The sequence below is a fragment of the Variovorax sp. RTB1 genome, assembly GCF_035018765.1.
Classification (GTDB): Bacteria; Pseudomonadota; Gammaproteobacteria; order Burkholderiales; family Burkholderiaceae_C; genus Variovorax.
Window position 1 is genome coordinate 57,148 of record NZ_JASJXG010000016.1, and the last position, 45,029, is coordinate 102,176.

45 protein-coding genes, 1 other RNA gene and 1 pseudogene (1 of these 47 running past the window's edge) are annotated in these 45,029 nt (G+C 62.4%); 18 read left to right on the plus strand and 29 right to left on the minus strand.

Translation table 11 applies throughout. The features are described from left to right. From QN397_RS12400 to QN397_RS12430, 7 genes are all read right to left on the minus strand, one after another. On the minus strand, positions 1-451 hold the 5' portion of the coding sequence (locus QN397_RS12400) for a DUF2894 domain-containing protein (protein ID WP_323500995.1). Its footprint begins 248 nt before the window's first position; the window shows 451 of its 699 coding nt (coding positions 1-451); it begins with the start codon at positions 449-451; its stop codon lies beyond the left edge, outside the window. Then, positions 444-1,118 carry an OmpA family protein gene (locus tag QN397_RS12405; protein ID WP_323497395.1) on the minus strand — a complete coding sequence of 225 codons (675 nt, stop codon included), beginning with the start codon at positions 1,116-1,118 and terminating at the stop codon, positions 444-446. Before QN397_RS12405 ends, QN397_RS12400 begins: the two co-directional genes overlap by 8 nt. Beyond that, positions 1,118-3,043, minus strand: a complete 1,926-nt coding sequence (locus tag QN397_RS12410) for a DUF802 domain-containing protein (RefSeq protein WP_323500996.1) — start codon at positions 3,041-3,043, stop codon at positions 1,118-1,120. The genes QN397_RS12405 and QN397_RS12410 overlap by 1 nt, the downstream gene beginning before the upstream one ends. A 9-nt stretch (positions 3,044-3,052) precedes the next feature. Next, on the minus strand, positions 3,053-3,718 hold the full coding sequence (locus QN397_RS12415; RefSeq protein WP_323500997.1) for a DUF3348 domain-containing protein: 666 nt from the start codon (positions 3,716-3,718) through the stop codon (positions 3,053-3,055). A 112-nt stretch (positions 3,719-3,830) separates the two neighbouring features. Then, a complete protein-coding gene (locus QN397_RS12420; protein ID WP_323497392.1) occupies positions 3,831-5,684 on the minus strand; it encodes an IlvD/Edd family dehydratase in 1,854 nt (617 codons plus the stop codon). Continuing rightward, complete coding sequence (gene denD, locus QN397_RS12425; RefSeq protein WP_323500998.1) at positions 5,681-6,700, minus strand: D-erythronate dehydrogenase; 1,020 nt, start codon at positions 6,698-6,700, stop codon at positions 5,681-5,683. The genes QN397_RS12420 and denD overlap by 4 nt, the downstream gene beginning before the upstream one ends. Further along, positions 6,697-7,539 carry a FadR/GntR family transcriptional regulator gene (locus QN397_RS12430; protein WP_323497390.1) on the minus strand — a complete coding sequence of 281 codons (843 nt, stop codon included), beginning with the start codon at positions 7,537-7,539 and terminating at the stop codon, positions 6,697-6,699. Before QN397_RS12430 ends, denD begins: the two co-directional genes overlap by 4 nt. Before the next feature lie 154 nt (positions 7,540-7,693). Here QN397_RS12430 and QN397_RS12435 point away from each other — a divergent pair, with 154 nt between their 5' ends. The 4 genes from QN397_RS12435 (at position 7,694) to QN397_RS12450 (ending at position 12,032) form a co-directional block, all read left to right on the plus strand. Next, positions 7,694-8,767: a sn-glycerol-3-phosphate ABC transporter ATP-binding protein UgpC gene (locus tag QN397_RS12435; protein ID WP_323497389.1), complete on the plus strand. Its 1,074-nt coding sequence runs from the start codon at positions 7,694-7,696 to the stop codon at positions 8,765-8,767. Between the two features lie 37 nt (positions 8,768-8,804). Next, the gene (locus tag QN397_RS12440; RefSeq protein ID WP_323497388.1) at positions 8,805-10,133 is read left to right on the plus strand and encodes an ABC transporter substrate-binding protein; all 1,329 of its coding nucleotides are present in this window, start codon (positions 8,805-8,807) and stop codon (positions 10,131-10,133) included. A 121-nt stretch (positions 10,134-10,254) separates the two neighbouring features. Continuing rightward, entirely contained in the window at positions 10,255-11,157 is a 903-nt protein-coding gene (locus tag QN397_RS12445) for a sugar ABC transporter permease (protein WP_323497446.1), read from the plus strand. Next, complete coding sequence (locus tag QN397_RS12450; RefSeq protein ID WP_323497387.1) at positions 11,154-12,032, plus strand: carbohydrate ABC transporter permease; 879 nt, start codon at positions 11,154-11,156, stop codon at positions 12,030-12,032. Before QN397_RS12445 ends, QN397_RS12450 begins: the two co-directional genes overlap by 4 nt. A 47-nt stretch (positions 12,033-12,079) precedes the next feature. On the opposite strand, the gene QN397_RS12455 is transcribed toward QN397_RS12450, so the two are convergent. From QN397_RS12455 to gyrA, 20 genes and pseudogenes are all read right to left on the minus strand, one after another. After that, positions 12,080-12,445: a hypothetical protein gene (locus tag QN397_RS12455; RefSeq protein ID WP_323500999.1), complete on the minus strand. Its 366-nt coding sequence runs from the start codon at positions 12,443-12,445 to the stop codon at positions 12,080-12,082. 10 nt (positions 12,446-12,455) lie between these two features. Next, a complete protein-coding gene (mnhG, locus tag QN397_RS12460) occupies positions 12,456-12,815 on the minus strand; it encodes a monovalent cation/H(+) antiporter subunit G (RefSeq protein ID WP_323497385.1) in 360 nt (119 codons plus the stop codon). Continuing rightward, positions 12,812-13,090 carry a K+/H+ antiporter subunit F gene (locus tag QN397_RS12465; protein ID WP_187051061.1) on the minus strand — a complete coding sequence of 93 codons (279 nt, stop codon included), beginning with the start codon at positions 13,088-13,090 and terminating at the stop codon, positions 12,812-12,814. Before QN397_RS12465 ends, mnhG begins: the two co-directional genes overlap by 4 nt. After that, entirely contained in the window at positions 13,087-13,578 is a 492-nt protein-coding gene (locus QN397_RS12470; protein ID WP_323501000.1) for a Na+/H+ antiporter subunit E, read from the minus strand. The genes QN397_RS12465 and QN397_RS12470 overlap by 4 nt, the downstream gene beginning before the upstream one ends. Then, positions 13,575-15,260: a monovalent cation/H+ antiporter subunit D gene (locus QN397_RS12475; protein WP_323501020.1), complete on the minus strand. Its 1,686-nt coding sequence runs from the start codon at positions 15,258-15,260 to the stop codon at positions 13,575-13,577. The genes QN397_RS12470 and QN397_RS12475 overlap by 4 nt, the downstream gene beginning before the upstream one ends. Positions 15,261-15,297: 37 nt before the next feature. After that, complete coding sequence (locus QN397_RS12480) at positions 15,298-15,645, minus strand: Na+/H+ antiporter subunit C (protein WP_323497383.1); 348 nt, start codon at positions 15,643-15,645, stop codon at positions 15,298-15,300. Next, on the minus strand, positions 15,645-18,617 hold the full coding sequence (locus QN397_RS12485; RefSeq protein WP_323501001.1) for a monovalent cation/H+ antiporter subunit A: 2,973 nt from the start codon (positions 18,615-18,617) through the stop codon (positions 15,645-15,647). Before QN397_RS12485 ends, QN397_RS12480 begins: the two co-directional genes overlap by 1 nt. Positions 18,618-18,875: 258 nt before the next feature. Beyond that, positions 18,876-19,253 (minus strand): fluoride efflux transporter CrcB, encoded by a 378-nt coding sequence (gene crcB / locus QN397_RS12490; protein WP_323497381.1) that lies wholly within the window; start codon positions 19,251-19,253, stop codon positions 18,876-18,878. 7 nt (positions 19,254-19,260) lie between these two features. Further along, positions 19,261-19,413: pseudogene (locus tag QN397_RS12495) on the minus strand (C4-dicarboxylate ABC transporter permease); the annotation flags it as partial. A 154-nt stretch (positions 19,414-19,567) separates the two neighbouring features. After that, a complete protein-coding gene (locus QN397_RS12500) occupies positions 19,568-19,927 on the minus strand; it encodes a ComEA family DNA-binding protein (RefSeq protein ID WP_323497380.1) in 360 nt (119 codons plus the stop codon). Positions 19,928-20,103: 176 nt separating this feature from the next. Next, positions 20,104-21,282: a lipopolysaccharide assembly protein LapB gene (gene lapB / locus QN397_RS12505; RefSeq protein ID WP_187051067.1), complete on the minus strand. Its 1,179-nt coding sequence runs from the start codon at positions 21,280-21,282 to the stop codon at positions 20,104-20,106. Continuing rightward, on the minus strand, positions 21,272-21,571 hold the full coding sequence (locus QN397_RS12510; protein WP_187051068.1) for a LapA family protein: 300 nt from the start codon (positions 21,569-21,571) through the stop codon (positions 21,272-21,274). Before QN397_RS12510 ends, lapB begins: the two co-directional genes overlap by 11 nt. A gap of 31 nt (positions 21,572-21,602) precedes the next feature. Continuing rightward, the gene (locus QN397_RS12515; protein ID WP_323501002.1) at positions 21,603-21,917 is read right to left on the minus strand and encodes an integration host factor subunit beta; all 315 of its coding nucleotides are present in this window, start codon (positions 21,915-21,917) and stop codon (positions 21,603-21,605) included. A gap of 73 nt (positions 21,918-21,990) precedes the next feature. Further along, positions 21,991-23,679: a 30S ribosomal protein S1 gene (rpsA, locus tag QN397_RS12520; protein WP_187051070.1), complete on the minus strand. Its 1,689-nt coding sequence runs from the start codon at positions 23,677-23,679 to the stop codon at positions 21,991-21,993. 170 nt (positions 23,680-23,849) lie between these two features. Next, complete coding sequence (locus QN397_RS12525) at positions 23,850-25,880, minus strand: bifunctional 3-phosphoshikimate 1-carboxyvinyltransferase/cytidylate kinase (RefSeq protein ID WP_323501003.1); 2,031 nt, start codon at positions 25,878-25,880, stop codon at positions 23,850-23,852. A 6-nt stretch (positions 25,881-25,886) separates the two neighbouring features. Continuing rightward, positions 25,887-26,765 carry a prephenate dehydrogenase gene (locus QN397_RS12530; protein ID WP_323497378.1) on the minus strand — a complete coding sequence of 293 codons (879 nt, stop codon included), beginning with the start codon at positions 26,763-26,765 and terminating at the stop codon, positions 25,887-25,889. A gap of 7 nt (positions 26,766-26,772) precedes the next feature. Continuing rightward, positions 26,773-27,894: a prephenate dehydratase gene (gene pheA, locus QN397_RS12535; protein WP_323497377.1), complete on the minus strand. Its 1,122-nt coding sequence runs from the start codon at positions 27,892-27,894 to the stop codon at positions 26,773-26,775. A 21-nt stretch (positions 27,895-27,915) separates the two neighbouring features. Beyond that, positions 27,916-29,022 (minus strand): 3-phosphoserine/phosphohydroxythreonine transaminase, encoded by a 1,107-nt coding sequence (gene serC, locus QN397_RS12540; RefSeq protein WP_323497376.1) that lies wholly within the window; start codon positions 29,020-29,022, stop codon positions 27,916-27,918. A gap of 20 nt (positions 29,023-29,042) precedes the next feature. After that, a complete protein-coding gene (locus QN397_RS12545; protein WP_323497375.1) occupies positions 29,043-29,630 on the minus strand; it encodes a hypothetical protein in 588 nt (195 codons plus the stop codon). After that, a complete protein-coding gene (gene gyrA / locus QN397_RS12550; RefSeq protein WP_323501004.1) occupies positions 29,623-32,271 on the minus strand; it encodes a DNA gyrase subunit A in 2,649 nt (882 codons plus the stop codon). Before gyrA ends, QN397_RS12545 begins: the two co-directional genes overlap by 8 nt. Before the next feature lie 224 nt (positions 32,272-32,495). Here gyrA and ompA point away from each other — a divergent pair, with 224 nt between their 5' ends. The 13 genes from ompA (at position 32,496) to QN397_RS12615 (ending at position 42,490) form a co-directional block, all read left to right on the plus strand. Beyond that, positions 32,496-33,149 (plus strand): outer membrane protein OmpA, encoded by a 654-nt coding sequence (gene ompA, locus QN397_RS12555; RefSeq protein ID WP_323497373.1) that lies wholly within the window; start codon positions 32,496-32,498, stop codon positions 33,147-33,149. A 91-nt stretch (positions 33,150-33,240) separates the two neighbouring features. Then, entirely contained in the window at positions 33,241-33,963 is a 723-nt protein-coding gene (ubiG, locus tag QN397_RS12560; RefSeq protein WP_323497372.1) for a bifunctional 2-polyprenyl-6-hydroxyphenol methylase/3-demethylubiquinol 3-O-methyltransferase UbiG, read from the plus strand. After that, complete coding sequence (locus tag QN397_RS12565) at positions 33,963-34,640, plus strand: HAD-IA family hydrolase (protein ID WP_323497371.1); 678 nt, start codon at positions 33,963-33,965, stop codon at positions 34,638-34,640. Before ubiG ends, QN397_RS12565 begins: the two co-directional genes overlap by 1 nt. A gap of 12 nt (positions 34,641-34,652) precedes the next feature. Next, positions 34,653-35,039, plus strand: a transfer-messenger RNA (tmRNA) gene (gene ssrA, locus QN397_RS12570). A 171-nt stretch (positions 35,040-35,210) separates the two neighbouring features. Next, positions 35,211-36,446 carry a tyrosine-type recombinase/integrase gene (locus tag QN397_RS12575; RefSeq protein WP_323501005.1) on the plus strand — a complete coding sequence of 412 codons (1,236 nt, stop codon included), beginning with the start codon at positions 35,211-35,213 and terminating at the stop codon, positions 36,444-36,446. 572 nt (positions 36,447-37,018) lie between these two features. After that, positions 37,019-37,813 (plus strand): hypothetical protein, encoded by a 795-nt coding sequence (locus QN397_RS12580; protein WP_323501006.1) that lies wholly within the window; start codon positions 37,019-37,021, stop codon positions 37,811-37,813. A 146-nt stretch (positions 37,814-37,959) separates the two neighbouring features. Next, complete coding sequence (locus tag QN397_RS12585; RefSeq protein WP_323501007.1) at positions 37,960-38,172, plus strand: AlpA family phage regulatory protein; 213 nt, start codon at positions 37,960-37,962, stop codon at positions 38,170-38,172. Further along, positions 38,169-38,375: a hypothetical protein gene (locus tag QN397_RS12590; protein WP_323501008.1), complete on the plus strand. Its 207-nt coding sequence runs from the start codon at positions 38,169-38,171 to the stop codon at positions 38,373-38,375. Before QN397_RS12585 ends, QN397_RS12590 begins: the two co-directional genes overlap by 4 nt. Then, positions 38,372-39,232 carry a hypothetical protein gene (locus QN397_RS12595; protein WP_323501009.1) on the plus strand — a complete coding sequence of 287 codons (861 nt, stop codon included), beginning with the start codon at positions 38,372-38,374 and terminating at the stop codon, positions 39,230-39,232. The genes QN397_RS12590 and QN397_RS12595 overlap by 4 nt, the downstream gene beginning before the upstream one ends. Next, on the plus strand, positions 39,229-40,587 hold the full coding sequence (locus QN397_RS12600; RefSeq protein ID WP_323501010.1) for a replicative DNA helicase: 1,359 nt from the start codon (positions 39,229-39,231) through the stop codon (positions 40,585-40,587). The genes QN397_RS12595 and QN397_RS12600 overlap by 4 nt, the downstream gene beginning before the upstream one ends. Further along, the gene (locus QN397_RS12605; RefSeq protein WP_323501011.1) at positions 40,584-40,892 is read left to right on the plus strand and encodes a hypothetical protein; all 309 of its coding nucleotides are present in this window, start codon (positions 40,584-40,586) and stop codon (positions 40,890-40,892) included. The genes QN397_RS12600 and QN397_RS12605 overlap by 4 nt, the downstream gene beginning before the upstream one ends. Beyond that, positions 40,889-41,593 carry a hypothetical protein gene (locus QN397_RS12610; protein WP_323501012.1) on the plus strand — a complete coding sequence of 235 codons (705 nt, stop codon included), beginning with the start codon at positions 40,889-40,891 and terminating at the stop codon, positions 41,591-41,593. The genes QN397_RS12605 and QN397_RS12610 overlap by 4 nt, the downstream gene beginning before the upstream one ends. A 171-nt stretch (positions 41,594-41,764) precedes the next feature. Continuing rightward, on the plus strand, positions 41,765-42,490 hold the full coding sequence (locus QN397_RS12615) for a hypothetical protein (RefSeq protein ID WP_323501013.1): 726 nt from the start codon (positions 41,765-41,767) through the stop codon (positions 42,488-42,490). An 84-nt stretch (positions 42,491-42,574) separates the two neighbouring features. Here the strand turns inward: QN397_RS12615 and QN397_RS12620 are convergent, their stop codons facing one another. Beyond that, positions 42,575-43,414: a hypothetical protein gene (locus QN397_RS12620; RefSeq protein WP_323501014.1), complete on the minus strand. Its 840-nt coding sequence runs from the start codon at positions 43,412-43,414 to the stop codon at positions 42,575-42,577. A gap of 202 nt (positions 43,415-43,616) precedes the next feature. On the opposite strand from QN397_RS12620, the gene QN397_RS12625 reads away from it, so the two are divergent. Then, a complete protein-coding gene (locus QN397_RS12625; RefSeq protein ID WP_323501015.1) occupies positions 43,617-43,937 on the plus strand; it encodes a hypothetical protein in 321 nt (106 codons plus the stop codon). A 117-nt stretch (positions 43,938-44,054) separates the two neighbouring features. Here QN397_RS12625 and QN397_RS12630 read toward each other — a convergent pair. After that, the coding region (locus tag QN397_RS12630; protein ID WP_323501016.1) for an IS5 family transposase at positions 44,055-45,029 on the minus strand (975 nt) is incomplete at its 5' end.

Below are 45,029 nucleotides of genomic sequence, written 5' to 3' on the forward strand. Positions count from 1 at the left end.
GGGACAAATGGCGCTCGGCGCTGAGCTTCGACCATGTGCTTCTGAAGTACTTGAGCGCGCGCGTCATCGAGCCCTCGATGGCGCCATCGTCACCGTTCGCCCTCGGTGCGAGTTGACCGGCCAGTTCTGCAAGCGCGCTGCGAACCGCGGAACCTGTACCTGGGGCGCCCGGCAGGCCGGGCAGTTCGCCTGCAACATCGCTTTTTGCCTGCTCCGCATCTCTGGCAAGTCTCGCTCTTTCGACGTCCACGCTGTAAGCAGACAACAGTTGCGCCAGCCTGTCGTCGAGGATGCGGCGCGCTGCCCCTTGCTGCAGCAAAGCTCGCCGCGCAAGTACCTCGATGAAGCCGAAGCGCACGGGGTCAATACGGTGATCGCCACGCGCGCGCAACGCGTCGAGCGTCGCGCCGTGGTCCACGCCGGCATCGCTCGCGACGACGCCCTTACTCACGGACCTTTGCAGTGCCAGTGGCTGCATTGTTGGCACCAGAAGGCCGCGGTGTCGGCGCCATCTCGACGCGCCGATTTTTTGAGCGTCCATCCGCATCGGCGTTCGATGCCACGGCCTGCTCGGCGCCGAAAGCCGCGGCAAAGACCGAGGCTGCCGGAAGACCTTCTTCGATCAGCGTGCGGGTCACCGTCAATGCCCGTTGCGCCGACAGCTCCCAGTTGTCCGCGAACTGTCGATTGCCGCCGCGCACCTGCCGGTCGTCGGTGAAGCCGCTCACCATCAGGATCTCGTCGCGTGACTGCAGGTAGGCCGCCAGCGGTGTGGTCAGGCTCTTCAGCAGTTGCCGGCCTTCGGGTTGCAGCTCAGCCGAGTTGAGCGCGAACAGCACATTGCCGCTGATGCCGATGCGCCCGTTGTTGAGCGTCACGCGGCCCGCAGCCAAGGGCCCGGCCAGCGCCTTTTCCAAGGTCTCGCGGCGCTGCGACTCCGCTTGCCGTTGCTTGACCTCGGCTTCGAGCTTGGTCGCGAGTTCCAGTTGCATGCCGAGCACGCACACCAGGATGAGCACGAAGGCGCCGAGCAGTCCCGACATCAGGTCGCCGAAGACAGCCCAGATCGGCACGCTCGATTCGAGCCCGCCGTCGCTGTCTTCGGAAAGTTCGTTCATCACGCTTCGCTGCCCACGAGCGAGCGCTGATCTGCGAGCCGCTGCAGGTCTTCGACGATCTGCCTTTGCGACAGCATGCTGAGGTCGATGACCTCCCTGGCCTGCGCCACGTAGTAGGCAAGTTGTTCATCGCTGCGCACCATCGATTTGCCGAGCGCGCCTTCGATGCGTTGCAGTTGGGCACCCAGCTTGTCGTTCGACTGGCTGAAGAGCTGCACAGCGTGACCGAAGGCTTCGCCCAGGCTCGCCACTTCGACCGCGCTGCCGGTGAGTTGCGCGCTGACGCCCGCCATCTTTTCGGATTCGGCGTCGACCTTGGCGGTGAACTGCGTGCCGGCACGCGCCAGCAAATCCGCCGACGTTGTAACCAGCGCATCGATGGCCGCGCGCTGTTCGGTGGAGGCGTGGTTGACGCTGTCGAGCACGGTCGAGAGTGTGCCGAGGATGCGGGCGCGCTCCTCGAGCAGCGCGTTGTCGCCGACCATGCTGTCCGACAGCTTCTGCCTGAGTTCGGCAATGACCTCGGCCGCCGCACGGGGCGCTTCCGAAGCCGTCTGTACCAGCTGTGCGACCTCGGCGATGGTGTTCTTCGCGTGTGCCTCGGTCTGGGCCGACAGGTCGCTCGCGGTGCGCTCCAGCGTCTTCACGATCTCTTGCTGCAAGCTGGCGGCCTGCGTGCCGGTCTGCTGCCATTCGTGCAGCAGCGACCCGGCGATCGAGCCCAGTGCTTCGGTCCACGACGCCAGACGTTGCTGGTCTTGCGATGCGATCTTGTTCTGCAAATCTCCATGCGCTTCGCCCAATGAATGCACGAGCGATGTCGCGCGTTGCTCGAAGGTTTCTGCGAACCGATCGAGCGAGGTGCCCAGGTCTTCGGCCAACGATTGGCTGGTACGGCGGTGTTCGGCCAGCGCGGTGTTCCAGAGATTGCCCATGTTCGCCGTGCTGGCCTCGAAGCGGGTCGACAGCCCATCGAGTTGCTGCTGCGCTGCCTGCGCGACGTGGGTGTGCAGAGCGGCCGTCTCTTTGGCGATGCTGGCCATCGTGGCCTCGACCACAGGTTGAATCGTCGCGCCGGCGATGCGGGCGCTTTCGGTCAGGCTTTCTTTCAGCGATTCGCCGACGGCCGACGCCAAGCTCGCGTAAGCGGACTCGGCCTGCCCATGAAAACTGTCTTGCCCAGCGACGAGCTTCTCGTTCAGCGCCTGACTCTGCTTTTCCATCGCGGCCATCATGGATTGCAGACGGTCGGCCAGTTCAGGCATTACCTCGGCCTGGCGTTGAAGCAGCTTGAACGATTCTTCGCGCCGGTGCGCACTCGAAAAGACACGCAAGGTCGTCGCGATCTTGGTGTCGAGCAACTGCGCAACCTGCAGCCGGTCGCGTCGGCACAGAGCGGAAACCAGGCCCAGCATGGCCGATGCCGCAACACCCGCGAGCGATGTTCCGAAAGCCAGGCCCAGTCCCTTGACCGGCGCAGCCAGCGACGAGCGGATCGACAGCAGGTCCGATGCGCTTTCGAGTGCGGTGCCGGTGCCGTTCAGCGTGACGACCATGCCCAGGAAAGTACCGAGCATGCCGAGCAGCACCAGCAGGCCTGCGAGGTACGGCGTCAGCGTCGGGCCAGGCAGGCCAACGCGCTCGCCTTCAATGCGCAGACGCACCGAGTTCTGCAACGAAGCGGGAAGCTGGCCGAGCCATGCGGCAAGGCCAGCCGGCGATTCGGATGTGCCCGTCACCGCGCGTGCCAGCGTGGACGTCGCCTGATCGAAGCGGTACAGCTCCAGCCCGCCCATCACATAAAACCCGCCGATGATCAGCGTCATCACCAGCGCCAGCGGGCTCACGCCGATGTAGCCGATGCCGACCCAGCAGATGGCTGCCAAGCCGAGGAAAAACGCTGTGAAGTGAAGTGATCTGCTCATGGCATCCCGTTATGTCTCTCGAAGGGCTTCGAGCAGCCCTTCGACTGGTTGCAATCGAATCTCCAGCTCGGCGAGCAACACGCTTTGCATGTCCTTGACGAATGCGTCTCGCCACGCTTCAGGCTCGCCATGCGCCAGGCGCTTGAAATACTTCTCGAGCAAGCCCGGCACCGTCGCCAGCAAACGTTGCTCATGCACGGCCAGCGCTCGCTCCATCACCGCATCCAGCGCGGCGAGCTGCACCATGGCCGGTGATTTGCTCGCCAACGCCACGCGCACACGCCTGCGCAGGCCGGCGATATTCGTCTCCATAGCCTGTTGTCGGGCAATGTAGCGCCTGCGATAAGGCGCGAAGTCGGTGGTCGTGCCCGTTGCCGCGTTGCGGGAAGGCGCGAGGTCTCCGTTGATCGCGGTGACCAGCACGGCCCGCACGCGTGCGCATTCGGCTTCTTCGGTGCTCGATGCCGCGAGGGGATTGCGCAGGCGCAACGGTGCATTCGACACCTCGCCGCTCAACACCGAAGAGAGCGTGATCGCGTCGGTCCAGCCGAGCCACTGACTCAATCGGTCTGCGAAAGACCGTTTGGAGTCGGCGACGTCGATGTCCGTCAGTCGGGCGAGGAGGCGAACGAGTGTCGACCCGCTGAAGCCTGCACGCCGGGGCACTTGCACCATACCGTCCAGAGCGAAAAACCACGCAGTCTACACGGGGCAAACACGGGGAAAGGCGACGGAAAAGGTGTAGGGAAACCGGGACCTTAGGCCGTCGGCACCGTGCCTTCGCCGATCAATGGTTATCGCGCGGCACTCCGAAGGTCGCATGGATCTTCTGGTACTTAACAGCCGGCTTCAGCACCATGCCTTCGGACAGCTCGCCGACGATGTTGCGTTGGATCTCCTGCCAAGGCGTCTGGCTCGCCGGGTACTTGTAGCCGCCGGCCGCTTCGAGCGCGGCGCGGCGCCTGGCGATTTCTTCGTCGCTCACCAGCATGTTCGCGGTGCGCTTTTTCAGGTCGATGCGCACGCGGTCGCCGGTTTTCAGTAATGCCAGGTTGCCTCCGGTCGCAGCTTCGGGCGAGGCGTTGAGGATCGACGGTGAACCGGACGTGCCCGACTGCCGGCCATCGCCGATACAGGCCAGCGCGGTCACGCCCTTCTTCAGCAGGTAGTCGGGTGCGCGCATGTTGACGACCTCGGCCGCGCCGGGGTAGCCGACCGGGCCGACACCGCGCATGAACAACACGGTGTGCTCGTTCAGCTTCATCTTCGGATCGTCGATGCGGTGGTGGTAGTCCTCCGGGCCATCGAATACCGCAGCCAGCCCTTCGAACGCCATCGGGTCAGCGGCGTTTTCAAGGTAGCGCGTGCGGAATTCCGGTGTGATCACGCTGGTCTTCATGATGGCCGAGTCGAACAGGTTGCCCCTGAAATGCAGGAAACCAGCGTCCTTTTTCATGGGCTTGGCGTACGGGAAGATCACGTCGCGGTCGTCGGTGAAACGGCCTTCGCAGTTCTCTACGATGGTCTTGCCGTTGGCCGTCATCGCGGGTTTGATCTTGCCCTTGGCGATGAGCTCGGCCACCACGGCAGGCACGCCGCCAGCGCGGTAATAGTCTTCGCCCAGGTATTCGCCGGCTGGCTGCAGGTTGACCAGCAGCGGCACCTTGTAGCCGATCTTTTCCCAGTCGTCGTTGTCCAGCTTCACACCGATGTGCTTGGCGATGGCGTTGAGGTGAATCGGCGCGTTGGTCGATCCGCCGATGGCCGAGTTGACGACGATGGCGTTTTCGAAGGCTTCGCGCGTCAGGATGTCCGACGGCTTCAGGTCCTCGCGCACCATTTCGACGATGCGCTTGCCGGTCAGGTAGGCCATCTCCTGCCGGTCGCGGTAGGGCGCCGGAATCGCCGCGCTGCCGGGCAAGGTCATGCCGAGTGCCTCGGCCAGCGAGTTCATCGTCGATGCCGTGCCCATCGTGTTGCAGTGGCCAGTCGATGGGGCCGACGACGCGACCAGCTTCAGGAACTCCTGGTAGCCGATCTCACCGGCGGCCATCAGCTCCCGCGCTTTCCAGACGATGGTGCCGGAGCCGGTGCGCTCGCCCTTGTACCAGCCGTTCAGCATCGGGCCGGAGTTGAGTGCGATGGCCGGAATGTCGACTGTGGCGGCCGCCATCAGCTGCGCCGGTGTCGTCTTGTCGCATCCGGTGGTAAGTACGCAACCATCGATAGGGTAGCCGTAGAGCACCTCGATGAGCGAGAGGTATTGCAGGTTGCGGTCGAGCGATGCGGTCGGGCGCTTGCAGGTTTCCTGGATCGGATGGATCGGAAACTCGAACGCGATGCCGCCCGCGTCGCGGATGCCTTCGCGCACGCGCTCGGCCAGCACGATGTGGTGGCGGTTGCACGGTGCGATGTCAGAGCCGGTCTGGGCGATGCCGATGATCGGCCGGCCCGACTGCAGCTCGTCGAAGCTCAGGCCGAAGTTCATCGTGCGCTCGATGTAGAGCGCCGTCATGTCGGCGTTGTCGGGGTTGTCGAACCACGATTGCGAGCGCAGGCGCTGCGGGCTGGTGCGCGGCTTCTTGGGCGTGCTCTTGGGGTTGCTCTTTGGGTCGCTTTTGGGCGTGGAGGCTTTCGTCATCGTTTCATCCCCTTGAGGGTTTCTTGTGCGGTCGGCAAGGCGGAGCAGTCATCGATGTACTGCTGAATCATTTCGGAAAAATTTTCGTGCGGCAGCAAGCCGAGGCCGGCAGCGCGCGCAGCGGTTGCGCCGCTCGGCCAGTTGGCCACGATGCCGGCAACGCGCTCGTCGCGCTCGAAGCGCACCAGCGCGCGCACCGACTTGCCGGCCACCTGTTCGAGCGCTTCGAGCATGTCGCTCACGCGCACGTTGAGCGCGGGCAAATTGAGTGCGAGCCGGCCACAGAAAGCCTCGCGCGAGGCTTCGTACACGACGATCAGCCCGTCGACCGTGCGCGACGGCGACGACATCGGATGCGACACGTCGGGCGACACCGGACAGATCGACTCGACGCCCGCCAGCGGCTCGCGAATGATGCCGCTGAAGAACGACGATGCCGCCCCGTTCGGCTTGCCAGGGCGTACCGTAACCGTCATCAGGCGCGCCGCGCGGCCGTCGATGTAGCCCTTGCGCGTGTAGTCGGCGATGAGGTGCTCGCAGATCAGCTTTTGCACGCCGTAGGACGTTTGCGGCGCTGGCAGCGTGTCGTCGGCGACCACCTTGGGAAAGGTGATCGCCGGGTCGGGTCCGAACACCGCGACCGAACTGGAGAACACCACGCGCGCCATCTTGCCGCCGTCGTTCACATTGGCGCGCAAGGCATCGAGCAAGGCGCGCGTGCTGTCGAGGTTGGAGCGCAGGCCGAGGTCGAAGTCGGCTTCGCATTCGCCCGACACGGCCGAGGCCAGATGAAACACGCCGTCGAAGGACTCGGTACGCAGCGCATCGGTTTGCGTCAGAAGCGGGCCGGTGCGCGCCTCGACCCGAGGATCGGCAAGCAGGTCGGCTGGCGGCGGTGCGATGTCGGTCAGCACGAGCTTGTCGATACTCTGTCCGGCCAAGGTGCCGCGTCGCAGCAGGGTGCGCGCCAGTCGCGCGCCGAGGAAGCCGCCGCCTCCGGTGATCAGCAATTTCATGGGGTCTCCTTTTGAATGGTTCGTCTCGTCTTGATTTGACGTACTGGGGTCTGACGTGTCGAGACACGCGCCGCGGCACGGCGGCGCTGTCCGGTGATGACGCCGCCTTCGACCAGCCGCTCTTCGCCGCGGATGATGTGTTGCGTCGCGTAGTGCCGCGCGGCGGTGGCGTCGCGACTGGCGATGGCCTCGACCAGTGCCCGATGCTCGTGCTGCACCGCCTGCATGAAGTCGATGCGCCGCGCCTCGTTGCCGCGCGTAATGCGCATGCCTTCGCGCAGGTACTGCTCCAGAAAGCCGAGCAGCAGGCGGAACTGCGGATTGCCGGTCGATTCGCCGATGACCCGATGGAACGCGAGGTCTTCGGCAACGCCGTCGTGGCCGGCCGAGACCGCCGTGTCGATCGCCTTGAGTGCACGACGCAAGGCCGCGATCTGGGGGCGCGTGGCGCGTTCGGCGGCCAGTGCAGCGATCTCGCCTTCGAGCACGCGACGGACCTCGACCACATGCACGACAGCCTGAACCGACTCGAGCACCGCCGGGTCGAACACCAGCGGCCGGTTGACCGGCGTTTGCGCCACGTACACGCCCGAGCCCTGCCGCGAAATGACCAGCGCCTTCGACTTGAGCTGGTGCACTGCCTCTCGCACGACGGTGCGCGAGACGCCGTGCGACTCGGCCAGCTGCTGCTCGGTCGGCAGGCGGTCACCGGGCTGCCACGCGCCCGACTCGATCTGCGAAATCAGGCGCAGCGCGAGCCTGTCCGACAGCCGGTCGGCCACCAGATGGAAGGGCTTTGAAGAGGGAGATGCCTGTGCGGCAGCAGCGGAATGAAGCACGGTTATCAGGTCATCATACAAATTTTCGGGGGTTTTCTCCTACCGGTTTGCCCTGATAGCGATAGACGGCTGCAATGTCGATACTCCGCTGGCTGCAATGCGGAGTCTCCGCATTCTTTAAGTTTGTTCGAGAATTTTTGAGGATTCCATCTGCATGGCCAGCGTCACGATCCAGGGTGTCAAGAAGAACTTCGGTGATGTCCCGATCCTGCACGGCGTCGACATCGACATCAAGGACGGTTCCTTTACCGTGCTGGTCGGCCCTTCGGGCTGCGGCAAGTCGACGTTGCTGCGCATGATCGCGGGGTTGGAGCAAATCAACGGCGGCGAAATTCGCATCGGCGAAAAGCGCGTCAACGACTTGCCACCTAAGGAGCGTGACATCGCGATGGTGTTCCAGAACTACGCGCTGTATCCGCACATGACGGTGCGCGACAACATGGCGTTCTCGCTCGCGCTGGCCAAGGCCGACAAGTCGATCATCGAGTCGAAGGTCAAGCGCGCCGCCGAAATTCTGGCGCTGATTCCGTTGCTTGACCGCTATCCGCGACAACTGTCTGGTGGTCAGCGGCAACGCGTGGCGATGGGTCGCGCCATCGTGCGCGACCCTCAGGTCTTTTTGTTCGACGAACCGCTTTCCAACCTCGATGCCAAGCTGCGCGTCGCGATGCGCAGCGAGATCAAGGAGCTGCATCAGCGCCTGAAGACGACGTCGATCTATGTCACGCACGACCAGATCGAAGCGATGACGATGGGCGACAAGATCGTGGTGATGCGCGATGGCCGCATCGAGCAGACCGGCAGCCCGCTCGAGCTGTATGACCGGCCAGCGAATCAGTTCGTCGCCGGCTTCATCGGGTCGCCGTCGATGAACTTCCTGCCCGGCACGCTGCGCCGTAATTCCGGTGCAGCGCATGTCGAACTGCATGACGGCACGCGGCTCGATGCGCCGTTGCAGGCGGGCGGTGCCGATGGCCAACCTGTCGTCTACGGCACACGGCCCGAGCACCTGTTGCTGGCCGACGCGGGTGGCATCCCTGCGAAGGTCGTGGTGTTGGAGCCCACCGGCATGGACACCTTCGTGTCGTGCCGGCATGAAGGCGCCGAGCTGTCGGCCGTGTTCCGCGAGCGCCACGACTTCGTGCCCGGCACCACGATCCATCTGCAGCCCGACCTGCAGCGCGCACACCTTTTCGATGCAGGCACCGGCGAACGGCTGGTGGCCTGAGTTATCTGTTGACCCCGTTCACACCTAGGAGACATGAATGAGTGACTTCAACCGCCGCAAGTTTCTGGAAAGCTCTGCCGGCGTCGCCGCAGTAGCCACACTCGGCACCGGCACTGCGCTGTTTTCTTCGTCGGCGCAAGCGCAGACGATGACCTTCAAACCCGAAAAAGGCGCCAAGCTGCGCGTTTTGCGCTGGAGCCGTTTCGTGCAGGGCGATATCGACGCCTACATGGCCAACGTCAAGAAATTCACCGAGGTCACGGGTGTCGAGGTGCGCGTCGACAACGAGGGCTGGGAAGACGTGCGTCCCAAGGCGGCAGTGGCGGCCAACACCGGTGCCGGCCCCGACATCATTCTGTCGACCAACGACGATGCCAACCTGTACCCCGACAAGCTGCTCGACGTGACCGACTTGGCCGAATACCTCGGCAAGAAGTACGGCGGCTGGTATCCGGCCGGCGAGGCCTTCATGCGGCCCGACGGCAAGAAGTGGCTGGGCTTGCCGCTCGGCGCTTCGGGCTCGCTCATCGTGTATCGCGAGAGCATGGTCAAGGCAGCCGGGTTCGACACCTTCCCGAAGAACACCGACGACTTCCTGAAACTGTTCAAGGCGCTGAAAGAAAAGGGCACGCCCGGTGGCATGGCGCTCGGCAATGCGACCGGCGACAGCGTATGGACCAACTGGCTGGTCTGGGCATTCGGCGGCAAGTTGGTCGACAAGACCAACAAGGTCGTGATCGACAGCCCGGAGACCATCAAGGCACTGGAGTACAGCAAGGAGCTCTACGCCAACTTCATTCCTGGCACCTTGTCGTGGCTCGACCCGAACAACAACAAGGCTTTTCTCGATGGCCAGATCAGCGTGACCAACAACGGCATCTCGATCTACTACGCCGCCAAGAATTCGCCGGACCCCAAGGTCAAGGAGATGGCCGCCGACATCAACCACGCGGTGTTCCCGATCGGCCCGGTCGGCGTGCCCACCGAGTCGCATCTGTTCTTCAACCAGATGATCATGAAGTACACGAAATTTCCGCAGGCATCTAAGGAGTTCCTGCGATTCATGATGGAAAAAGAACAGTTCGATCCGTGGCTTCAAGGTGGCGGCGGGTATGTCGCGCAGCCCTTGCGCGCTTACGAAGCGAACACGATCTGGAGCTCGGATCCGAAGAACACGCCGTACCGCGATTCGGTGAAGAACCTGCGTCCTGCGGGCTACGACGGCAAGCTGGGTTACGCCTCGGCTGGTGCGGCAGCGGACTTCATCATTCCGAACATGGTGGCTGAAGCCGCCAGCGGCGCCAAGACGCCGAAGGAAGCCGCCGAGCGCGCACAGAAGCGCGCCGAGCGTTACTACAAGCTTTAACCACAAGCTTTACCAGCTCAGAGAAGTCGCCAGATAAATGTCCACACCACGGGTCGTCACTTCATCGTCAGGGGCCAACGGCGGTCGGCTGCAGCCAGCCGCCGCGGCGCGCCCGATGCCTCTGCTCGCAAGGATGCAGAACAGTCGCAACGCGCTCGGCTTCATGTTCATGTTGCCGGCCGCGGTATTGCTGCTGCTGTTCTTGACGTACCCGTTGGGGCTGGGCACCTACCTGGGCTTCACCGATGCCAAGGTCGGTCGCCCCGGCCATTGGGTCGGGCTTGAAAACTACGAGTACCTGTGGGGCGACGCCGTGGTGCGGCTCGCACTTTTCAACACGCTCTTCTACACAGCCGTGGCGAGCGTGTTCAAGTTCATTCTGGGCTTGTGGCTTGCAATTCTTCTTAACAAGAACATCCGCTTCAAGACCTTTTTCCGCGCGGTGATCCTGCTGCCGTATATCGTGCCGACCGCGCTGTCGGCCATCGCGTTCTGGTGGATCTACGACTCGCAGTTTTCCATCATCAGTTGGGCTCTGGTCAGGATGGGGCTGATCGATACGTACATCGACTTTCTCGGTAGCCCGTGGAACGCGCGCATCGCGGTCATCATCGCCAACGTGTGGCGCGGCGTGCCTTTCGTGGCCATCACCTTGCTCGCCGGCCTGCAGACGATTTCGCCTTCGTACTATGAAGCGTCGGCCATCGACGGGGCGACGCCGTGGCAGCAGTTCCGCCACGTGACGATGCCGCTGCTGACGCCCATCATCGCGGTGGTCATGACTTTCTCGGTGCTGTTCACGTTCACCGACTTCCAGTTGATCTACGTCATCACCCGTGGCGGCCCGCTCAACGCGACCCACCTGATGGCGACCCTGTCGTTCCAGCGTGCCATCTCCGGCGGTGCGCTCGGTGAGGGCGCCGCCATTGCCATCGCAATGGTGCCGTTCCTGCTGGCCTGCGTGATGTTCAGTTTCTTCGGCCTCCAACGCCGTGCATGGCAACAAGGCGGAAGCGACAAATGAGCAATCCCAACAACCAGGTCGACACCGTCGGCATGAGTTTTCTGGACTCGTTGCCACGCAAGATGGTGACGGTGTATTTGCCGCTGCTGGTCTTTTTGATCGTGCTGCTGTTCCCGTTCTACTGGATGGCGATCACTTCGGTGAAGCCTGATGCGGAGCTGCTGTCGCGCGACGGCAATCCGTTCTGGGTGATCAAGCCGACCCTCGGGCACTTCTACAAACTGCTGTTCGAAACCTCTTATCCGCAGTGGCTGTGGAACACGGTGCTGGTCTCCGTCGTGTCGACCTTCGTCTCGCTCGCAGCCTCGGTGTTCGCGGCTTACGCCATCGAACGGCTGCGCTTTACCGGCTCCAAGCAGGTCGGCCTGTCGATCTTCTTGGCGTACATGGTGCCGCCGTCGATCCTGTTCATTCCGTTGGCTAATGTGGTGTTCAACCTCGGCCTGTTCGACTCGCGCTGGGCGCTCATCCTTACGTACCCGACCTTCCTGATTCCCTTTTGTACCTGGCTGTTGATGGGTTACTTCAGGTCGATCCCGGCCGAGCTCGAAGAGTGCGCGCTGATCGATGGCGCTAATCGCTGGCAGATCCTGATCAAGATCGTGCTGCCGCTGGCTGTGCCGGGCTTGATCTCGGCCGGCATCTTTGCCTTCACGCTGTCGTGGAACGAGTTCATCTATGCGCTGACATTCATCTCGTCATCCGAGATGAAAACCTTGCCGGTCGGCGTGGTCACAGAGCTGGTGCAGGGCGACGTGTACCAGTGGGGCCCGCTCATGGCCGGTGCGCTGCTCGGCTCGCTGCCGGTGGCTTTTATCTACTCGTTCTTCGTCGAGTACTACGTGTCCGGGATGACGGGGTCGGTGAAGGAATAAGCAAGGAATAAGCGACTCGGAAGCGCCGCGGGGCCATCGGCCTGCGATCAGTACTTGATGGTGATACCGGCCTTCATGCCCTTGTTCTCTTTTCCGTCGGAGTTGACGCCCGCCGAGAAAGACGTGTTGCCACCGGTGCTGCCGCCTACCGAATAGGTTGGACGCGGAGTCGATGTGTCCATGCCGGTGTAGACACCGCTGCCGTCCTTCTGCTGAACGCCGACCGTGGCGCCTTTCGCGTCCATCGAGGTCTCTGTCGACGAAACATTGGGTGCGACGTAGACGCTGCCCTTGTCATCGGTCTGGATCGGGACTTTCGGTGCGTCTTGCGCGAGCGCGGAGGCGTAGCAGGCCATGCCAAGTGGAACCAGCAGGCCAGACAGCCCGAGCCGGGCAATGATCGATTTGCTCATGAGCGCCACCTTAATCGCGTTTCGACGCCGGCGGAACATCGCCCCCTTTTTGTCGCTCTCTGAACAAGGCCGCTCGCATCAAAAATATCGTCGTCACCGGTGCCGTCAGCGCGACGAAAACTGTGATGAGAAGAGCGTGCAAGAACAGGTTGCCGCCCTGCACTGAGAAGTAGACGATCGTCGCGATCGTCATGCACCACACGCCCAGCGTGGCGCCGATGGTGGGCGCATGGATGCGCCGGAAAAAGGTCGGCAGGCGCACCAGCCCGAATGAGCCGATGGCGGCAAAGGCGGCGCCGACCACCACGAACACCGCGGTGACGATCTCTGCCCAAAGCGGCAACGGGCCGCCGAGAAAAGCGTCGTTCATTCGATCACCTCGCCACGCAACAAGAACTTGGCCAACGCCGTCGAGCCGACGAAGCCGAACAGCGCGATCAGCAGCGCCGCCTCGAAGTACACATTGCTCGCGTACACGATGCCGAGCACCAGCATCATCAGCATGCCATTGATGTAGAGACAGTCGAGCGCGGTGATGCGGTCCTGAGCGGTGGGACCGATCGTCAGGCGGGCGAGCGCGCACAGCATCGCGACCGCCAGCAGCAGCAGTGCCAGCTTGAGCGCCCAGAGCAGCACCGGCGTCATGATTCGAAGATCTCCATGAGGGGGCGCTCGTACCTTTGCTGCACTTGCGCGATGAATGCGGCCTCGTCGTCGACATCGAACACGTGGATCAGCAGCACGGAGCTGTCGAACGACAGCTCGGCCCACGCAGTACCGGGCGTCAGGCACAGGATCATCGCCAGCACGGCCAGGCCGTTGGGGTCGCGCATCTGGAGCGGCACCTTGACGAATGCAGAGTGGATGTCTGCGGTGCGGCGCGTGAGCAGCATGCGAGCGACCGTCCATGCCGACACCGACAGGTCGACCATGACGCGCCCGACGAGCATCAGCGCGACGCCGGGCCGTTGCATGCGCACGGTGGCGGGGCGCAGGCTGCGCGTGAGCAGCGGCACCGCGATCGACAGGATGGCGGCTAGCAACAGTGTCGAGAAATCCATCGACTGGTTGAGCAGCAGCCACACGATGAAGAGCGCGAGCGAGAGCGGCGGCGAGGGCAGCCAGCGCTTCATTGCACGACCTCACCAGAAACTGGGCCCGGCGCGGCGGCTGCACGTTTGGGTACTGGATTGGCAACCTGCCTCGCGTTCATCACCGCGTGCCGGTAGGCCGTGGCCGTGCGCAACCCATTGGCGGTTTCGATCGCGTGGTGCATGACCGGGTTGGCGGCAATCGTCCAGGCTGCGGCGGCGACCAGGAGCGCCGCGACGGGCAGCACTTCGAGCGCGGGCAACGAAGGCATGGTCGCGTGCACCTGCGTCCAGAAATGCCGGATACCGGCGCGGCTCAACGCGAGCAACGTCAGGAAGCCCGAGGTGATCAGCAGCACCATGAAGGCGATGCCGGCCGGCGTCACCACGGGTGCATCGAGCAGTCCCGACAGCATCGCGAACTTGCCGACGAAGCCGGAGAGCGGTGGCAAGCCCGCCAGCAACAGCGTGCAGGCCATGAAGCTCAGGCCGAGGAACGCGATGCCGGCCGGAATGGCGCGGCCATAGAGCGCCTGCTGTTCGTCGTCGAGGTTGACGCCGGCGAGCGGCTTCAGATCTTCGGCCAAAAAGGGGGCATTGCCCGATTGCTCGTGCGGCGCGATGCTCACGCCGGCGTTGCGCCAGCGCTCGATCATGTCGATCAGCAGGAAGAACGCGCTGACCGCGAGGGTTGAACTCACCAGGTAGTAGAGCGCACCGGACCACACGGCCGGGTCGCCCAGCCCGACCGCAGCGAGCAGCGTGCCGGCGGAGATGAGCACGCTGTAGCCGGCGAGGTTCGACAGCCGCTGCGTGCCGACGATACCGAGCGCGCCGATGCACAGCGTGACGAGGCCGACACCGATGAGCACGCCCTGGCCGAATTGCGCAGACAGGCCGGTGTCGGGCGCGAAGAGCGTGGTCCACAAACGCAGGATCGTGTAGATGCCGAGCTTGGTGAGCAACGCGAACACCGCACCGACAGGCGATACGGCGGCGCTGTACGCCGGCACCAGCCAGAAGTTGAGCGGCCACGCGCCCGCCTTCGCGAAGAAGGCCGTCGCCAGGATGGCAGCCGCCGCGTGCACCAGGCCGCGATCGGCCGGTGCGATCTGCGCGATGCGCATGCCGAGGTCGGCCATGTTCAGCGTGCCTGTCGCGCCGTAGAGCATCGCTGCGCCGACGAGGAACAGCGACGACGCCGCGAGGTTGATCGCGATGTAATGCAGGCCTGCCTGCACCCGCAAACGGCCAGAGCCGTGCAGCAGCAAGCCGTAGGAAGCCGCCAGCATCACCTCGAAGAACACGAAGAGGTTGAACAGGTCGCCGGTGAGGAACGCGCCATTCAGGCCCATCAACTGCAGTTGCAGCAAGGGATGAAAGTGCACGCCGGCACGGTCCCATCGGGAGGTCGAATAGATCGATGCCGCGAAAGCGATCACGCCGGTGAGTGCCACCATCATGGTGGAGAGCCGGTCAGCCACCAGCACGATGCCGAAGGGCGCCTTCCAGTTACCGGGCAGGTAGACGCCGATGGAGCCCGGCCCGGTGCCGGTGTCGGGTGCGTTGACCCAGCGCAGCAACGCCAGCGCCGCCAGCAGGCCGACCAGGCCGGAGATCACGCTCACCGCGGACTTGAGCCGTCGCTGCTGTTCCCCCAGCAGCAACATGAGCGCGGCGGTGAACATCGGCACCAGGATCGGCACAGCGACCAGGTGCGGCATGCTGAACTCGAGCAGCCGGTCGAGCATGTGGGTCAGCTCATTCACGCCGGACCTCTTCGCCGTCGACGTGGTCGGTGCTGGTCAGTCCGCGCGAGGCCAGCAGCACGACGAGGAACAACGCGGTCATCGCGAAGCCGATGACGATGGCGGTGAGCACCAGCGCCTGCGGCATCGGATCGGCGGTGTTGGCGAGCGTGGCCTTGAGCCCCTTCATCAGCACCGGTTCACTGTCGACCGCCAGCCGGCCGGTGCTGAACATAAAAAGGTTGACGGCATAAGACATCAGCGTGAGACCGACGATGACCTGGAACGTGCGCGGGCGCAGCAGCAGGTAGACGCCGGAGCCGGTGAGCACGCCGATCGCGATGGCGAGAACGAGTTCCATCAGGCAGCGGCCTCCGCGGGTGGCGCGGATAAGGCCGACGCTGTGGCCGCTGTGGCCGCTTTGGCCTCGGCCTCGCGCTCGTCCTGCTCTTCGGCCCAGCGGTGGCTGCGCACCGATTGGTGCGCGAGCGCCGTCAGGATCAGCATGGTGGCGCCGAGCACCAGTGCGAACACGCCGATGTCGAAGAAGAGCGCGCTCGGCACGTGCACTTCGCCCAGCAGGGGCAGATGCAGGTGCGCGGTGTGCGTCGTCATGAACGGATAGCCAAGCACCACCGACCCACCGCCGGTCACCAGCGCCAGCAACAGGCCGATAGCGATCCAGCGCCGAGGATAGATGCGCAAGTGCTCCTCGACCCATTCGGTGCCCGACACGATGAACTGCAGCAGCAGCGCGACCGACATCACCAGCCCGGCGACAAAGCCGCCGCCCGGCGCGTTGTGACCACGCATGAAGAAGTAAATGGACACCAGAACCGCCAGCGGCAGCAGCAGGCGCACCAGCACGGCCGGTACCATCAGGTAGCCGACGGCCGTGTCTTTGGCGAGCCGCGGGTTGAGCAGGTCGCTGCTGCCGTCGTCCTGCGCGCGTTGTTGCGCCGGCAAGGCCATCGATTCGGGCGCCGGCCGAAAGCGGCGCAGCAGTGCGTAGATCGTGAGTGCGACCACGCCGAGCACGGTGATCTCGCCGAAGGTATCGAAGCCGCGGAAGTCGACCAACATCACGTTGACGACATTGGTGCCGCCGCCTTCGGTCTGTGCATGTTCAAGAAAGAAGGGCGAGATGCTGCGCGGAAACGGCCGCGTCATGAAGAGCCACGCGAGCGACGCCATACCCGCGCCCGCCGCTGTCGCAAGCAGCACGTCGCGACCGCGGCGACTCCATTGCCGCAGCTGTGTGCGGGCCGGCTGCGTTGCCTCTTTGCGCATCGGCAGCCAGCGCAGGCCGAGCAGCATCAGCACGGTGGTGACGGCCTCGACAACCAGTTGCGTCAGCGCCAGGTCGGGCGCGGAGAACCAGATGAAAGTGATGCAGCAGACCAGCCCGGCGCCCGACGCCAGCATGAGCGCGGCGAGGCGGTGGAACTTGGCCTGCCACGCTGCGCCCAGCGCGCACACGATGCCGATGAGCCAGGTCATGGCGAACATCGGGGAGAACGGCAGCAACTCGCGGCCACCGCGTACCGCCGGCGTTTGCCAGAGCGCAGCGCCTGCGGCAACGACAGCGAAGCCGATGAGCAGCAGCAGTTGCGACTGCAGCCGGCGCGTGCCGAGCAGACGCCGACTGCGGCGGCCTGCCTCGCTCAACTGTGCGAGCGCATGCTCGAACATGCGCTGGCCATCGAACCGATGCAGCAACGGTGTTTGCTCCAGGGCGCCCGCCGCGCGGCGCTTGCGCTGCAGCAGGTACAACGCCGCACCACCGACCAGCGCGACGAAGCTCATCATCAGCGGCAGATTGAAACCGTGCCACACCGCCAGGCTGTATTTGGGCAGTTCGCCACCGACCACCGGCGCGGCCGCAGTCGCCAGCAGCGCGCCGATCGACCAGGCGGGCGCGACGCCGACGACCAGACAAAGCAACACCAGCAGTTCGACAGGCACCCGCATCCAGTGCGGCGGCTCGTGCGGCGTACGTGGCACGTCGGGCGACGCGCAGGTCGGGCCGAAGAACACGTCGAACACGAAGCGCGCCGAATAGGTCACGCTGAAGATGCCCGCGAGCGTCGCCAGAATCGGCAGGCCCCAGTTGATCAACGGGGTCGATTGAATAAACACGGTTTCTGCGAAGAACATTTCCTTCGATAAAAAGCCGTTGAGCAGCGGCACGCCGGCCATTGATGCGCTCGCGATGATCGCCAGCGTGCCGGTGATCGGCATCAGCTTGAGCAGCCCGCTCAGCTTGCGGATATCCCGCGTGCCGCTCTCGTGGTCGATGATGCCGGCGGCCATGAACAGCGACGCTTTGAAGGTCGCGTGATTCATGATGTGGAAGACGGCTGCCACCGCAGCCAGTGGGCTGTTGAGCCCGAGCAGCAGCGTGATGAGGCCGAGGTGCGAGATGGTCGAGTAAGCGAGCAGCGCCTTCAGGTCGCGCTGGAACATCGCGATGAAGCCACCGAGCAGCAGCGTGATGGCGCCCGCGCCACCGACCAGCCAGAACCATTCTTCAGTGCCCGACAGGACCGGCCACAGCCGGGCCATCAGGAACACGCCGAGCTTCACCATCGTGGCCGAATGCAGGTAAGCCGACACGGGGGTCGGCGCCGCCATGGCGCGCGGCAGCCAGAAGTGAAACGGAAACTGCGCGCTCTTGGTGAAGGCGCCGAGCAGCACCAGCACCAGCACGACCGGGTAGAGCGTGTCGCTGCGGATCAATTGGCCCGAAGCGAGTATGACATCGAGGTCGTAGCTGCCAACGATGCGGCCCAGCACCAGCACGCCGGCCAACAGGCAGAGCCCGCCGGCACCTGTCACGGTGAGCGCCATGCGAGCGCCTCGTCGGGCGTCGCGCCGGTGGTGCCAGTAGCCGATGAGCAGGAACGAGAAGAGGCTGGTGAGCTCCCAGAAAAACACCATCTGCATCAGGTTGCCCGAGAGCACCACGCCCATCATCGCGCCCATGAATGCGAGGAAGAACGAGAAGAAGCGTGGCACCGGGTCCGACGCCGACATGTAGTAGCGCGCGTAGAGCACCACCAGCGCGCCGATGCCCAGCACCAGCATGCAGAACAGCCATGCGAAGCCATCCATGCGAAACACGAGATTGAGGCCCAGTTCGGGCAACCATTCGATCTCTTGCCGCAGCACGTTGCCGTTGGCCAGTCGCGGGAAAAACCAGGCCGTTTGAATCGCACAGCCCAACGCGACAAGCCCTGCCAGAGTCGACTCCCGATTGCGCGCATTGGACGGCAGCAGCGCCGCCAGCAGACTGGCAACGAAGGGGAGGACGACGAGGAAAACCAGGGGCATCGAGAATGATTCTATCGACCGCCTTGTTGGACGAGCCTTGCGAACTGCGCTAGTTTTTCGGGCTTTGCCGACCGGCCTCGAGGTTGGCATCTGGCTGCCAGTCGGTCGCCATCTTCAACGGCACGAACGGCGTCGCAAGCACGATCAGCAGCCCCATGACGATGAAGGCAGGGAATTGACGGCGGACCTTATTGAAGAAGTATTACTTTGGCATTTGGTATGCGTTGGATGGGGGCGCTGTCACAGGCACTTCCCGACTCACGCAAGCACGGATTGGGCCGCGCGAAAGCCGAGCCAGGTCAGGCAGAGCGAGCCGCCGAGATGCAGCGCGACGGTTCCGAGCGCCAGGCCAGCGCGACCCTGCAGCAGCATGCCGACCACTTCGGCGGAGAAGCTGGAAAACGTGGTCAGCGTGCCGAGAAAGCCGGTGATCGCCATCAAGCGCCAGGCAGGGTCGATATCGGGAAAGGCGTCGAAGGCCGCGATGCAGATTCCGATCAGGAAGCCGCCGACCAGATTGACTGCCAGCGTGCCCCACGGCAAGGTGCCGCCGGGGTTGAGCCAGAGCTGCACGCCCCACCGCAACAAAGCGCCGACGCACGCGGCAATGCAGATGGCGAGGCCTTGCAGGAACATGGTTTGGTTACTTTTCTACGCCCATCATCAGGTGGGGACGGAGGGTCACGATACTCGGGAAAATCGTCATGAGCGCGATGCAGACTACCAAACAAAAGAAGAACGGAATGGCCGCCTTGGCGATCACGTTGCTGTCCTTGCCGGTCGTGTTCTGCAGCATGACGGCGCAGGGCCGGACGATCATGCCGATGCCGTCATTGCACCGGCACCGGCACCGACGTGAGCACGCAGACGACGCAGACGCAAAAAAACCGCCCGAAGGCGGCTTTTTCTTTGCTGCTGACTTCGTCTTGAAATCGCAGCACGTGATCTGATCACGGCTTGGCGGCGACCTTCGGCTTGGCGTCTTCCTTGACGGCGACCTTTGCGCTCTTAGCCGACTTCGCCGGTGCTGCATCGACTGCTCCCTTGAAAGCTTCACCGTTGATGGTCAAGCCTTCGTTGGAAAGCTTGGTTGCCGTCTTGGATTTGACGCCCTTGACGCGGCTCATGAGGTCGGGCCAGTCTTTGAACTGGCTGGTGGTGCGCGCATCGATGATGCGCTTCGACATCGCGGGGCCGACACCTTTGAGGCCATCGAGTTCTGCGGCCGTACCCTTATTGGCATCGACTGCGGCGAACGAAGCGACTGCGAACACCATGGCGGCCAGAGCCGCTGCAAATTTCTTGAACATGATTACTACTCCCTGATTTATTGATGTGAAAGCACGGCGCAAGACGCGCCGGCTTCGTTTCAACGGAGTCGCGACAACGGGCGTTGACCGGGATTTCCCAATCAAATGTCTCAATACCCACGCCGCAAAAACTCATCAAATCTTGGGGTGAGGCTCAGCGTTCTGTTGGCTCTTACTCACAGTTCTTCGACACGTCGCGGCGGGTAGCTGTCCCATGCCTGGCAGCCCGGGCAGTGCCAAAAATACTGGTGCGCCTCGAAGCCGCAAGCGGCACACCGGTAGCGCATCAGTGGCCGTGTGGCCTGGTCAAGCGCACGTTGAACCTGCGGATGAAACTGTTCGTGGGTCAGCGTTTCTCCCGCGAGCCAGCGCGATGCGGCCACAAGCGAGGGCTGATGGGTCAAATGCGCGATGTAGCCGTCTCGTGGCGTCGGTGCTTCGGCTGAGGTGAGATCGTCCGGCAGGATCGGCGTGCCGCCCAGCGCGATGACGGCCTCGAGCACGTCGATCGATGGTGACGCGGCATAACGGCGCTGCAGCAACGCGAGCGCTTCTCCGGCACGCTGTGACGCTACGGCAGCCTGCTGCAACGACGCGGCGAAGAGCGGCAACGCCAGCGGCGCAGCTTCCGACAGGGCCATCAATGTTTCGAAGGCCGCTGCCGACTCGCCATTGCGCAGTTGAAGGTTGGCCGTGTCGATGGCCGGCCGTGGGGCTTGCGGCGCCAGAGCGGTCGCTTGAGCGAGCAACTGCGCTGCAGCAGAAAGGTCGCCCGCTGCGGTCTGCTCGGCGGCTTGCTCGCACAGATGATGGGCGCGGCGCGTGCCGTAGCTGGCCTGGTCCGAGTCATCGAGTTTTTGCGCGACCTCGGCCGCTTGCGCCCATTCGCGCGAGCGCTCGTAGATTGCCAACAACGACAAACGGGCCTCGTTCTCATAGCGTGTGCCTTCGAGCTTTTGCAGTGCGGCTTCTGCGCGATCGAGCAGGCCGGCGCGCAGGAAGTCTTGCGCCAATGCGTGCTGCGCGCGGTCGCGGTCAGCGCGGCTCAGGTCGCCGCGTCCGAGCAGATGTTCATGTACCCGCACAGCGCGCTGGTACTCGCCGCGCCGTCGAAAAAGGTTGCCGAGCGCGAAGTGCAGTTCCTGCGTATCGGGGTCGTTCTGCACGGCTTCGATGAAGGCGTCGATGGCCTGGTCCTGCTGTTCGTTCAGCAGAAAGTTAAGGCCGCGAAAGTAGGCCTTGGGTGCCTGACGGTTCTCGAGCTTCAACTGTCGCAGGTCGAAGCGCGATGCCAGCCAGCCGAGAACGAAAGCGATCGGCAAGCCGAGCAATAGCCAGCTGAAGTCAAAGTCCATGTTGTCGTGCCACAGGCAGTTCCACGTTAGCCGCCGGGGCTGCCGTTGCGACGGGGAGCGTCTCCGGGATTCGGGTTGCGGCGACGCGGTGCTTCCACCAGCCAGGCAGCATGCCGAGGGCGCCGACCACCAGGCCACCCGTGAATGCGGCCAGCACGACCAGCACGAGCGGTGCGCGCCAGAAGGTACCGAAGAAGAAATAGACCGTCGCGTCTTGCTGGTTGTTCAGCGCAAAGGCGAAGAGGGTAAAAAAAATGGCTGCCTTGAGCAGCCACAGGAGGTATTTCATGCGCATCCCCGTTGGCGCGACGATTTTGCCATCAGGCGTTGCGGCTCGCGGCGTCGAGCTCGGCGGTGCGAGCATCTACCGCTTCGCGCAGTGCCTTGCCCGGTTTGAAATGCGGCACCCGCTTTTCGGGGATCTGCACGCTCTCGCCCGAGCGTGGATTGCGTCCGATGCGCGGCGGTCGCCGATTGACCGAGAAGCTGCCGAAGCCGCGAATCTCGATGCGATGCCCGCGCACGAGCGCTTCGCTCATGGCGTCGAGAATCGTCTTGACCGCGTATTCGGCATCGCGATGTGTCAGTTGCGCGAATCGGGCTGCAAGTTCTTCGACGAGGTCAGAGCGTGTCATAGGCCGCAAGAAAAACGAAGGCGAAAAAAAAGACAGAGCGGCCACCTGGCCGGCTCTGTCTTGCGGACGCAGCTTACTTGCTGTCGTTGTTGTCAAGCTTGGCGCGCAACAGGGCGCCCAGGCTGGTGGTGCCCGCGTTTTCGCGTGCCGACTGCTGGCTCAGGTTGGCCATGGCGCCTTGTTCGTCGACCATGTCCTTCTGCTTGATCGACAGCTGGATGTTGCGGGTCTTGCGGTCCACGTTCAACACGACAGCAGTGACTTCGTCGCCTTCCTTCAGCACGTTGCGAGCATCTTCCACGCGGTCGCGGGAGATTTCGCTGGCGCGAAGGTAGCCGAGGATGTCTTCGCCGAGGTCGATCTCAGCGCCCTTGGCGTCGACGGTCTTGACCTTGCCGGTGACGATCTGGCCCTTGTCGTTCACGGTCGTGAAGGTGGTGAACGGATCGCTGTCGAGCTGCTTGATGCCGAGGCTGATGCGTTCGCGGTCGACATCGACTGCCAACACGAGCGCTTCGACTTCCTGGCCCTTTTTGTAGTTGCGAACAGCGGCTTCGCCGGTTTCGTTCCACGAGAGGTCGGAGAGGTGAACCAGGCCGTCGATGCCTGCTGCCAGGCCAACGAACACGCCGAAGTCGGTGATCGACTTGATCGGGCCCTTGACGCGGTCGCCACGCTTCGTGTTTTGCGCGAACTCTTGCCACGGATTGGCCTTGCACTGCTTCATGCCCAGGCTGATCCGGCGCTTGTCTTCGTCGATTTCCAGGACCATGACTTCGACTTCATCGCCCAGGGAGACGATCTTGTTCGGAGCGATGTTCTTGTTGGTCCAGTCCATTTCGGAGACGTGCACCAGGCCTTCGATGCCGGGTTCGAGTTCGACGAACGCGCCGTAGTCGGCAATGTTCGTGACCTTGCCGAACAGGCGGGTCGATTGAGGGTAGCGGCGCGAAACGCCCATCCATGGGTCGTCGCCCATTTGCTTCAGACCCAGTGAGACACGGTTCTTTTCGGTGTCGAACTTGAGGATCTTGGCGGTGATTTCCTGGCCGGCCTGGACGACTTCGCTCGGGTGGCGAACACGACGCCATGCCATGTCGGTAATATGCAGCAGGCCGTCGATACCGCCGAGGTCGACGAACGCACCGTATTCGGTGATGTTCTTGACGACACCGCGCACGACTGCGCCTTCCTTCAATGTTTCCATCAGCTTGGCGCGTTCTTCGCCCATGCTGGCTTCGACCACGGCGCGACGCGACAAGACCACGTTGTTGCGCTTGCGATCGAGCTTGATGACCTTGAATTCGAGGGTCTTGTTTTCGTACGGGGTCAGGTCTTTGATAGGACGCGTGTCGATCAGCGAGCCCGGCAGGAATGCGCGGATGCCGTTGACCAGAACGGTCAGGCCGCCCTTGACCTTGCCGCTGGTGGTGCCGGTGACGAAGTCGCCCGATTCCAGGGCTTTTTCAAGCGCCAGCCATGAAGCGAGACGCTTGGCGGTGTCACGCGACAGGATAGTGTCGCCGTAGCCGTTTTCGACGCTGCCGATGGCAACGGAAACGAAGTCGCCGGCCTGCACTTCGAGCTCGCCCTTGTCGTTCTTGAACTCCTCGATCGGCACGTACGCTTCGGACTTGAGCCCGGCGTTAACGACGACGTGGTTGTGTTCGACGCGGATGACTTCGGCCGTGATGACCTCGCCAGTACGCATCTCGGAACGCTTCAGCGATTCTTCGAACAGTTCAGCAAAAGATTCAGACATTTATGGTTCCTTCCGTCAGGCAGGGTGAGCAGGCGCCAGTGCGAAATTGCGTGCGGCTGCGTAAGTTCTGTAGACGGCGGTTGTGGGCAAGTAGCCCGGGTTGAGTTAAAAAAACCAGCAGGCCGGTGCGCTTGTCGCGCGGCAGGGACCGGCTGGAACCACGCAGCCGGTCAAGCTTCCTTGAAGGGCTGTGTTTGCTGCCACCAAGCCAACACCTGGACGACCGACTGTTCGATCGAAAGGCTGGAGTTGTCCAAGCGGCGGGCATCTTGCGCGGGTTTGAGAGGCGCAACGCTGCGGGATGAGTCCCTTGCGTCGCGTGCCTCCAAGTCAGCGCGAAGACTGTCGAGTGTAGTCGAAATACCCTTTGAAATCAACTGCTTATACCTGCGCTCGGCGCGGTGGGCGGCGCTGGCCGTGAGGTAAACCTTGAGCGGCGCATCGGGGAAGATGACGGTGCCCATGTCGCGCCCGTCGGCCACCAGTCCGGGCAACCGCTGAAAGCTCTTTTGCAGGGCGGACAAGGCCTCGCGCACGGCCGGCAATGCAGACACGCGCGACGCGTCCATACCGGCGGCTTCGCTGCGAATCGCGTCGGTCACGTCTTCGTCGGCGAGCATGACCTTGCCTTCGACGAAACGCAGCGGCAGCGAGCGCGCCATGTCTGCGATTTGCGCTTCGTGCTGTGGCTCGGGCATGAAGCCTTGGCGTCGCATCGCGAGGCCGGTCACGCGATAGAGTGAGCCGGAATCAAGGTAGTGGTAGCCGAGCCGATACGCAACTTCGACCGCCAGCGTGCCTTTGCCCGAAGCGGTCGGGCCATCGATGCAGATGACCGGCACAGATGCAGGCTCGACCACCGAAAACAGCGTTTCGAAGTAGTCGGGAAAGGTCTTTGCTACGCAATGTGGATCGAGGATACGAACCCCGATTCGATCCGGATTGAACGCGGCTAGCGAAAAGCACATGGCGACGCGGTGATCGTCATACGTGTGGATGCTGGCGGCGTGCCATCCGCCCGTTGGCAAGGGATGTACGCGAATGAAGTCCGGTCCGGCCTCTACGGTGGCGCCCAACTTGTGCAGTTCGTTCGCCATCGCGTCGATACGATCGGTTTCCTTCACGCGCCAACTGGCGATGTTGCGCAGCGTGCTCGGGCCGTCGGCGTAGAGCGCCATCACGGCCAGCGTCATGGCGGCATCGGGGATGTGATTGGCGTCGAGGTCGATTGCCTTCAGCGGCCAGGCGCCGCGCCGCACTTCGAGCCAGTTGGCGCCGCTCGTGATGTCGGCGCCCATTTGCCGCGCGGCTTCGACGAAGCGGATGTCGCCCTGGATGGAGTCGGCACCGACCCCTTCGATGCGGAGCGAGGCCACTGCGCTGCTCGGGCCATCCGCGGCTTTCGCGCCTCCGGTCGCGATCGCACCCAGAGCAATGAAGTAACTGGCAGACGAAGCATCGGCCTCGACATGAATGTCGCCTGGCGAGCGATAGCAGCTGCCGGCAGGAATCGTGAAACGTTCCCAGCCATCGCGGCGCACACAGATGCCGAAGCGCGCAAGCAAATTGAGCGTGATTTCGATGTAAGGCTTGGAAATCAGTTCGCCCATGACCTCGATCACTATGTCGCGCGTCGCGGCCAGCGGCAGCGCCAGGAGCAGGGCCGTCAGAAACTGACTCGACACATCACCGCGCACGCGGATCGGCGTGTCGAGCGCCAGCGCGACGTGGTCGACTGGATGAATCCGCAGCGGCGGGTAGCCCGGGTTGCCGAGGTAATCGATGCGGCAACCGAACTGCGTGAGCGCGTCGACCAGATCGCCGATCGGTCGCTCGTGCATGCGTGGCACGCCGCTCAGTTCGAACTCGCCGCCGAGCAGCGCCAACGCGGCGGTCAACGGCCGCATGGCGGTGCCGGCATTGCCGAGAAAGAGGGCCGCCGAAGCGACGCCGAGTTGACCGCCCAACCCTTCGATGCGCGTGGTGCCGCCGTCGTGCTGCACACCGCACCCGAGTTGGACCAGGGCGTCCAGCATCACGCGCGTGTCGTCGGAATCGAGCAGGTCGTGCACCGTCGTCGTGCCGCTCGCGAGCGCGGCCAGCAGCAACACCCGGTTCGAGATGCTCTTGGAGCCGGGCAGTTGCACCGTGCCTGCCGCTGCGACCAGCGGGGGCAGGTCGAGAAATGGCGTCGAAAACATCGGGCGTCAGTTGCCGGAAGAGGAGCCGGACGGCTGCCACTGCGCCCGCGTTCGGCTTGCCTCGGCGATCGCGTTTTCCAGCGCCTGAGAATCGCCCGAAGCAATCAGCGCCTCGAATTGCGTCAGCTGCTTTCGGAAGGCCTGCGACTGCAACAGCACCTGCTCGCGGTTGGCCAGCAAGATGTCGCGCCACACGGCAGGGTCGCTGGCGGCGATGCGCGAAAAGTCGCGAAAACCCGGCCCTGCCAGCGCCATGAAGCGCGCGCCGTGCGGGTGCGCCGCAATTGCGTTGGTAAAAGCGAAAGCGACCAGATGCGGCAAGTGGCTGACCGCGGCGAGAGCCAAATCATGATCCTGGTGGGTCATCGTGACGACGTGCGCGCCGATGTCGGTCCATACCTGAGACGCGCACTGAACTTTCGAGCGGAGCGTTGTCTTCACTGGCGTGAGCACGACCTGCCGACCAGCGTAGAGCCCCGCGTCGGCATGCTCGATGCCGGCCACTTCCTTGCCGGTGATCGGATGCGCTGGAACGAAGCTCGAAAACTGGTCTTGCAACCCGCGCCGCGCCGCCTCGATCACGTCGCCTTTGGTGGAGCCGACGTCCATGATCAGCGTGTCGGGCGAGAGGCCATGACGGATCGCTTTGAAAGTGGCCTCGGATGCAGCGACGGGCACCGCGATCAGCACCAGATCAGCACCCGATACGGCGAGCAGCGCGGAGGGCGCTGCAACGTCGATGACGCCGAGTTGTTTGGCACGCTCCGTGGTTGACGGTGACTTGCTGTAGCCGACCACGCGCTTTACCAGCTTGGCGCGTTTCAACGCCAGCGCAAACGAGCCGCCCATGAGTCCGCAGCCGATCAAACCGAGTTGCTCGAACATTGCGGCGTCAGGCGTTCACAGGGTAGGCGCCCAGCATTTTGTAGAACGCGCACGTGGTGCGCAGTTCGGCAAGTGCGGCGGCGACATTGGGTTGCAGCGGATGACCGTCAAGGTCGATGTAGAAGTAATACTCCCACTGGCCCGTGCGCGCAGGGCGCGACTCGAATCGGGTCATCGAAACACCGTGGGTCTTCAGCGGCACGAGCAGGTCGTGCAGCGCGCCAGGACGGTTGGTGACGGACACCACGAGGCTCGTGCAGTCGCGCCCCGAGATGGGCGGTGTCGCCAGCGTTTCGGGCAGGCAGATGATGGCGAAGCGCGTGCGGTTGTAGGCGTCGTCCTGAATAGCATGGGCGATGATGTGCAAGCCGAACCGCGTCGCCGCGCGCTCGCTCGCGAGAGCAGCCCAGGCCGGATTCGTTGACGCCAGCCGGGCACCTTCAGCGTTGCTGGACACCGCGCGACGCTCGGCATTTGGCAAATGCTTGGAAAGCCATGTCTGGCACTGCGCCAGCGCTTGCGGGTGCGCCAGCACGACCTCGATGTCGTCCAGCACATTGGTCGTGCGCAGCAGGTTGTGGCGGATCAGCAGGCTTACTTCGCCCACTACATGAGCGGGCGAATGCAAGAACAGATCGAGCGACCGCGTAACGACGCCCTCGGTCGAATTTTCAACCCCGACAACGCCGTATTGCGCGCTGCCCGCAGCAGTCGCATGAAAGACCTCATCGAAGCTCGCGCAGTAAACGAGGTCGGCTGCGCCGCCGAAGTATTCGATGGCAGCCTGTTCGCAGAACGTGCCTTCCGGCCCCAGCACGGCAACGCGTTGGGGCGATTCGAGCGCCAGACACGCCGACATGATTTCGCGCCAGATCGCCGCCACATGCAAATCCTTCAGCGGACCCGCATTGGTGTGCTGCATCTTTTCGATGACTTGCGCGACGCGATCGGGTCTGAAGAATGGCGTGCCCTCGCGTTTCTTGATCTCACCCACCTGTTCGGCGACGTGTGCACGCTGGTTTAGCAGTTCGAGCAGTTGCTGATCGAGCGAATCGATCTGCACGCGCAGCCCCAAAAGGCTTTCGGAATTGGGAACGGAGGGGTCGGACGGTGGAGCAGAGGCGGTCATCAAATCGAATTCGCAGCTGAATCAGGCGTGCGTTCGCTCGAATTCTCGCATGTAGCCCACCAGCGCCTGCACGCCCGCGAGCGGCATGGCGTTGTAGATACTGGCGCGCATTCCGCCGACCGATTTGTGGCCCTTCAACTGCAGCAATCCGGCGTCGCGAGCGCCTGCCAGGAACGCCTCGTTGCGGTTTTCGTCGCGCAGGAAGAAAGGCACATTCATGCGCGAACGGCAGCTCGCGTCGACCTTGTTGTCGTAGAACGCCGAGCCGTCGACAAAGTTATAGAGCAAGCTGGCTTTGGTAGCGTTACGTTGCTCCATCGCTGCAACGCCCGACAACTCGCCCTCGGTTTGATGCAGCAGCCATTGAAACGTGAGCCCCGCGACATAGATGCCCCAGGTCGGTGGCGTGTTGTACATCGAATGGTTGTCGGCAACCGTCTTGTAGTTGAATGCGCTCGGGCAGATATTCAGCGCGCGATCGAGCAAGTCATCGCGCACCACGACGATCGTCAGGCCGGCCGGACCGAGGTTCTTTTGCGCACCGCCAAACGCGAGGCCGACGCGACTCCAGTCGACGCTGCGCGACGCGACGTGCGATGAAAAGTCGATGACGAGCGGCGCCTTGCAACCGAGTGCCGCCAAGTCGGGCAATTCCTGAAACTCGACGCCATTGATCGTTTCGTTGGTGCACACGTGCACGTACGAAGTGTCGCTTGTGAGCTTCCAGGTCGATGGCTCGGGAAGTCGCGTGTGGCCGTCCGCGGCGTTGCTGGCAGCGATGTTCGCATTGCAGTAGCGCTGCGCCTCTTTGTGCGACTTCACGCTCCAACTGCCAGTAACCACGAAGTCGGCCGTCGTACCACGCGAAAGGTTCAGAGGAACGATCGCGTTTTCACCCAAACCGCCACCTTGCATGAATAGGACGTGGAAGTTGGAGGGCACCGCGAGCAGCGTGCGGAAGTCCGCCTCCGCCTGCATCGCGATCAAACCAAACTCCTTGCCGCGATGGCTCATCTCCATCACGCCCATGCCACTGCCGTGCCAATCGAGCATTTCTTCGGCGGCGCGCTGGAGCACCGTCTCCGGCATCGCGGCCGGACCCGCGGAGAAGTTATAGGGGCGCGTCATCGCTATCGAGCGGGTCCTGATTACTTCTTGGCAGGCGCTTTGGCGGGTGGCGCAGGGCGGCTGGCGGCCGGTGCAGCGCCTCCGACCGGAGCACCCAGAGCCTTGGCGACGTTCTCGTCGAGCGTCTTCATCTTCGGCTCGATGGTCGAACGCGTTTCTGCAACCAGCTTTTCGGTCAGCGCGGTCTGCATCTTCGGATTCAGTTCCTGGTACTTCTTGCTCAACGGCGAGCTGATCCAGGCGACCAGTTGCTTCAGCTCGTCGGCGGTAAAACTCTGGTCCATGAGGGGGCCGAGCGCGTCAGGGGCGAGTGCGACGGCCTTGTCGCGCACGATGGGGTACGACTCGTCGAAATACTTTTTGAGCTCGGCATCGGCAGCCTTTGCGGCAGCCTCGCGCTTGTCGGCGGGCACCTGAGTTTGAAGGTAAGCGGAACCGGCCTGAGCGATTGGGGCACTCGACTGTTCGACCAAACCGCGCGCAAGCGATTCGATTCCGGGGCGTTGCAGCTCGATGAACTGCTTAATGAGCGGCGCCTTGTCCTGGGCCATGGCCATGGAACTGGCGGCCAGCGCCGTGGTCAGCAGCGCAAGTTTGAATTTATTCACTGGGATTCTCCGTTGAAGATGAGGAAGTGTCGTCGGTGCCGGGCTCGAGCTCGGCCACGGCATCGTTTTCGACGATGCGTTGTAGACCGCTGAGTTTGGCGCCTTCATCGAGGCCGATCAGCGTGACGCCTTGCGTCGCGCGACCGAGTTCGCGAATTTCGGCGACACGGGTGCGAACGAGCACGCCCTTGTCGGTAATGAGCATGATTTCGTCGTCCGCGTGCACCAGAGTGGCGGCAACCACCTTGCCGTTGCGCTCGCTCTGTTGAATCGCAATCATGCCTTTGGTTCCGCGACCATGACGCGTGTATTCGGTAATGCTTGTGCGCTTTCCGTAACCATTCGCTGTTGCCGTCAGCACGCTTTGTTGCTCGTCTTCCGCCACCAACATGGCGATAACGCCCTGGCCGTCTTCGAGCATCATGCCGCGCACACCGCGTGCATTGCGGCCCATCGGGCGCACGTCGTTTTCGTCGAAGCGAACCGCTTTGCCGCCGTCTGAGAAAAGCATGACGTCGTGCTTGCCGTCTGTCAGTGCGGCGCCGACCAGATAGTCGCCCGGATCGAGGTCGACGGCAATGATGCCGGCCTTGCGCGGGTTGCTGAACTCGTCGAGCGTTGTCTTCTTGACCGTTCCCATCGAGGTCGACATAAAGACGTATTGATCGGCAGGGAAGGTGCGCTTTTCGCCGGTCAGCGCCAGCACGACGTTGATTTTTTCGCCTTCTTGCAGCGGGAACATGTTGACGATCGGTCGTCCGCGCGACCCGCGTGAACCTGCCGGGACTTCCCAGACCTTGAGCCAGTACAGTCGGCCGCGGTTCGAGAAGCACAGGATGTAGTCGTGTGTGTTGGCGATGAAGAGCTGGTCGATCCAGTCGTCCTCTTTCGTCGCCGTGGCCTGCTTGCCGCGGCCGCCACGCTTCTGGGCCCGGTACTCGCCGAGAGGCTGGCTCTTTATATAGCCGCTGTGCGAAAGCGTAACCACCATGTCGGTGGGCGTGATCAGGTCTTCGGTCGACAGGTCGAAAGCGCTGTGCTCGATCTGGCTGCGGCGCGCGCCGAGCTTGGTCTGTCCGAATTCCTGTTTGATGGTCGCCAGTTCGTCGCCAATGATGGTCGAAACGCGTTCTGGCTTGGCCAGAATGTCGAGCAGGTCGTCAATCTCGGACATCACTTCTTTGTACTCGGAGACGATCTTGTCCTGCTCGAGGCCGGTCAGGCGCTGCAGGCGCATTTGCAGGATTTCCTGGGCCTGCGTTTCAGACAGCCGGTACAGACCGTCGCCGCCTATGCCGAACTCGGCCTCCAGCCCGTCAGGCCGATAGTCGTCGGCGTTGATCACACCGCCGTCGGCGCGTGTGCGGGTGAGCATTTCGCGCACGAGCTTGCTGTCCCACGGGCGCGCCATCAGCTCGGACTTGGCCACCGGCGGCGTTGGCGCATTGCGGATGATCGCAATAAATTCGTCGATGTTCGCGAGTGCGACGGCAAGGCCTTCCAGCACATGGCCGCGTTCGCGGGCTTTGCGCAAGGTGTAGACGGTGCGGCGCGTTACCACTTCGCGGCGGTGCGTCAGGAAGACCTCGATCAAATCCTTCAAGCTGCACAGCTTGGGCTGACCGTCGATCAGCGCGACCATGTTGATCCCGAAAGTGTCCTGTAGCTGGGTCTGCTTGTAGAGGTTGTTCAGCACGACCTCCGGCACTTCACCCCGCTTGAGCTCGATCACCAGCCGCATGCCCGACTTGTCGGATTCGTCCTGGATGTGGCTGATGCCTTCGATCTTCTTCTCGTGGACCAGCTCGGCCATGCGCTCCTGAAGCGTCTTCTTGTTCACTTGGTAAGGCAGCTCGTCGACGATGATCGACTGCCGCTGACCGCGGTCGATGTCCTCGAAGTGGCAGCGGGCGCGCATCACGACCTTGCCGCGTCCGGTGCGGTACCCGTCCTTGATGCCGTTGATGCCGTAGATGATCCCGGCGGTAGGGAAGTCGGGTCCCGGAATGATCTCCATCAGTTCGTCGATCGAGGCGGTCGGATTGCGCAGCAAATGCAGGCAGGCGTCGACCACTTCGTTCAGGTTATGCGGAGGGATGTTGGTGGCCATACCCACTGCAATTCCGCCGGCGCCATTGACCAGCAAATTGGGTAGCTTGCTCGGCAGAACAGCAGGCTCTCTTTCGGAGCCATCGTAATTGTCCTGAAAATCGATCGTTTCCTTGTCGATATCGGCCAGCATTTCGTGCGCAATTTTTGCGAGCCGAATTTCGGTATATCGCATTGCCGCGGCCATATCGCCGTCGACCGATCCGAAATTACCTTGGCCGTCGACCAGCATGTGGCGCATCGAAAAGTTCTGCGCCATGCGAACGATGGTGTCGTAGACCGACTGGTCGCCATGCGGATGGTACTTGCCGATGACGTCGCCGACGATACGGGCCGACTTCTTGTACGGCCGGTTCCAGTCGTTGTTGAGTTCGTGCATCGCGAAGAGCACGCGTCGATGCACTGGTTTGAGGCCGTCGCGCGCATCGGGCAGTGCGCGACCGACGATCACGCTCATCGCGTAATCCAGGTAGCTGCGGCGCATCTCCTCTTCGAGACTAATAGGTAAGGTTTCTTTGGCGAACGAGGTCATGGGTGGCACGCAGACAGCAAGGAGGCGAAATTTTACGCTTCAAGGGGTGTCGCACCGCCGCAACACAAGGCGGCTATTCGGCCTCTGTCCTACGATTCCAAGGGCGCCAGCGAGCTGTTTGCCAAAGACCCTATGGCACAATCGCCTCAACGTTTTGGGTGGTGGTCACTTAAAACGTCCTTGATTCGCAGCGCGGCTGCGGCTTTTTCCCCAAGAGGAGAACCATGAAGAAACTGAATAAAGTGGCGATGACGTTTGCAGTCGCTGCGCTCGCCACGGCCGCCGGCGCGCAGACGCGTGTTACCGCTGCTGATGGTGGTGCCGTGATCGACAACTGGCAAAACAGCACGAACGAACTGGTGTGGAAGAACGGCACCAACGAACTCTGCTGGCGCGATGCCAACTGGACGCCCGCAACGGCTGCCGAGGGTTGCGATGGCGCGCTCGTCCCCGCTGCCCCTCCTGTTGCTGGCGTCGTGCCCGCAGCGCCTGGCGCAGCTCCGGCTCCGCCGGCCGTTGCCGCATCGAAGGTTACCTTCGCTGCTGATGCATTCTTCGACTTCGACAAGTCGGTCCTGAAGCCTGAAGGTCGCGCCAAGCTGACCGACCTGGTCTCCAAGATCCGTGGCGTCAATCTCGAAGTGATCATCGCTGTCGGTCACACCGACTCGATCGGCACCGTGCCTTACAACCAGCGTCTGTCGGTTCGCCGCGCCGAAGCTGTCAAGGCATTCCTGGTCTCCCAAGGTATCGAACGCAACCGCGTTTACACCGAAGGCAAGGGCGAGTCGCAACCTGTTGCTGACAACAAGACCAAAGAAGGTCGCGCCAAGAACCGCCGCGTGGAAATCGAAGTGGTCGGTACCCGCGCCAACTGATTCGAAAGAATCGGCTGAAAACGAACCCCGCCTTGGCGGGGTTTTTTTTATGCCTGACGGCCACACGTTTGTGCCGCTTCATAATCTGGTTATGACCGAAACAGTGAATGCCGATCCCGCCGAACTCGCCAAATTCTCGGAGCTCGCGCACCGTTGGTGGGATTTGGAGAGCGAATTCAAACCGCTTCACGAAATCAATCCATTGCGACTCGAATGGATCGATGCAATCGTGCCCGTTGGCGGCAAGCGAGTCCTGGATGTCGGCTGTGGAGGTGGAATTCTTGCCGACTCGATGGCCCGCAAAGGGGCGGATGTGCTTGGCGTCGATCTTGCCGAAAAGGCACTCAAAGTCGCCCAATTGCATGCGTTGGAAGCCGGTACCCGAAGCGTCCAGTACCGGGAAGTCAGCGCCGAGGCGCTCGCGGCAGAACAGCCGGGCGCCTTCGATGTCGTGACGTGCATGGAAATGCTGGAGCATGTGCCTGAACCCGGCTCGGTCGTGCAAGCCTGCGCCAACTTGGTAAAGCCGGGCGGCTGGGTCTTTTTCTCTACGATCAACCGCAGTCCGAAGTCTTTCCTGTTCGCCATCGTAGGAGCCGAATATTTGCTGGGTTTGCTTCCCCGCGGCACGCACGAGTACCAGAAGATGATCCGCCCCAGCGAGTTGGCGGCACATTGCAGGGCGGCCGGGTTGGATCTCCGGCAGACGCGCGGCATGGAACACAACCCGCTGACCCGTCGCTATTGGCTCAGCGCCGACACAAGCGTGAACTACATGTTCGCTACGCAAAAGCCGTTGGCGGTTGCAGCCTGATGTTGACCAGCGATATCCAGGCCGTTTTGTTCGACCTGGACGGCACGTTGATCGACAGCGCGCCTGATCTCGGTGCTGCCGCTGATGAGATGCGCACCGACCGCGGCATGGCATCGATCCCATTGGAGCGATACCGCCCAATGGCGGGCGCCGGTGCCCGCGGCATGCTCGGTGTGGCCTTCGACATCACACCGGACGCGATGGAGTTTCTTACCTTGAGGGAAGAGTTTTTCGTCAAGTACGAAAACCGGATGCTGAGGAACACGCTGGCTTTCGACGGGGTGCCCGAGCTCATCGCAGCGCTGACATTTGGAGGCGTTCCCTGGGGCGTCGTGACCAACAAGTCGGCGCGCTTTACCGGTCCTCTCACCGGCGCGATGCCATTGTTCGCAACTGCGGGTGCTGTCGTCAGCGGTGACACCACGCCGTTCTCCAAGCCGCATCCGGAGCCATTGTTCGAAGCGGCCCGTCGATTGGGGGTAGACCCGGCTGCATGCGTGTATGTGGGCGACGATGAGCGCGACATCGTCGCAGGCCGCGCTGCGGGAATGTGGACGGTAGCGGCGACGTACGGTTATATGGGCGCGCAAGCTGACGTGACGCTTTGGCAGGCCGATGCCACCATCTCTTTTCCAATGGCGCTCCTGGCGCTCTTGCAGCGGGCGAATAAGGCCTAAAATACAATACTTGGGGCTGCACTGGTTTCGACGTGGGTTCGGAATCGCAGTGGTGCATGTCGAGCTGAATGCGCTCGTAAAACAGATTCAAACAAACTAACTGCAAACGACGAACGTTTCGCACTCGCCGCTTAATTGCCGGTGAGCTTTGCAACAGCAGGCCGATGGGCTGGGCAAGGGGGCTTTAGAGCAATCTAGAGCCTCCCGGCTGCAAAGATAATTACATGGGCTGGCTCCGATCCGGGTACCTTGGGTTGGGGCAAGAAAATAGGGTGCTGGCGGCCGGTGTAGCGTGCGACTGCGCGACATCGGTGGCGAGACTTAAATCAGATCGCTAAACATGTAGATCTGCGCGATGAAGGCTTGCGGACGGGGGTTCAAATCCCCCCAGCTCCACCATATATACGTACCGGACTGTACCGTAGCACATGAAATTCCGAAGGAAATCAATAACTTAGGATTTTTTCCTGCCGAGTTGGTGCCGTTCCATTTCGCACCAGCCCAGACAAAATGGGGGCAAGTCAGGGGGCATCATTCATAATGGGGCACCAGTCCTCTCGAAGATGCCCCATGTCACTTACCGACACCGCCGTCAGGCAAGCCAAGCCCATCGAGAAAGCGCGCCGCCTGGCCGATGCGCTTGGGCTTTACGTCGAGATTTCACCGGCAGGGGGCAAGTGGTGGCGGTGGAAATACCGATTTGGGGGCAAGGAGAAGCGACTCGCCCTCGGCACCTACCCGGAAGTGAGCCTCGCCGAAGCCCGCAACGAGCGCGACAAGGCTCGTGCTCTGCTCAAGGCCGGCACCGATCCTTCGGCAGCGAGAAAGCTCGGCAAGGCTCGCAGCTCGATCTCTACGGAGGCCAATTTCGAGGGCGTCGCCCGCGAGTGGCACACGATGAAGGCGACCGGTTGGGCGGAATCTCATGCGAGCACCACGATCGCCCGACTGGAGAAAGATGTGTTCCCGTGGATCGGCAAAAGACCCATTCGGGAGATCGATCCGCCCGAGTTGCTCGTGGTGCTGCGGCGCGTCGAGGAAAGACTTGCGATCGAGACGGCACACCGCCTCAGGGAAATTTGCGGCCAGGTATTCCGATACGCGATCTCGACGGACCGGGCCACGCGCAATGCCGCCGCCGATCTTCAGGGAACGCTCCAGACCGCGGCGAGCGGCCATCACGCCGCGATCACCGATCCTGTGCAGGTCGCCGAGCTCGTGCGCAACATGCGTGGGTATCGCGGCTCGCCGGTGGTGCGCACCGCGCTGCAGTTTTCGGCGCTCACCTTCCAGCGGCCCGGCGAGGTCCGCGCAGCCACCTGGAGCGAGATCGACCTCGACGCCGGCCTGTGGACTATCCCAGCGGCGCGGATGAAGCGCGGGCTGAAGGAGAAGCTCAACGGCCAACCGCACCTGGTGCCCCTATCGACGCAGGCAGTCAAGCTGCTGCGCGAGCTGCACCCGCTAACTGGACACCGCGGTGGTGACGGCTGCGTGTTTCCTGGCGAGCGCGGGGAGGGGCGACCGCTGAGCGAAAACGGCGTGCGCATGGCACTTAGGACCTTGGGCTATGACAACGAAACCATGACGCCGCACGGTTTCCGAGCCATGGCTAGAACGATCCTCGACGAAGTGCTGAAGGAGCGCGTCGAATACATCGAGGCACAGCTTGCGCACACCGTCAAAGACCCACTCGGCCGCGCCTACAACCGCACGACGTTCTTGCCGGAGCGAATCGCCATGATGCAGCGCTGGGCCGACTTTCTCGATGCGCTCGCCCAGGGCGTGAAGCTGAAGGCGGCCTGATGGACGAGGCGCGGCCAAAAGATTCCAACGAGAGCGCGACAGCTTTCACGAAGACGGATCGCTGCATCCTCTGCGGCGGCGACGTCGGAAGTAGGACGGTCGACCACTGCCTGCCCCGCTCGGTTCTCTGGTCGACGATAGCCAGATTGCTTTGTGTTTGCTGTACGCGTCGGTTGCAACAGCGGCAGCAAGCTCGCCAAGACCCGGGTCGCGCTGCTGTCTCGACTGCACCGGAATCAGTAGTCGAAGGGGCAGGATGACGCTCGCGAGATGTACATGTAGGCGCGCCGCTACTTATGCCGGACGTCTTGAGTTCAATGCCGCTGTCGGCGAATCAGAAGTTAGCGCGGCGCGCAGGGACCAACTCAGGCTTGGCGAGACCCACTAGGAATTAGGCTTCATGGACGTGCCGCCGGAAGCTTCAGCGGCAGTGGGCAGTGTTGCAAAGTTTCAAGGGGTGATCAGGCCTCCATCATCAGTGCCGTGAGTACCGAGAAACTTACTGCCAATTTTTGAATTTGAAAAGTCCCAAGTCTTGCGCCTGAAATTTGCGCTTTCTAACACGCAGCACAATGCCGAAAATTTTTAAGCATCTCGACGATCAGGGGCGATTTCCCGCGCATCTGTTGCGGCGCAACCCCGAGGCCGAACTAGGCGCGGTGAAGTGGGATAGCAAAGAGCAGGAGCTGCTTTACGACATCGACAGCCTGGCGGATTCCGCCGTTCTTTTTTTCCGCGGTATTTACTCGATCGAGTCGCCGTATTTTGCATGTGGCAGGCTTCTCGAGCTGCCCTGGCATGCGGACTATGAGCCCGATTGCGGGGATGGCACTCAGAAGCCCATCGATGCCGAGCTTGAAGACATCGTCTCGACAATTTCCGAAGCTCGCTGTATGGCCGGAGAGCAATATCATCGGCTGACCTACCTTTTGAAGGAGTTGTCCAGCACCGCAAAAATGAAGGTTCAGAGCCTCGCGGTCGAAATGCTGCTCACGATCGACTCGTTGCTCGACGACCTTGAAAAGCAGTCTTTCGTCTCGGCGCTTTGCCAATTGAGCGAGGTCTACAAATACGTCTCTGAACTGACGGTGACCGCTCAGGACATCCTCGTCGAGTCGTCGAGCGATGCGTCGAAGCTCCTCTCGAAACTCGGAACTGACGCGCGCCACAAGGACATGCGTCGACTTCAGGAGTGGGTCGTGACGGAGTGCCGAGCACGAGCCTTCCCGAGCATGCACAAGGCATCGTTCACATTAGCAGACCAGGCAGTCGCCAAGGCTCGCGAGTTCGGGACCCGCCTTAGTCCCGAGCGCGCGCAAAAGACGGTCTATGACTGGCTTCGCAGCGCCGCTCGAGAAGGAAAATAGTCGTCTGCCGGCAGACGGGGACGCCTGCCGGAATGCGCAGTGCGTCTGCCGGCAGCCGCATCTATCGGCTCCGAAGCCGAAGAAGCACAGTCCTTTCCATACCGCAAGCAGCTCGATGCGCCGCGGGATAAATGGAGTGTGTTCATATGGAAAATTCGACTTCTCGGCTGTCGCGGATGATCCGGCCGCCACAAGCGCGGGCCCTGCTCGGCAACATCGGTAACACCACGCTGTGGCGCTGGGTCAACGAACGACCGGACTTCCCGCGGCCGACCAAGCTGAGCCAGAAGGTCACGGTGTTCAAGCTCGACGAGCTGATCGCTTGGCGTGACGCGCAAGGAAAGAAGGCGTCATCGTGAACTCCCTGACGCTGGAGGCACTTGCTGCCCAGGCGCTCGCCAAGCTTCGCGCTTCGTTCGCGCTCGAGGGCCACCAACTGCTCGTCGTTCGGAAATACTATGGCGTGCGGTACTACGAGGTGCGCCGCTGGGGCCAGGCTCGCACATTCACTGCGCTGCGCGACGTCCACGCTTTTAGGACGCAGATCGGCGGCGCGACATGAGCAGGTATCGCAAAATCGACCAGCGGATATGGAACGACGCGAAGTTCCGCGCGCTCGGCGACGAAGCGAAGTTGGTGTTCTTCATGCTGCTGACGCACCCCTCGGTGACGATGCTCGGCGCCATGCGGGCGACGACCGCCGGCCTGGCCGAAGAGCTTGGATGGAAGACCGAAGCCTTCCGCAAAGCCTTCGAGGAAGTCTTATCCAAGAGAATGGTGGAGCATGACCCGGACGCCCACCTCATCGCCCTGCCGAACTTCCTGAAGTACAACAAGCCCGAGTCACCCAACGTGGTGAAGTCTTGGAGTTCCGCGCTGGATCTGCTACCCGAGTGCAACCTTAAAACCCGCGTGGTTGCTCGTTCCAAAGTCTATGCCAAATCCATGAGCGAAGCCTTTGCCGAAGCCTTGCCGGAAGTCTTCGCTAAGACTATGCCGAATCAGGAGCAGGAGCAGGAGCAGGAGCAGGACCAGGAGAAAGAAGAGCCTACCGGCTCTGTCGGCAAAGTCGCCTCGCTGCTCTGCAGGACTCAGGCTGTGATCGATGCTTATCACGAGAAGCTTCCCGAACTGCCTCGGGTGAAGGTCCTGAGCGATGACCGCCGCAAAGCCGTCTCGAAGCTCTGGAAATTTGCCTTGACGTCGAAGAAGACTGACGGGACGCTGCGCGCCACCAACGTCGAGGAAGCGATCGCGTGGATCGGTGGCTATTTTGAAAGAGCACGCGACAACGACTTTGTGATGGGCCGGACCGGCCGTAGTGGTGAGCACGCGAGCTGGCAGGCCAGCATCGACTACCTGTGCAGCGAAAGGGGCATCCTCCAGGTTCTTGAGAAGACCGCCAGGGCGGCCGCATGAAGTGCGACCGTTTGCCGGAGCTGCCGCACAGCGCCGAAGCGCAAGACGCGATCATTGGCGCGTTGATGTCCGATGGCCCGGCCACCCAGTGGATCGGCGCCCTTGATGCGAGCGCCTTCTACGACTCGTTCAATGCCGCCGCCTTTCGGTCCATACAGGTCTTGTCGAACAGCGGCCGCCCCATCGACCCGATCGCCACGTACGAGCAGATGCGGTACGCAAATCCGGCGATCGACATCGGCGCCATGAAGACGCTGCATGAGCTGGCGAACTGGCGCGTCACCGAGAAGCAGTTTCGCAACTACGTGCGTATCGTGATCGATCACCAGCGCCTGCGCGAGCTGAACCATGTCGGCACCGAGATTGCAGCGCTGGGGCTAGCGCGCGACGATCCGGACAAACAAATCGATGCCGCACAGATGATGCTGGCCAAGCTGGCGATTAAAAAGGGCAAGCGCGAACCTGAGCACATCCACGTATCGCTTGAGTCGTACCTTGGGCTGCTGGCGGACATGAGCCAAGGCAAGAACCCAGCGATGCGCACTGGGCTAGGGGGGCTCGACCGCATCTTGAATGGCGGTGTACGCCGAGGTGAAATGATGGTGATCGGCGCTCGTCCGAAGCACGGCAAGACGGCGCTTGCCTTGGCGATGGCGCGCTTCATGGCCCGTGAGAACACAGTGCTTTTTCTCAGCCAAGAAATGGGCATCTCGCAGTTGATGCATCGACACACCGCGGCAATGGGCAACTTCGACCTTGCTGCCATCCTGCGCGCCGACCCGGCCGATCAGGCGATGTGGGAAGCGGTAGCGCAAGCCGCGTGCCGTCTCGGTGAGTTGCACCTGGTGCACGACGACCATCCCGCTCTTAATCTGCGCGACGTCCGGCGCAAAGCGATAAAGGTGAAGCGAGAGCATGGGCTCGGCATCATGTTCGTTGACTTCCTGCAGTTGATGGCCGGCGCTGGTGAGGAAAGCCGGAACCGCGAGCTCGACGTGATCGCTAATGGGATCAAGTCGTTGGCGATGGAGCTTGATATCGCGGTGGTCGTTTTGTCGCAGATGAGCCGAGAGGCAGACAAGATTTACGGGCGGCCCGCGATGACGCACCTGCGTGACTCAGGCGCGATCGAGGCTGCTGCCGACCAGGTCGCGTTGCTCTTTACTGACTGGGCCCACCCCATGAGCAAGCGCCAAGCCGCGATGCAGGGCTTCTCCGAGCTCGACGTGGTTGCGCATCGCAATGGTCCGCAGGGACTGGTGCCGCTTCGTTTCGTCGGGCGCTACCAACAGTTCAGCGACTGGACGGACCCAAAGCCAACCCGCAGCGGCAAAGCAGCAGGAGACTTCGAATGAACGCGACGAACGACTGGGGAGCAAAGGCAAGAGAGCTCCTGGCAGACCGCGGGATCGTGGTTCCGGTGGCGAAGGCATTTGAGCTCGTCGACGCGCCGGCGATCGCAGTGCCCGATCTGCGACCGATCTTCGATCGCTTGATGGAAGCAGCTATGGTCGTATGCGACCACCACAAAGACGGCGTCGACGCTCGTGCAGAAATGGAGCGCAACTGTCGAGGACTTATGCCCCGCTTGCAGGCCGACTTGTTCGACCACTTTCAACAGGTTTTGCTCGCCGCAAACGCCTCGGCTGCCTGGTCGTGAATGCAAGCGACAAGCGAAATGATCCGCCGCGCCACGCTCGTTTGCGTATCTACGTGGACTTTGATTGTGTGGATACCTTGGCAGCGCCGTTGACCACGAATTCGCAGGCAGTTCATGGCCATGAAGTCTCAGCGATTTCCACTGATAACTTAGTCAACGCTAAGGGGCCTGAGCAGCCACTTCGATGTCGTCAAGTCACAGGTATCGCGCGCACGCATGCGCGCAAGCCCCCAGTTTATCGTTCCGAGACGGTGGTGACCGCAATCATTTATCGCATTGCATGTGGCGAAGTACTCAGTCGAATTTGCGCTAACGCCGGCATGCCAAGTAGCAAAACTTTCTTCGAATGGATCAAATCCAGTCACGAAATTCGAAGCCGCTATGAGGTGGCGCTGGAACTGCGAGTTCACGCTTACATGGAAGACACCATCGCGATCGCCGACGACAGCCAGCACGACACGTACCGCGACAAGGGCGGCAACATTCGCATGAACTTTGAAAGGATCGCGCGTGCGAAGCTCAGAATTGACGCGCGGATGTGGTACGCCACCAAGATCTCGCCGAAGAAGTACGGCAGGCGCGCGCAAATTGAAGGCAATCTTTACATTCGACTCACGCCCGCTGAAATCGACCTGCGGGTGGCCGCATTGCTCCGGAAGGCGACAAATGATACTGACGCCGCAGGTGCCGCGCTATCGTGATGGTGGGCCTTGGTCGCTGTGCATGTTGTGCGCATAACCAACATTTCGTCGCCCGACGTCACGACTGAATCTACCGAGTTCGCAGCGCTGGTCCTGAATCGCATTTCCATACCGAAGGAGCAAGGTCACCAATGGGTCGAGCCTGCCAAAAGTCTCCGAGCGTACTGAGCCGTGTGCCATAGGTCAGAGCTTCCTCGATCGGGGTATGTCAAAGCCAACGGCGACGGCACCTACAGCGGGCTGCTGGGCGTCATGTACCCGCTCATCGGCGAGGCACGCATCGCCGAGCGCCAGGCGCTGTACGAGCGCGCCGGCCAGAAGATCTCGCACGACCAAGCCCTGGGCGAAGTGGTCAACGACATGCTGGGCAACCGCATCGTCGAGCCGTCTTTCTGGAGCTACGTCGCCAAGAAGAACCTCGGCGTGTTCCAGCGGCTGGCCACGGTCGTCAAAGCCACGCTCGCGCGCATCACCGATGGCGGCGCAGCCTACGGCACGACCAACAGCTCCAAGCCTTTCTGGCTCACGCTCAAGCAGGCGAAGGATGCCAACGGCCACATCGACCGTGCGCTGTCCAAGTACCTCGATGACACGACCGCCGCGAAGGTGAACGTCGAAGCCGAGCACATGGCAAAACAGACGGCGGAAGAAAAGAAGCCGAAGCCGGAGGAATCGACTGGCCGAAAGAATCTCGCGACTGAGCTGTGCACCCATGAAGTGCCGCTTCACATGATCAAACTTTCTGAGGATGTTCCGCAGTTCAAGGAGGGATCGAACGCGCAGGGCGTCGTCGAGCCACTGGGCGGCAAATTTGACCGCCGCGGCGTCGCGCCGATCCATCTCTGGAAGCGGATGAATGGCGACCTCGAAGTCATTAGCGGGCGGACATCGCACTGACCTTGCGCGCCGCACCGGCGAAAAACCATTTCTGCCCAGATTCATCATGAAGCCGACGGCTTCACCGCAGATTACGCGGGCGCGCTAGATTCGATCCTCAACATCCGCGATGGACAAGGAAAGGTAAAAGACTATGTCAATTTCTCCAAGCACACCGGCATCTGCAAGTCCGAAGCCGAAGAGCAAGGACTCACAGCCCGAGCACTGGGCAAAAAAGCTTACGCCATCGCAAGCGATGGAAGTTATTCGCTCCTTGCCGCGCATCGTTCCGGCGAAGTCACTGACGAAGTCGCCATCGCAGGAGCCGCCCCTCAAGACGAGCGACTCCAAGCCGTAGGCATCCGCGCGCTGGCCGATGGGAAGACCATCGCCCAGGCCGCCAACCTGGTGCGCGCTGTGAAGCTCATGGCGAGCGAACGCCCCGACAGCACCGGCGATATGTTCGGCTTCGACGACAGCGGCATGCGCCAGGCCGAAGCGATGGCCAAAGCCGCAACCACGCACCAGCGCGATCTGCAGACGCGCATCGCAGCGATCAGCGGTGCCGCCAAGCGCCCGGACATCGCCAAGCAAGAGGGCATCAAGGTCGGCGACAGTGCGGCCATTCAGCGCCGGGTGGACGAGCTCAAGGCACAAAAAGCCGCATGGGATAACTGGACCACCAACCCCGACCTGGTGGCAAAGAACCGCGCGGATCTGTCGGAAGAAAAGCCGGCGCTCGACAGCTGCACCCCGGCCGAAGCTGCAGCCAAAGAAGAGCGCGAAGCGGCTGCCACGCGCGCCGAAGGCAAGGCATCGAGCGATGGTCAGGCCAAGCTGAAGGCCGATGCGGAAGTCGGCGACTTCGACCTGATGGGAAGCGATCGCACAGCCGACGCCGACCCCAACGAGGATGCGATGTTCAGCGTGAAGCAGGGCGAGCACGGCAGCGAGATGGACCCCGCGCACGTCATCCCCCCGGACGTGCTGAAGGAAGCCCAGGATCTGATCGACAAGCAGCCGCCGAAGGCCGAAGCCGTGTCACTGCTCAACAAGAGTCAGCCGAGCATGGCCAAGCGCCAACTCGCGCCAACTCGCGCCCAAGCTCGCCCTGGCCGAAGCGGCGAAGCCTGCGTTCGACGCGACGGTGACCCGCATCGCCAAAGGACTCGACGGCAAGCCGAACCTGGCCAGCGTCAAGGGCGGCGAGCGCCCGCTCGAAAAGCATGTACGGGACAATGGCAGCGACTCCGAGCGAATGAAAGACCTGGTGCGCGGATCTGTCGTCGTCGAGCATATGAGCCAGGTCGCCGAAGCGCTGGCCAAGATCAAGGAAAACTTCGAGATCTACGGCAAGGTGAAGGACCGCTTCACCAACCCGCTGCCGTCAGGCTATCGAGACATCCCGGTCAACGTGAAGCTGCCGGGCGGCGTCGTCAGCGAGATCTTAGGAGGCGCTGAACATTGAGCATCGCAGCGCAAGTTGACGACATCGCAACGCGATGCGCCGTCAAGATCGCCCGATGTCACCGTTTTGGGCGTTCACGGCGATCGTTTTGACCTCTTTCGAGGCCGCTTTCCGCATTCAAGACGCACCTCGGGCATAACAGTCCAACAGCGACCTCTTGGCGATGACCAGATTGGCCAGACCGAACAAGCTCAACAGCTGTGCCGTGTTCTTGGCCAGCCCCTTGCAGCGCGCCTTCCTGTGACCAAACAGGTTCTTGACCACATGGAACGGATGCTCGACCTTGGCGCGGATGCTCGCCTTCATCTTCTCCGCCCGCTCGGCCAAGTACTGAGGCTCGATGAATTCATTGAGCTTGCGATGCCTGCCACGGCGCATGGCCACGTGCCAGATCGGTCCTTGCGCTTCAGCTCGCTTGTGCACGCCCTGATAGCCAGCGTCCCCGAAGGCCGCATGCTCCTCGCCGTGCAGCAGCGCCCCAGCAACGTTGATGTCGCTTGTGTTGGCTGCCGTGCCAATCACCGTGTGGACCAGGCCCGACTGCGCGTCGACACCGATGTGCGCCTTCATTCCAAGATGCCATTGATTGCCCTTCTTGGTCTGATGCATCTCCGGGTCGCGCGTGTGGTCTGCGTTCTTGGTCGAGCTTGGAGCCGCGATGATGGTGGCGTCCACGATGGTGCCGGCACGCATCAAAAGGCCCTGCTCGGCAAGGTGCGCGTTGATCTCTTCGAACAGGGCCTTGGTGAGGTCGTTGTCCAGCAGCAGGCGCCTGAACTTGAGCAACGTGGTGGCGTCAGGCACCGATTCGCGCGACAGGTCGATGCCCACAAAGTCGCGCAGAGCCTGGCTGTCGTACAGCGCGTCTTCCAGCGCTTCGTCGGCCAGGCCGTACCACTGCTGCAGGCAATACATGCGCAGCATCCTGGGCACGCCGATCGGCTGACGGCCTACACGTCCACTGGTCGGATACAGCGGCTCGATCACGGCAATCAAGCGGCTCCAGGGCACGACGCGCTCCATCTCGGCAAGAAACTTCTCGCGGCGCGTTCGCTTCTTCTTCAATGCGTACTCGGCGCTGGCAAAGCTGCG

What these genes read in the sequence shown, in the direction of transcription:
- QN397_RS12405 (WP_323497395.1), bottom strand. Translation starts at nt 1,118, where the DNA reads ATGAACGAACTTTCCGAAGACAGCGACGGCGGGCTCGAATCGAGCGTG.
- QN397_RS12410 (WP_323500996.1), bottom strand. Translation starts at nt 3,043, where the DNA reads ATGAGCAGATCACTTCACTTCACAGCGTTTTTCCTCGGCTTGGCAGCC.
- QN397_RS12415 (WP_323500997.1), bottom strand. Translation starts at nt 3,718, where the DNA reads ATGGTGCAAGTGCCCCGGCGTGCAGGCTTCAGCGGGTCGACACTCGTT.
- QN397_RS12420 (WP_323497392.1), bottom strand. Translation starts at nt 5,684, where the DNA reads ATGACGAAAGCCTCCACGCCCAAAAGCGACCCAAAGAGCAACCCCAAG.
- denD (WP_323500998.1), bottom strand. Translation starts at nt 6,700, where the DNA reads ATGAAATTGCTGATCACCGGAGGCGGCGGCTTCCTCGGCGCGCGACTG.
- QN397_RS12435 (WP_323497389.1), top strand. Translation starts at nt 7,694, where the DNA reads ATGGCCAGCGTCACGATCCAGGGTGTCAAGAAGAACTTCGGTGATGTC.
- QN397_RS12440 (WP_323497388.1), top strand. Translation starts at nt 8,805, where the DNA reads ATGAGTGACTTCAACCGCCGCAAGTTTCTGGAAAGCTCTGCCGGCGTC.
- QN397_RS12450 (WP_323497387.1), top strand. Translation starts at nt 11,154, where the DNA reads ATGAGCAATCCCAACAACCAGGTCGACACCGTCGGCATGAGTTTTCTG.
- QN397_RS12455 (WP_323500999.1), bottom strand. Translation starts at nt 12,445, where the DNA reads ATGAGCAAATCGATCATTGCCCGGCTCGGGCTGTCTGGCCTGCTGGTT.
- mnhG (WP_323497385.1), bottom strand. Translation starts at nt 12,815, where the DNA reads ATGAACGACGCTTTTCTCGGCGGCCCGTTGCCGCTTTGGGCAGAGATC.
- QN397_RS12465 (WP_187051061.1), bottom strand. Translation starts at nt 13,090, where the DNA reads ATGACGCCGGTGCTGCTCTGGGCGCTCAAGCTGGCACTGCTGCTGCTG.
- QN397_RS12470 (WP_323501000.1), bottom strand. Translation starts at nt 13,578, where the DNA reads ATGAAGCGCTGGCTGCCCTCGCCGCCGCTCTCGCTCGCGCTCTTCATC.
- QN397_RS12475 (WP_323501020.1), bottom strand. Translation starts at nt 15,260, where the DNA reads ATGCCGCACCTGGTCGCTGTGCCGATCCTGGTGCCGATGTTCACCGCC.
- QN397_RS12480 (WP_323497383.1), bottom strand. Translation starts at nt 15,645, where the DNA reads ATGGAACTCGTTCTCGCCATCGCGATCGGCGTGCTCACCGGCTCCGGC.
- QN397_RS12485 (WP_323501001.1), bottom strand. Translation starts at nt 18,617, where the DNA reads ATGCCCCTGGTTTTCCTCGTCGTCCTCCCCTTCGTTGCCAGTCTGCTG.
- crcB (WP_323497381.1), bottom strand. Translation starts at nt 19,253, where the DNA reads ATGTTCCTGCAAGGCCTCGCCATCTGCATTGCCGCGTGCGTCGGCGCT.
- QN397_RS12500 (WP_323497380.1), bottom strand. Translation starts at nt 19,927, where the DNA reads ATGTTCAAGAAATTTGCAGCGGCTCTGGCCGCCATGGTGTTCGCAGTC.
- lapB (WP_187051067.1), bottom strand. Translation starts at nt 21,282, where the DNA reads ATGGACTTTGACTTCAGCTGGCTATTGCTCGGCTTGCCGATCGCTTTC.
- QN397_RS12510 (WP_187051068.1), bottom strand. Translation starts at nt 21,571, where the DNA reads ATGAAATACCTCCTGTGGCTGCTCAAGGCAGCCATTTTTTTTACCCTC.
- QN397_RS12515 (WP_323501002.1), bottom strand. Translation starts at nt 21,917, where the DNA reads ATGACACGCTCTGACCTCGTCGAAGAACTTGCAGCCCGATTCGCGCAA.
- rpsA (WP_187051070.1), bottom strand. Translation starts at nt 23,679, where the DNA reads ATGTCTGAATCTTTTGCTGAACTGTTCGAAGAATCGCTGAAGCGTTCC.
- QN397_RS12525 (WP_323501003.1), bottom strand. Translation starts at nt 25,880, where the DNA reads ATGTTTTCGACGCCATTTCTCGACCTGCCCCCGCTGGTCGCAGCGGCA.
- QN397_RS12530 (WP_323497378.1), bottom strand. Translation starts at nt 26,765, where the DNA reads ATGTTCGAGCAACTCGGTTTGATCGGCTGCGGACTCATGGGCGGCTCG.
- pheA (WP_323497377.1), bottom strand. Translation starts at nt 27,894, where the DNA reads ATGACCGCCTCTGCTCCACCGTCCGACCCCTCCGTTCCCAATTCCGAA.
- serC (WP_323497376.1), bottom strand. Translation starts at nt 29,022, where the DNA reads ATGACGCGCCCCTATAACTTCTCCGCGGGTCCGGCCGCGATGCCGGAG.
- gyrA (WP_323501004.1), bottom strand. Translation starts at nt 32,271, where the DNA reads ATGACCTCGTTCGCCAAAGAAACCTTACCTATTAGTCTCGAAGAGGAG.
- ompA (WP_323497373.1), top strand. Translation starts at nt 32,496, where the DNA reads ATGAAGAAACTGAATAAAGTGGCGATGACGTTTGCAGTCGCTGCGCTC.
- ubiG (WP_323497372.1), top strand. Translation starts at nt 33,241, where the DNA reads ATGACCGAAACAGTGAATGCCGATCCCGCCGAACTCGCCAAATTCTCG.
- QN397_RS12565 (WP_323497371.1), top strand. Translation starts at nt 33,963, where the DNA reads ATGTTGACCAGCGATATCCAGGCCGTTTTGTTCGACCTGGACGGCACG.
- QN397_RS12575 (WP_323501005.1), top strand. Translation starts at nt 35,211, where the DNA reads ATGTCACTTACCGACACCGCCGTCAGGCAAGCCAAGCCCATCGAGAAA.
- QN397_RS12580 (WP_323501006.1), top strand. Translation starts at nt 37,019, where the DNA reads ATGCCGAAAATTTTTAAGCATCTCGACGATCAGGGGCGATTTCCCGCG.
- QN397_RS12585 (WP_323501007.1), top strand. Translation starts at nt 37,960, where the DNA reads ATGGAAAATTCGACTTCTCGGCTGTCGCGGATGATCCGGCCGCCACAA.
- QN397_RS12595 (WP_323501009.1), top strand. Translation starts at nt 38,372, where the DNA reads ATGAGCAGGTATCGCAAAATCGACCAGCGGATATGGAACGACGCGAAG.
- QN397_RS12600 (WP_323501010.1), top strand. Translation starts at nt 39,229, where the DNA reads ATGAAGTGCGACCGTTTGCCGGAGCTGCCGCACAGCGCCGAAGCGCAA.
- QN397_RS12605 (WP_323501011.1), top strand. Translation starts at nt 40,584, where the DNA reads ATGAACGCGACGAACGACTGGGGAGCAAAGGCAAGAGAGCTCCTGGCA.